43 protein-coding genes and 2 pseudogenes (1 of these 45 running past the window's edge) are annotated in these 57,671 nt (G+C 61.9%); 27 read left to right on the top strand and 18 right to left on the bottom strand.

The genetic code is table 11. The features are described 5' to 3' along the window. From JAO75_RS08385 to JAO75_RS08360, 6 genes are all read right to left on the bottom strand, one after another. A protein-coding gene (locus JAO75_RS08385) for a metallophosphoesterase (RefSeq protein ID WP_199048271.1) crosses the window boundary here: on the bottom strand, positions 1-228 show its start. It extends 570 nt beyond the left edge of the window; the window shows 228 of its 798 coding nt (coding positions 1-228); the start codon lies at positions 226-228; its stop codon lies off the left edge, out of view. Positions 229-234: 6 nt separating this feature from the next. Beyond that, positions 235-612: a hemerythrin domain-containing protein gene (locus tag JAO75_RS08380; RefSeq protein ID WP_199048270.1), complete on the bottom strand. Its 378-nt coding sequence runs from the start codon at positions 610-612 to the stop codon at positions 235-237. Positions 613-622: 10 nt separating this feature from the next. Then, the gene (locus tag JAO75_RS08375) at positions 623-2,203 is read right to left on the bottom strand and encodes an AAA family ATPase (protein WP_199048269.1); all 1,581 of its coding nucleotides are present in this window, start codon (positions 2,201-2,203) and stop codon (positions 623-625) included. 82 nt (positions 2,204-2,285) lie between these two features. Next, the gene (locus JAO75_RS08370; RefSeq protein ID WP_199048266.1) at positions 2,286-2,633 is read right to left on the bottom strand and encodes a hypothetical protein; all 348 of its coding nucleotides are present in this window, start codon (positions 2,631-2,633) and stop codon (positions 2,286-2,288) included. Continuing rightward, on the bottom strand, positions 2,633-2,956 hold the full coding sequence (locus tag JAO75_RS08365; RefSeq protein WP_199048264.1) for a hypothetical protein: 324 nt from the start codon (positions 2,954-2,956) through the stop codon (positions 2,633-2,635). The genes JAO75_RS08370 and JAO75_RS08365 overlap by 1 nt, the downstream gene beginning before the upstream one ends. Before the next feature lie 220 nt (positions 2,957-3,176). Further along, positions 3,177-4,814, bottom strand: a complete 1,638-nt coding sequence (locus tag JAO75_RS08360; RefSeq protein ID WP_199048262.1) for a replication initiation protein — start codon at positions 4,812-4,814, stop codon at positions 3,177-3,179. An 812-nt stretch (positions 4,815-5,626) separates the two neighbouring features. On the opposite strand from JAO75_RS08360, the gene JAO75_RS08355 reads away from it, so the two are divergent. The 14 genes and pseudogenes from JAO75_RS08355 to JAO75_RS08295 all read left to right on the top strand — a co-directional run bounded on the left by JAO75_RS08355 (position 5,627) and on the right by JAO75_RS08295 (position 11,746). Beyond that, positions 5,627-6,007 carry a hypothetical protein gene (locus JAO75_RS08355; protein WP_199048260.1) on the top strand — a complete coding sequence of 127 codons (381 nt, stop codon included), beginning with the start codon at positions 5,627-5,629 and terminating at the stop codon, positions 6,005-6,007. Positions 6,008-6,095: 88 nt separating this feature from the next. Beyond that, positions 6,096-6,398 (top strand): hypothetical protein, encoded by a 303-nt coding sequence (locus tag JAO75_RS08350; protein ID WP_199048258.1) that lies wholly within the window; start codon positions 6,096-6,098, stop codon positions 6,396-6,398. 368 nt (positions 6,399-6,766) lie between these two features. Continuing rightward, positions 6,767-7,117, top strand: a complete 351-nt coding sequence (locus JAO75_RS08345) for a hypothetical protein (protein ID WP_199048256.1) — start codon at positions 6,767-6,769, stop codon at positions 7,115-7,117. After that, entirely contained in the window at positions 7,090-7,386 is a 297-nt protein-coding gene (locus JAO75_RS08340; protein WP_199048254.1) for a hypothetical protein, read from the top strand. Before JAO75_RS08345 ends, JAO75_RS08340 begins: the two co-directional genes overlap by 28 nt. Continuing rightward, positions 7,386-7,538 carry a hypothetical protein gene (locus tag JAO75_RS08335; RefSeq protein WP_199048252.1) on the top strand — a complete coding sequence of 51 codons (153 nt, stop codon included), beginning with the start codon at positions 7,386-7,388 and terminating at the stop codon, positions 7,536-7,538. Before JAO75_RS08340 ends, JAO75_RS08335 begins: the two co-directional genes overlap by 1 nt. A 402-nt stretch (positions 7,539-7,940) precedes the next feature. Beyond that, positions 7,941-8,204, top strand: a complete 264-nt coding sequence (locus tag JAO75_RS08330) for a hypothetical protein (protein ID WP_199048250.1) — start codon at positions 7,941-7,943, stop codon at positions 8,202-8,204. Between the two features lie 47 nt (positions 8,205-8,251). Further along, positions 8,252-8,643: pseudogene (locus JAO75_RS08325) on the top strand (DUF4262 domain-containing protein); the annotation flags it as partial. Between the two features lie 180 nt (positions 8,644-8,823). Continuing rightward, the gene (locus JAO75_RS08320; RefSeq protein WP_199048246.1) at positions 8,824-9,087 is read left to right on the top strand and encodes a hypothetical protein; all 264 of its coding nucleotides are present in this window, start codon (positions 8,824-8,826) and stop codon (positions 9,085-9,087) included. 109 nt (positions 9,088-9,196) lie between these two features. Then, positions 9,197-9,418 (top strand): hypothetical protein, encoded by a 222-nt coding sequence (locus tag JAO75_RS08315; RefSeq protein ID WP_485020551.1) that lies wholly within the window; start codon positions 9,197-9,199, stop codon positions 9,416-9,418. An 80-nt stretch (positions 9,419-9,498) separates the two neighbouring features. Next, complete coding sequence (locus JAO75_RS08310; RefSeq protein ID WP_199048242.1) at positions 9,499-9,939, top strand: hypothetical protein; 441 nt, start codon at positions 9,499-9,501, stop codon at positions 9,937-9,939. Then, complete coding sequence (locus JAO75_RS25160; protein WP_281433492.1) at positions 9,936-10,067, top strand: hypothetical protein; 132 nt, start codon at positions 9,936-9,938, stop codon at positions 10,065-10,067. The genes JAO75_RS08310 and JAO75_RS25160 overlap by 4 nt, the downstream gene beginning before the upstream one ends. Positions 10,068-10,148: 81 nt before the next feature. Continuing rightward, positions 10,149-10,454 (top strand): hypothetical protein, encoded by a 306-nt coding sequence (locus JAO75_RS08305; protein WP_199048240.1) that lies wholly within the window; start codon positions 10,149-10,151, stop codon positions 10,452-10,454. 1 nt (position 10,455) lies between these two features. Then, a complete protein-coding gene (locus JAO75_RS08300; protein ID WP_199048238.1) occupies positions 10,456-11,310 on the top strand; it encodes a hypothetical protein in 855 nt (284 codons plus the stop codon). A gap of 100 nt (positions 11,311-11,410) precedes the next feature. Next, entirely contained in the window at positions 11,411-11,746 is a 336-nt protein-coding gene (locus JAO75_RS08295) for a hypothetical protein (protein WP_199048236.1), read from the top strand. 35 nt (positions 11,747-11,781) lie between these two features. On the opposite strand, the gene JAO75_RS08290 is transcribed toward JAO75_RS08295, so the two are convergent. Then, positions 11,782-12,435 carry a hypothetical protein gene (locus tag JAO75_RS08290; RefSeq protein WP_199048234.1) on the bottom strand — a complete coding sequence of 218 codons (654 nt, stop codon included), beginning with the start codon at positions 12,433-12,435 and terminating at the stop codon, positions 11,782-11,784. A 279-nt stretch (positions 12,436-12,714) separates the two neighbouring features. On the opposite strand from JAO75_RS08290, the gene JAO75_RS08285 reads away from it, so the two are divergent. Beyond that, entirely contained in the window at positions 12,715-12,969 is a 255-nt protein-coding gene (locus JAO75_RS08285; RefSeq protein ID WP_199048232.1) for a hypothetical protein, read from the top strand. 549 nt (positions 12,970-13,518) lie between these two features. On the opposite strand, the gene JAO75_RS08280 is transcribed toward JAO75_RS08285, so the two are convergent. From JAO75_RS08280 to JAO75_RS08270, 3 genes are all read right to left on the bottom strand, one after another. Continuing rightward, complete coding sequence (locus JAO75_RS08280) at positions 13,519-14,208, bottom strand: hypothetical protein (RefSeq protein ID WP_199048230.1); 690 nt, start codon at positions 14,206-14,208, stop codon at positions 13,519-13,521. A 675-nt stretch (positions 14,209-14,883) separates the two neighbouring features. After that, positions 14,884-15,141, bottom strand: coding sequence for a UTRA domain-containing protein (locus JAO75_RS08275; protein ID WP_199048228.1), 258 nt, complete (start codon positions 15,139-15,141; stop codon positions 14,884-14,886). 72 nt (positions 15,142-15,213) lie between these two features. After that, positions 15,214-16,065: a BrxR family helix-turn-helix transcriptional regulator gene (locus JAO75_RS08270; RefSeq protein WP_485020550.1), complete on the bottom strand. Its 852-nt coding sequence runs from the start codon at positions 16,063-16,065 to the stop codon at positions 15,214-15,216. A gap of 205 nt (positions 16,066-16,270) precedes the next feature. Here JAO75_RS08270 and JAO75_RS08265 point away from each other — a divergent pair, with 205 nt between their 5' ends. From JAO75_RS08265 to JAO75_RS08235, 7 genes are all read left to right on the top strand, one after another. Continuing rightward, the gene (locus JAO75_RS08265; RefSeq protein WP_199048224.1) at positions 16,271-17,269 is read left to right on the top strand and encodes a restriction endonuclease-related protein; all 999 of its coding nucleotides are present in this window, start codon (positions 16,271-16,273) and stop codon (positions 17,267-17,269) included. Further along, complete coding sequence (locus tag JAO75_RS08260; protein WP_199048222.1) at positions 17,266-20,682, top strand: pPIWI_RE_Z domain-containing protein; 3,417 nt, start codon at positions 17,266-17,268, stop codon at positions 20,680-20,682. The genes JAO75_RS08265 and JAO75_RS08260 overlap by 4 nt, the downstream gene beginning before the upstream one ends. After that, positions 20,675-30,871 carry an RNaseH domain-containing protein gene (locus JAO75_RS08255; RefSeq protein WP_199048220.1) on the top strand — a complete coding sequence of 3,399 codons (10,197 nt, stop codon included), beginning with the start codon at positions 20,675-20,677 and terminating at the stop codon, positions 30,869-30,871. Before JAO75_RS08260 ends, JAO75_RS08255 begins: the two co-directional genes overlap by 8 nt. After that, complete coding sequence (locus JAO75_RS08250) at positions 30,871-32,487, top strand: ATP-binding protein (protein WP_199048218.1); 1,617 nt, start codon at positions 30,871-30,873, stop codon at positions 32,485-32,487. The genes JAO75_RS08255 and JAO75_RS08250 overlap by 1 nt, the downstream gene beginning before the upstream one ends. 199 nt (positions 32,488-32,686) lie before the next feature. Beyond that, on the top strand, positions 32,687-34,198 hold the full coding sequence (locus tag JAO75_RS08245) for a hypothetical protein (RefSeq protein ID WP_199048217.1): 1,512 nt from the start codon (positions 32,687-32,689) through the stop codon (positions 34,196-34,198). Beyond that, positions 34,195-36,537, top strand: a complete 2,343-nt coding sequence (locus tag JAO75_RS08240) for a phospholipase D-like domain-containing protein (RefSeq protein WP_199048216.1) — start codon at positions 34,195-34,197, stop codon at positions 36,535-36,537. Before JAO75_RS08245 ends, JAO75_RS08240 begins: the two co-directional genes overlap by 4 nt. A gap of 659 nt (positions 36,538-37,196) precedes the next feature. Continuing rightward, positions 37,197-39,692: a UvrD-helicase domain-containing protein gene (locus JAO75_RS08235; RefSeq protein ID WP_199048215.1), complete on the top strand. Its 2,496-nt coding sequence runs from the start codon at positions 37,197-37,199 to the stop codon at positions 39,690-39,692. A gap of 369 nt (positions 39,693-40,061) precedes the next feature. Here JAO75_RS08235 and JAO75_RS08230 read toward each other — a convergent pair whose 3' ends face one another. After that, positions 40,062-41,060 (bottom strand): hypothetical protein, encoded by a 999-nt coding sequence (locus JAO75_RS08230; RefSeq protein ID WP_199048214.1) that lies wholly within the window; start codon positions 41,058-41,060, stop codon positions 40,062-40,064. Positions 41,061-42,338: 1,278 nt separating this feature from the next. On the opposite strand from JAO75_RS08230, the gene JAO75_RS08225 reads away from it, so the two are divergent. Together JAO75_RS08225 and JAO75_RS08220 are read left to right on the top strand one after the other, a co-directional pair. Next, complete coding sequence (locus tag JAO75_RS08225; RefSeq protein WP_199048213.1) at positions 42,339-42,851, top strand: hypothetical protein; 513 nt, start codon at positions 42,339-42,341, stop codon at positions 42,849-42,851. A 246-nt stretch (positions 42,852-43,097) separates the two neighbouring features. Continuing rightward, on the top strand, positions 43,098-43,316 hold the full coding sequence (locus tag JAO75_RS08220) for a hypothetical protein (RefSeq protein WP_199048212.1): 219 nt from the start codon (positions 43,098-43,100) through the stop codon (positions 43,314-43,316). A 646-nt stretch (positions 43,317-43,962) separates the two neighbouring features. Here the strand turns inward: JAO75_RS08220 and JAO75_RS08215 are convergent. The 4 genes from JAO75_RS08215 to JAO75_RS08200 all read right to left on the bottom strand — a co-directional run bounded on the left by JAO75_RS08215 (position 43,963) and on the right by JAO75_RS08200 (position 52,266). Beyond that, positions 43,963-45,495: a sigma factor-like helix-turn-helix DNA-binding protein gene (locus JAO75_RS08215; protein WP_199048211.1), complete on the bottom strand. Its 1,533-nt coding sequence runs from the start codon at positions 45,493-45,495 to the stop codon at positions 43,963-43,965. A 323-nt stretch (positions 45,496-45,818) separates the two neighbouring features. After that, the gene (locus JAO75_RS08210) at positions 45,819-46,100 is read right to left on the bottom strand and encodes a hypothetical protein (RefSeq protein ID WP_199048210.1); all 282 of its coding nucleotides are present in this window, start codon (positions 46,098-46,100) and stop codon (positions 45,819-45,821) included. Positions 46,101-46,382: 282 nt separating this feature from the next. Then, on the bottom strand, positions 46,383-49,565 hold the full coding sequence (locus JAO75_RS08205; protein ID WP_199048208.1) for a UvrD-helicase domain-containing protein: 3,183 nt from the start codon (positions 49,563-49,565) through the stop codon (positions 46,383-46,385). A gap of 10 nt (positions 49,566-49,575) precedes the next feature. After that, positions 49,576-52,266, bottom strand: coding sequence for a PD-(D/E)XK nuclease family protein (locus JAO75_RS08200; RefSeq protein WP_199048206.1), 2,691 nt, complete (start codon positions 52,264-52,266; stop codon positions 49,576-49,578). 788 nt (positions 52,267-53,054) lie between these two features. Between JAO75_RS08200 and JAO75_RS08195 the strand changes: the two genes are divergently transcribed. Next, complete coding sequence (locus JAO75_RS08195; RefSeq protein ID WP_199048204.1) at positions 53,055-53,213, top strand: hypothetical protein; 159 nt, start codon at positions 53,055-53,057, stop codon at positions 53,211-53,213. 217 nt (positions 53,214-53,430) lie between these two features. Then, positions 53,431-55,260: an SH3 domain-containing protein gene (locus tag JAO75_RS08190; RefSeq protein WP_199048203.1), complete on the top strand. Its 1,830-nt coding sequence runs from the start codon at positions 53,431-53,433 to the stop codon at positions 55,258-55,260. A gap of 226 nt (positions 55,261-55,486) precedes the next feature. Here JAO75_RS08190 and JAO75_RS08185 read toward each other — a convergent pair whose 3' ends face one another. Then, complete coding sequence (locus tag JAO75_RS08185) at positions 55,487-56,236, bottom strand: hypothetical protein (protein WP_199048202.1); 750 nt, start codon at positions 56,234-56,236, stop codon at positions 55,487-55,489. A 165-nt stretch (positions 56,237-56,401) separates the two neighbouring features. Here JAO75_RS08185 and JAO75_RS25460 point away from each other — a divergent pair. Continuing rightward, positions 56,402-56,518 (top strand): annotated as a pseudogene (locus tag JAO75_RS25460) (transposase); the annotation flags it as partial. Between the two features lie 250 nt (positions 56,519-56,768). On the opposite strand, the gene JAO75_RS08175 reads toward JAO75_RS25460, so the two are convergent. Then, positions 56,769-57,134 carry a hypothetical protein gene (locus tag JAO75_RS08175; RefSeq protein WP_199048201.1) on the bottom strand — a complete coding sequence of 122 codons (366 nt, stop codon included), beginning with the start codon at positions 57,132-57,134 and terminating at the stop codon, positions 56,769-56,771. 147 nt (positions 57,135-57,281) lie between these two features. Further along, positions 57,282-57,608, bottom strand: coding sequence for a hypothetical protein (locus JAO75_RS08170; protein ID WP_199048200.1), 327 nt, complete (start codon positions 57,606-57,608; stop codon positions 57,282-57,284). Between the last annotated feature and the right edge of the window lie 63 nt (positions 57,609-57,671).

Genomic DNA, 57,671 nt, shown 5'->3' with positions numbered 1-57,671 from the left:
GGCGCCGCGCTTCGAGCAGCCCTCAATCGAACCGCCGTAGAACTCGTGATTCCCCGGCACGAAGACCACGGGCATATGAGGTGCGATGTGATCGGACAGCCATTGGACGGACTGCCACATGGGGCGATGGACGTCGCCGGCTACGACCGCGACGTCCGCGTCGGGGAATGCGAGGTCAACGTCGGCATTGGCCTCGAGGTGAAGGTCGGAGAAAATCCAGAGACGCATGATCGGTTACCCCCTGTAGTCCACGTGCTCGTCGCAACGCACGGAAATCCAGCCCGAATTGCGCAGCCGTCCCCGGCCGGCGCAGACATCGCACGTGATTTCAGAGGCGCTCTCGGCAGCATCGACAAGCGCGTGGATGCGGTCGTTTCCGTTGAATACGTAGCACCGCAACGTGCCAAATTTCTCTTTGATCTGAGTCACTTGGAAGTCCAGCTTTTCCTCGTCTGACAAAGTCGCGCCGATGCGCTGGAGCAGGTCCCCGATAAGGAAACGCCAGCCGCCTCCATGCTCGAAGCTGAGGCCGTGCCGGCCGGCCATCCAACCGTACTTGTGGTTCAACTCCTCGCGCCAGGAATCGTCCTTGACTTGCTCTGCGTTCAACATGATTCCCTCCTCAGTTCCTCGATGAAAATTTCGACCGTGCATCGAGGACGACCTCGACGAGCTTCTGAAGATTCCTGATGCTGTAGGCGTCCCCGCACGCACGCTCGATTGCCTCCAGCTCCTCGCCGTCAAGGGGCGGCTCCGACCACTCGTCCCAGATGCCGCGCTCCCTCATGATCTCACGGAGGCAGCCGTTGGCGAGCGCGGGAATGTGCTCCCTCGAAGGCAGCGGCACGCGAAGGACACGCAGGCGATTCCGCAGCGGCCTCGGGATGCCCTTCAACGCATTGGCCGTGAAGATCCAACTGAGGTGGCTGAGATCGACCTCGGCATCGACGTAGGAATCCCGCCACCGTTTCGCCGTCGCCCTCTCCAGCAGGGACAGCAGCGAGTCATGCATTGATCCGGCCGTGCTCCGTCCCGCTTTCTCCAGTTCGTCCACAACGATGCCAACATTCGCGATTTCCTCCGTGTGAATGGCCGTAATCGGGAAAGACGGATGCGACCCTGACCACCGCCGGGGAGTGCCGGAGAATGCCTGATCGGCGGATGTCCCGGCATCATACATCGACACGGGTACCTGCATTGCGACGAGGCAGCGGCGAGCGAGGCTCGACTTCCCAGCACCGGGGGCGCCGACGAGGACGGTCGGACGCACCCAGGCAGGCTCCCCGGGGCGCATATCCTTGAGCAGCTCTGTGATCACCCCGTGGGCGTGCGGGAATTCTTCACAGAGCATTTCCCGCGCCGTCTTGATCTCGTACTCGCTCAGGCGCACCAGCGGCAGCGTCTTGCCGAGGATGGACTCGAGGGTTTTCGCGGCATCGCGTCCGCCGGGAGAAGCCGGCGAACCCACCGCCGGCAACACGACGACACCCTTCGGGTCCGGCGGCTTCGTGGCGCCCATGCCACGGTCCTCGACAGGCTCCGACGGGAATGGCGGCTCCTTGCCCTCGTACGCAGCAATCTTGCCATCGATCTCCGCCCTCGCCTGAGCCATGCGCCTGATCTTGCGGACGCCTTCGTTCTCACCAACCCGCAGTCCCTGCTCGAAGGCTTTCTGAAAAATCCGCGACCACAGGGTGGCGTCGACCTGTGCGGCGATCCTGCCGGCATGCCCCGAGGAACCCGAGTGGAGATCGGATGCCCGACGTCCGGCCGCGACGGCACCCCATCCGATGGCGGCATTCGACGCGGACCGCAGGCGCTCGTTGAGCTTCTCGACTTCCTCGTGATACCCGATGGATTTGGCATCGCCGGCATGGCGATGCAGCCAGTCCGCGATCTCGGCTGCAAGGGCTGCGTACCGAAGGGCCACGGCATCGATCGCCTCCGGTACCCCGGCGCATGCGCAAGCAAGCCAAATATGGTCGTGCCACTCATGGTCGAGCATGCAGAAAAGGTCGCGGCGCCACCGCTCGGCGCCGCGCAGGTGCTTCGCCTCCAACGCATTGTCGAGACGATCCAGGAGGGTCACCTCTGCGTCCGAGATGGTCGCGTAGACGGCTTGAAGGAGGATGTCGCGCGGCTGGTGCGCATCGAGGAACTCCAAGGGGCGTAAGGGGAAAATTCTTTTGAGTTCTTCTTTCATTGTGGACCTCATGTCGCGAATGGCGGGAACGCCAGACGCGAGGGGTCCGGCGGTCAGGAAGCGGGGATGCGTCGTATGAGGGTCACTGGACATCCTCAGGCGCGGTCTCGCCGCGGCGCAGGCCGAGGGCATACAGGCGGCTCCTCGTCCTCGCGTAGCCGCGAGCCGTGTTGATCACCTCGAGGTCGGACGTGACCGACAGCTTGAGCTGCGGGATCGATGGGTGCCCTTGGATCAGACCGACGAGGCACGGAACAAAGCGCGTGGTCAGGCTCCATTGATCGATGGATGGCGCAGCCGCCAGCTCCTCGGCAGACGGATGCCTCCCGCGGCGCAGTTGGTGCAGGTCGTCTAGGAGCGCTTCCAGACGGGCGATCTCCTGGTCGAGATGGTAGAAATCAAGGACGCCAGATTTGGAGGCTTTGATCATCAGCGTCCCTCCCGTGCCAGAGGAAGCTTGCTCTGCTCGCTGAGGCGCACGGCGCCATCGGGCGTCATCGCCCACGTGTAATCACGCGAGATGCACCAGACCTCGAGCGCGAGAACCTGGCCCCATTCGTCCACGCCGACGAGGCGCGGCCCTTCGGCGATGGACCAGTGCGAGAGAACGGGAGCAAGCGCCAGCTCGATGCAGTCCGGCTCCTCGACGTCACCATCCGCGTGGGATTGGACGAGGTCTGCGATCAGACTTGATTCGCGAAGCTCGGTGAAATCGAGGGGACGGCGACGGTGCCGACGACGGGGAATGATCACGTGGAAAAGTCCTCAAATGCATGCGCTGCCCGACTGGTGCGGGCCGTTTGATCGTTCAAACGAAGCGTATGCAGAGGACTTTCATGCGGTCGTGATCTCCTGGGGCACCCAGAGATAAAGAGCCCGCCGACCGCTTGTCAACGGGCCCTCGGAAAGGATCCCACAAGTACTGCCACCGCATAACTGAGCCGTTATAAACCGTGGACGGGCACAGATATTATCACCGAGCGGTTGTTTGGCTCTCTGCTCTCTCGGCGGCGTAGGTCGCGGCCGCTACAGCAACTGCGATCTCGCCCACCTTCTCGACGTCGTCGGCAAGGACGGCGTTGGCGAGATTGTACAGGGTCTGCCGACTCCTCTCGATCGACATCTGCGGGATCGCCCGCAGGGCGTGCCGCAGACCGCTTCCCTCGTCGGGCAAGCGCTCCGACGGCCAGGTCCAGATGGCTTGCTCGGCATCGCACCAAGCGGCGCGCCAGATCTGGAAGAAGGTTTCGGTGAAATCCTTCTTCAGCTCGGCGAGAATTTGCGCGGCATCATTGCGCGCGCGTTCCCGACGGCGCTCCTCACGGGATACCGGAGGCGTGGGAGCAGTCGCAGACTCGGGTGCCGGAGCGTCGATACTGCGGAGGAAGCGGCCGGTACGGTCGGTGCGCTGCGCCCAAGCGAAGAAGCACTCGTCGGCACCGACGTTCGCGAGGACCCGTAGCAGTTCCGCACCGTGTAGGTCACCCTCGACCGGAGCCTTCGCATCGCCCCGGAGGACGCCGTCGAGCGCCTCGACGACGGCAGCTCGCCATGCATTGGACAGGAAGGCGGAGAAGTGCCTGTTCTCGAGGTGGAGAACCGTCCGAGCGACGGCGCCGGCCGAAGGGAGCTGCGCAGGCGCCAGTCTCGGATCAGCCTTGTTGACCTCCGCCACCTCCACGGCTGACATTGACCCCGCCACAAGGGTCGCGAGCTTGCGTTCCTCCGGCGTGATGTAAAAACGCAGAAGCCCGATGCGCGGACGTCCGCGACCCGATCCTTGGACCGGAACCTCTTCAACCCTCACCGAGAACCGCTGCACGTGCTCTTCCATGTCCCACCGCATCGGATCGAGGCAGTACCTGCGGAAGTCGACGAAGCGGAAAGCGCCGGACCACCTGTAGCCGATCTCCTCGGCGAGCTTCTGCGGCTCGATCTCCCACGGTTTGATGAGTTCCCTGTCATACCCCGCGCGAAGAGCCAGCCGCTGGTACAGACGCGCCGTGTAGCGGCAGCGAAAGCGAGGGAAGGCTCTCAGCTCCAGTCGTCCGTATGACCGTGCCTCGAGCATCAGGCGGCGGATGTGCGGCGGGATTGTGTACGAGACGGTTGCGGTGCCGTCCCTGAGAGATTCCCGGACTTCCGCGAGAACTAGCGGCACCGTTCCCCTCCGGCGAAACTCCTCGTCCCTGACGTCGTACCGCACCAGCGTCGACGACAGCCGGTGGAGCCCGGCAACGAGATCGTCGGTCCTGACCGTTCGGGTTTCCCCTTTCTTCCGCTTGTCCGCTTTGATCGACGGCACTTCCAGATAGGACCTGATGACCGCGAACGGGATCTCATGCGTCTCAAGGTGCAGCCCTTGCTCCCTCGCCCACGCAAGGAGCATTTCGTACACGGCTCCATCGCTGGCGGTGAGCCTGTCTTCGCCGACGATCCGCATCGTCTCGATCATCGCCCTCGGCTTGGGGGCCTGTGGCTCCTGGCGATCCATGGCGGCCGGAGACGTGAACGCCTCCAGAAGATCGGCTGCCTGAATGGCAGGCGGCGGGAGGCGTGGTCCCTGCCGCTTCGTCACCCTCAAAAAAACGCCCTGATTTTGAACTGGCATTCCCCGCCCCCGATTAAAGTGAGCGGCTTGCCGCCCACTCACATAATCATCCTGAGTTCATCGGCGGGAATGATGCAAGTATGCTTGAGGCTTTCTCACTTAATTCCAGGCCGTCCTGCCGGTGCGCCCGTGAGGGTTTCTCACCTTAATAATCCCATGCGCTCCAACCCTCCTTTGGGCGTGTCAACGGATCCCAAGGGGAATGCGCTGTAGATAGAAGGGTTTCCGTGCTTACAGCCAGACGCTGCCTGGCGCCCCGAGATCATGTGACACGGCCCAGAACGGGACGGAGACGTGAGGTTCTCTCACCATCAAAACGATGGTAATTATCTGATAAGTCTTATTTAATTGGTATACCCCTAGCGGGATATTCTATTACTAGAAACCGCTGCCTATCATTCGAGGGAGCAGATCGGTGCATGTCACCCATTGCATCCTGACAGGAAGGAATCGCCGCCTCGCTTGAATTTTCCGTGGCAGGGCGCTCCGCGCATGGGCTTAGGGTGAGGCCGTTACGAGCGTAGCGCCAGTCCTGCCGCGTCACAAGGGAGCGATTGATCCCTGTCCCCGCAGAGACCGAAGGCTGGAAGGAAGCGGTCCCTTCCAGTCAGCAGGCGCGGGAACAAGAGACCGACCGATGCCAGGAGCCGTTTGCTCTCAAGCATCCGCACGAGGGGAAGCCGCCGAGAGGGCGCCGCAGGCCTGCAATGGGGCTAAATACTCTCCGTTTTGAACGTTCAAAGTCATATTGCCTATGGGACGCCGACGGCACACCATCAGGGCGTGGTAGGGAGCAATGGGAGGCTGGACCAGTGAAGACAGAACGCAAGGACATTGACGCGACGAATCTCATGAACCTGTACCGCGCACTCGTGGCGACGGAGGGCAAGGGGATCGCTGACATGTCCCCCGAGGAACGGCGGGCTTATAACCGCGAAGCAAAGCGGCGGTCTTTGACGCGACAGCGTCAGGCTGCGCAGGCAGGTACGCCCGAGCCCACGACCGCCGCGATCCGCGGTGCCCTCGCCGACGCTGCCATCGCGATCCTGGCCGTTCATGGCCCCGGGGCGGACGAAGTGATGCGCATCCTCGGTCAGGCCTTCTCCGGCCGCCCCGGAGTACCTGGGATGGTCCGAGTGATGGCACGGTCCGGCAAGCTCAGGCCGAAGATGTTCGGCAAGAAGGCTCCCTGACGGCGCAGTGTCTCATGCATCGGCCCTGAACACACTCAAGGACAAGGCGGCCGCCAACCGGCGGCCGTTTCGGTTTCGGGAGACGGTCATGGGTCGCGATATCAGGAGAGTGCGGATCGCCGGACGTGAGCGCACGCGACGCTACCGCGCTCGGCTGCGCGAGGCTCACGATCCATCGAGCAACGTCGTCCATCGCGCGATCCGTCGAGCCATGAGCGAAGTGCTGGCAGCTCACCAGGGACCGGATGCGGAAGCCGTGGCGGGTTTCCTCGCCACGGTGGCGAAGCGCGCCCGACGCTCTCTTCGGTTTGACGGATACGATGCTGATAAGGCCCGTGTGCGCGTGGCCCGCGCGATCATGCCCGAGCAAGGTCCCGCGCCGATCCCCTGACGACACGGTCGAATCTTTCACCGCCACGCCAGATGCAGGAAGGATATCGGCTCGGGGCATCTCACATGTGGGTACCAGCGGCATACATCCTCCTCCCGTGCTCGGCCGATGGCAAACGATGCGTCGCCGCCGCCGTTTGGCGGGAGTGGGTACTGGCCGCGGTGCTGAGCGGGAAGAGTGCCATGACCGTCAACGAGTGATGGAGCGGGCTGCCTGGTCCTCACGTGACGTAATACTTACACAAGTTTTCAAATTTGAAACTTCGACAGTGTGTTACAGGCAAGCGGGCGTCCTTCGGAGCGCCCTTTCATTCTCCGCGCCGGCAGACTCACCATCGAGAGCACCATGATTGCAACGGGGGAATGGAGATGCGGGACGCACACGAGATCGAGATCGATGAGACCGAGGGCAAGGACCGGAATGAGCTGCGGGCGATGCTCTACCAAGCATGGGTGGCCCAGCTTGCGGCCGAGAAGGAGGCGCAGGAGTGCGTGGCCGGATTGAAGCAGGCTCTGGATTGGCGCAGGGAGGCCGTCGACGCTGCTGAGTCCTTGAAGGCGCAGGTGGCCGAGCTTTCCAAGTGGCGGGACATCGCGCGGGCGGAAGGCGAGGAAATCCGGAAGCTCGAACGCAAGCTCGCTCAGGCCAGAGCGAAGTCTATAAGCATGAGCCGGAGGCGACCCTTCGATGCTTGCACCAGCGTCTGGCCCGCGCGTTGAGAGATGCGCTGATCGAGGCGAAGGGGAACGGCATCGCGTGGGTGCCGTCGGCAGATTCCGAGGACGACCACCTGTTCATCGACGGCGAGTACGTGGAGCGCATCCTTCACCTGCGCGACGGGCGCTACGACTGGTACCTCAGCAATCGCAAGTCCACCTACCATATCGTTTTCGGGCATTCGGGCTGCCGTGGGGTGGTGGACACGCGCGAGGAAGCCATGCGTCTCGCCGAGGAAAAGCTCCGCGAATTCGAGCCGGAGGCCGCGTGATGGATGACACTCTCCTCGAACAGGCGATCCATCCCGCCGCTCCGCCCACGAACAAGGGTCTGTCATGGCGGCCTATGCTCATCGCCGATGGCGACGAACTCTACCTTGACGGCGTGTGCCGGGGCGACGTCATTAGGGATCGCGCTGGCTGAAAGAGCGAACCCTACAACTGGACAGCGCACTCGGTTCTAGCTGCATGGCAGGACGTACGCAGCCGCACTCGCCACGAGGCGACGCGGCAGGTCGAGGAGATCGCACCCAAGTGGCTGTGGGAGGATGACGACTGTTAGGCGACCTCCTGATCCCCGTGGACGGCACCGAGGTGGCTATGTCGGCTGCCTTTTCTTTTTCGGCCGGCAAGCTACAGATGGTGATGACATACCCTGTTAAGGACTTCATCGACCCCTGCAACAGAAAGCATTGGCTCACACACTACAGGGAGGGGCAGCGTGACATTTGGCGACGTCGCGTGGCTTCCATTCTGCAAGGACGCCCCTTTCCTCGCTCCTCCGTACGTCGCAAGATGCTGCAAAACACGGGAGCCAGAGGGGCAGATGGGTTTATTTGGTTTTCTGACGAGAGCGAAGGTCGGTCACTACGTCGCGTTCTCGTTCAACGAGCGCTTTCCGGAGGGCGGCATGAACGACTACTTGGGCGACTTCGGCACAATCAAGGAAGCCATCACCTTCGCTCTGACCGACAATGACGACTTCGCGAAGGACTTCCTGCACCTGTGGCAACCACAGGCCTTGAGGACCCACGTCTACGTCGCAACGCGCGACCGCCGTGGCTACATGCTGGAGCAGGAGAGCGCATAGCCGCCTGAATTTTCGAACGGGCTCCCCAAGCGCCCCGCCCGGGGCATATGTCCCTGGGGCATCCGGCCCCGCGGGAACACGACATGGCAGGACCGTTCGACGACTACATCCGCCGCGCGCGTGAAATCATTGCCCAGCGCGGATGGATGGTCCAAGCCGTCCTCCCTGACGACATGCATCCACCGTACAGCTACACTGTCGGCCTCTCGCAAGCTCCGTTCCACCACCCTGAGATCTTCCTAGTCGGCCTCCACCCCGAACAGGCGGGTCCCCTCCTCAACGTCGCGGGCAACCACGTCAAGGGCGGCATGCGCTTCGACCGCGCAACGCTAGCGGATCAGATCATAGAGGCTATCCGGCAGCCTTCCGGCCGATCAAGAGCAGGCCCACCGTCCGACACTCGAGCGCTGGCCGTGCGATCCTCGGGAGGGCGTTCGACGGCGTACAACTGATCCTGCCGGACGCTGAGGGCCTGTTCCCATGGGAACAAGGCTGCGATCTCCGGCATGCGGCCGTTCAGATGTCCTTCCTCGATCTCCATGGCGATCCCCCCCTGCTCGCTAGTGACCCTTCCATTTCGCACTCAGGGAGCCACCTTGCGACATTCGGAGTGTATGGAATGGTGACTGAGATTCAGGACGACTGGCTTCCGCCCGAGTACCGCGTGACCATCGTTGGCGGTACCGAGCCAAATGACCGGGTCACCCTCCAAGTCGATCACCGGCCGACTTGGCGACGCAAGGGTTCGACCTGTCCCAGGCACTACGCCGAGGGAATGGCTGCATGCCTCAAGCAGGATATCGAAAGTGACCTGCTAGACGTGCACCTCAGAAACCTTCTCGACGATTACGGGATTTTCACGCCCCCGGGGGAGCGTGATTGATGGTCGTATACGTCTACCGGAACCTGACGAAAGGCAGCTCGAGCGTGCGTAAGGACGACCGCGTCATCGCCCAGAGCCTCGGATTCTCCTCCGTTCCTGTACGATGTAGATCTGTGAGGGAGGTAGGCAGCGCGCGATCCGAGAGGGACAGCGCAACGTGCATGCCTGGATCGAGGGCGATCCTCGCGACGTCGTCGACGCCGAGCTGGTCGAGATCGGCTACAACCCGTTTATGGGACCGACTTTCACGATCAGGCCGGGCTTCGTCCCCGTGTACGTCGCGCAACTCGTCGTGCCGGAGGTCGACGGCAGGGTATGGGCGACGCTCTGAGCCTTGCCGGGATCGGCTCAGCGAGGTAGCACCTTCCCAAGAGGCGCAGGGGCGCCGCAATGAGTAGAGAGGAGCATCGAGTGGCTGAAGAGTTCGAAATCTTCGACGGCTCAAGAGAACCGCCGTACACAAAGGAAGCCATTCTGGAGCTCACAAAGGCCTACGGTTCCGGGGATGGGGCGAAGCTGGCGTTTCAGGAGAAGGACGGCTCCCTGCCGCCTGCGGTGGACCTCGTCTTCGTGCTCTCCAACGGTGACGCGTTCTTCGCTTTCAACGAGACATTCCCCGACGGGCTTGAGGCCGAGAGGGACAAGAACTTCGGCGTCCTCCGCTCCTGGAAGGTGGAACCCACCATCACGCGTAAGGACCTCGCAGCGGCGCTGAACGGCATCGTCCCGACGCTCGATGCCATCCGCAAGGGCGCGACGGTCGTCTGGGAAAACGGCAAGCAGAAGGCCTCCCTTAACGAGGAGGCACTCGCGGCCGAGGCGAGCATCGGGACCATCGGGAAGCGTGCATGACCGCCGAGAGCTTCATCGCCATCCAGCGGGTGCCGGCCAACTCGCGGACATGGGCCGTCCTGCTCTGCACCAACTGGCGCTACGTCCAGAACTCGGTCCACTCCGCATGGCAGGGGGGTGAGGCCTAGATCGTCGCTTCCCTGCGTCCCTTCGAGGAGGCTCGTCAGATCGCCGACGCCGCGGCTGCCGAACGCGGCCTCCAGGTGCGGGTGATCGACATCCAGGGCAGGGAGATCGAGCCGCCGAAGTGGCCGACGGCGAAATCCAGAGAACGCCAGCGGGCGGCCTTCGGGTCGCCCCTTCCTTTAGTGCTCTACGAACGACCCGTCGACGACACCCAACTGCTAGGCTACTGTCGTGCCCTTACATTGGGGGGTGGATATGTTGCTGCGGGCGGTGACAATGGCATTGTTGTCGATCTTGACTTGCGGGAGTGCTTTTGCCGCCGATTTCAAGGCATTCCATTTTCCCTGCACAGCGCCATGCTCGGTCGCAAGGTATGGCGCCATCATTGAGATGAGCGGAACGATCGTTCCTGGGGACGCTAGGCGTTTCGAGGAGTTGCTCGACAAGGAGGGTGCCTCGATCAGATCGCTGGGTCTCCGCTCGCCGGGCGGCGACGTGGCCGAGGCCATACAGATCGGGCGCACCGTTCGAAAGAGGCTGCTGCGCACCAGCGCCCCAACCGAGGACGGGGATGGGCAGCGCATTTGCTTCGTTGGCGGATCACCCGAGGTGTCCTCAGAATGCGTCTGCCTGTCCTCGTGTTTCTTGATCTACGCGGCGGGCATACATCGCTCTGGCTATGTGCTCGGGCTTCACAGGCCTCGTTATGAGGAGGCGTTCTTCGCGAAGTTGCCGCTTGAGCAGGCCAACGCCAAGTACAGTGCCGTGATTGAGCAGATCAAGGCATACCTTGTAGAAATGGGCGTGGGCGACGCTTACCTCAGACGGATGCTGCGCGTGTCATCCTCGGAGATGGAAATCCTGACGCGGGAGGAAGCCGAGCGCGACCTAAACGGCTTCATTCCGGCAATGGCGGAGTGGCTCAAGGCCAAGTGCGGCGAGCTCTCCGAACGGGAAGAGAGGTTGGTGAGCGACTGGGGCCTTTACATGGCCTTAAAGGACGAAAACGTCACGGAGCTTGCCAGTGACCTGAGGGAATACCTGCTGGACAAGGCTGAGACTGTCACGCCCGAAATCGAACGGCAGTATCGCATCTCTTCGTCGAAAGGCGACAAGATCACTCACTGCCGGAACGGGACCATGTACCAAGAGCGCAAGCGCGTGGGTCCAAAGAATCAGTTCGACGGCTTCCAAGAGGTTCTCGGCCCCGACGGGTGGCCGATGATCGTACCGCCGCAGAAGTAGGCGTCACCATGGATGACCTGCTCAGATGGTTGGGCGACTGGATGGGCCAACGCACCTGCGATCCTTGCCGAGAACCGCAAGGACGGGCACGTGAGAGCCTATGAAGCTCAATTGGAGGCGTACCTCTGAGGCATGGCCGGACTCTTCCTGGCTGCCGACGTGCTTCACCCTCTTCAACGAGCACAAGCCCCACAGGGAGGGTGACGGCCTGTGGGACACGTACGTCGCTGGCGTGCACCAGATCGATGCCGGACCGCAGGCAGGGATGTGGACGTGGAGCGTGACCGCGACCTTTCCCGGCCCGCGCTGCCCCTATGCCAGCAACGGCGTCCAGCCCACGCGCAAGGTGGCGGCGGAGAAGGCGACCGAGACCTACCGGAAGATGGTGGAGTTCTATCGTGTACACATGCCACCGCGGTGGCAGGATCATTACTGATTGGACAACTACAAGGGGAGATCGCCCGGATCTAGTCACGCGCGGTTTGGATAGGGACGCAGTTTGGCATTTCGCTTTCCGCATTTAGTGCATCTTATGCGCCCCATGAGATCCGAGAGCGAGAGGCCTAATTTCGCACGCTCGATGAGCCAATCGTTCTGCACATATACGATGTCGCGGCTGCACCAAGCCTCGCAGCAAACGATCGCAGCTCCAAGGCCGGAGGCAGCCCATTCTTCGAGTGTGCTCGTGCTGTGATCCAATCCGGAACAAAGATCTCTCAAAGCGGTCAGCTCTTCTGCGAGAGTATCGATCTCTCTTTGTATCCAATAGTTGTTGAGCTTGAATTTTTCTCCCACAGGAGGATTCTCGATGTAGTCGAAATCTTCCCCGTTGGTTGACTCCCATCCGACCTTTACTTGCCAGACGTATTCACCGTATTCCCTTCGTGCATCCTTGTACCTGTAGAGGGCAATATCCCGCTCCCTGGGCCAGCCCTCGTCGTCCGATGAGGATCTGTGGCCCAGATCCTCTAGCCGTGGATCTGGATAACAATAGTATCCGTTGCTTGTGACCGGGATGTTGCCAGTCTTTGACGGACTGTATTTCGTCACCATCTCGATGATGTCCTTGACCTCACGCAGAGATAGCTTCCCGAGAATCGACTCATCTGGATTTTCGCAACGCATTTACTCTGGCCTTGTGGTTGGTGGAGGTCTGCTGGACAGGATCGGCGGAGCGCTTTGGGGCCGAAGGAGTCACAGAGGGCGCATAGGCCGACCGACCGCCATCCGTCAACTGATTTGGCCGCTGCCGAGGGACCCGGTGGGGGCAGCTCATGTGGGGCTATTCGCGACCGCGCTGAGACGCTCCTTACGAAATTTCAGAAATGGATTCATCATCAGCACCCTAGTTTGTTTCAGGGACTGGGGGCTCTGTCATCTCATTGAAACTCATGCGGTGTTGGGATGGCGGAAATCACAGGCGGCGGATGGGTGCTGAATCCGCCGACCGGGGGCACAGCAGGGGTGGCACTCGCCCGGCATGTCGCCGCCAAGAACCGACAGATGTCCTTCGCGCAACATGGCGGCTCGGCCGTGGTCCCGGATGGTGGTAAGCATCCGAGAAGCATTGGGGGCGGCGAGACGAAACCGATGGTAACCCGGGCAGGTTCATTTCCGGTCGTCGGCCTGAGCTTCGTTGATCAGCGCTTCCTGTTCTGAGGTACCAGAACAGAAGCAAGCTTCCACGGGATTAGGAACTCCAAGGTTGAGAAAGTCGCCAAGATGGGCCTCAACAGGTACGAGCCGCACGCTCAGGCTATCTTCGGTTGCATTAAGGATGGGGCGGTGACGGCGTGTTCAAGCAATACCGAGAAGCCTTTGCCGACGTTCTCGCGGGGTAAGAAGATCCGCCGACTGATGGCGGTGGAGCTCTGACCCAGTTTCTTTTTCAACGCTGACGGACACAGGAAGCTCGTCGAGGATAACACCGAGTTCCAGTGCTGAGGTGTAAAGACCTACTGTAGGCCGAGAGGAAGGAGTAAGGGCGATCGGTTTCCTGACCTCTTGTGCACCCTCATAGCCGCCGCGTACGTCTTCGCCATGCCGATGCAGCGCTCCCTTCCTCTCTCCGTCGACTGTCGCAGTATCCCTACTCCCGTGGCTGCCGGAATCCGCCGCTATACAGGCGTGGGTGAGCCAGCACGACATGGCTTTGTACTGGTCAAGTTGGTCGAAAGCGGGAAGATTGCCGGACGCGTCTCAATACTCTCAGACAACTTCTTGACCCATCTTCGGAGCGAGCCGCATCAGCCTGACTGCCTCTTTCACCAGCGGCGCACGTCGCTCCGGGCGAGCGTCGGGCTCATGGCGCCAGAGACGGGTGCTATGCTCGACGAGCTTCGGCAGCTCGAAATACGAGATCTCGCATCCTTCGTCGGTTAGTGCAAACGCGTAGCGCCTTGCGTGGAAATAGTTGGCGTCCAGCACGGATTCGACTGTAGGCGCGAGCACAGGAACCACCCCCGCGGTCGCGACGTCGTTCCAGGGCTTCCTCAGTTGTCCGAGCGTCGGGTCGAGAATGAAATCGCTCCCCCAACGCACGACAATATGCGCGTTGATGCGGTCGGGCTTATTGTGCGCCGTGATGCATCCGGTGATGCTGCGCTGCCGCCGCTCTGCACTGAAGACATCATGACCGCAGCGGAACGACTTCAGTGCCGAGCGGACACCCATGGCGCGCAGGATGTCAATTGTCGCGAGGGACGAGAGTACGCAACGGTGGAGAATGTCGATTCCTAGGTTCTCCGCCGCGCGGTGTAGCAGGCTGATCGCGTAGGTAGCCCGAGTGATGTCGAGAACCGTCTCGTGCGGAGTGGTAATGCCGAAGCCGTAGACGCGGCCGTCGTCGTCCGGAAGGTTACGTGTCGAGAAAGTCCAAGGAACGGTAATCGAGGTCATGTGATCTCCCTTTGAAATGACTAAATGCAGTAGCCGTCGTGCCGGCGCGTATGCGGCGCACGTCTCCGGTCATGGAAGCGGCTATGCAGGTCATTGCGGAGATCTCGTGTAGAGCATTGATTCCTCAAGCGGGCGGTGTGCTTACCCGGACTCGAGTTGTAAAGTCAATCCTTGATACGACGAGTTCTTGCCCATTGGGCCGCCCTCGACCCGCGGGCGCGAGCTGTCAGGCATCTTGCAGATGATGGCACTCTGTTTGACCAGGTCGGCGTAGCAGACGGGAACACCAGCACGGTGAGCCTGCTCGGTGGCCCCGCGAAGTCCACATCAGGGCTCGCACATTCTCCCACACTCGACTGACCTGCCATCTCCTCACGCGGACGTTGGCCGAGATCCTGTTAGGCGATGGGACCCACTACCATCAGAAGCCCTATTCAGTACCGACGCCCGACAGCGGACATGGAGGCGAAAGGACATGAGAAGACACGGATAACTGCCGCACGAAGTGTGCAGGAATGGGCATCGAGACAGGTAGGTTAGGCAATCGGCAGTTTTCCCAAAGTCCGGTCATCGCTGCATCACGGACGTCCGCTCTACTTCCGTTCAGTGCCATTAACCGACCTTCCTGCACAGCATCATGAGATGAGCAATGCCGGCAAAGGTTGAGAGGCGCTGCTACCGCTCTTTCGCCGCCTCGACGACGCGTCGCAGGGACGAGGAGACGACGTATCGATCAGCCGGATGCACGCTGACGGTAAACTCCAACAGATCGGCCTTGCGGTCCAGATAACGGCGCACGACCAGCAAGGCGGGACTGCCAGCCTCGGCCTCAAGTGAACCAGCGCGTCCCTCCGCAATCAATGCTCTGCGGAGCCGTTCAGCCAACGCGTCACCGCCATCGAACGCTTCAGGGCTCCCTGACGTCACGTGCATTGAGCGGTCTTCAGAGCGTCAATGAAGCCGCACTCCTGGTACGGGAGGCTCATGATCCCCGGATCGGTGCGGTTACCTTAAGGCTTCCTGTAGCTTCGACCTGTTGATGCACACAATTCGTGCACTGGGATCTTCGACGCCTCCCTGGACTGAGCCGCGCAGCCCGAGATGTTCGAGCAAGTAGAGGGCCTCCGCCCGTCGGACGGCGATCGTCCCGCCGGCGGCCGGCAGTCCGATCTCCTTCATGACCACTTCGGCCTGACCGGGGGAAAGGGCTGGGTTCGGGACCAAGGCGATATCGATGCGCTCGTTCCATTCCCGGTCTGCCGCTCCGTCTACCCAAGGGACGGAACCGTCTGGTTCCGGCTCCGACATGCGGGTCAGGACGAGATCGATGAAGGCCTTGCGTTCGTAATCCCAGGTCCGTGCGTGGAGACGGCTGCCGTTGTCGACGAGGTGATGGGGACAAATGGTCCGGCGCCTCGCGTCCCTGCTTGTTAGGGACTGGTACCGGATGGACAGAGGGATCCGCCGGCTGAACGAGCGGATGACGGCCGAGATGATTCCGTCGTCCTCCTTCCGCCACGGGCTCGAGATCCGCTCCAGTGGGATCGTCGGGCGGTCGACGGACGACGAGTTGTCCTGGACCCACTGGGCCGCGTCCTTGTCGAAGATGGGCTGGTAGTCGTCCCCCCGCCTGTAGACCTTGTCGTCCGTACTTAGTCTCATATTCCCTGGCGCGAGGCTTAGGTATTGTCCGATGTCGGACGATGCCTGCTGGGGAGAGATGTTGAACTGGACGCATAGATCCCGACGGCGCATTTCGCCCGTCCAATGGATCATGTCCTCGATCCAGCGCAAGCGCCTCAGGATGGAGTCGCCGCCCCGCTTGCCTCGGAGATCGTCTATTGAATGGACCGTCATCGTCAATTGAGCCGACCGATATCGTCTAGTGAATGGATTGACATCATCTATTAAGTGGATTAACCCTGTTGGCCCTCATTGGCAACACATTATTCGGTATATGGGCGAAGCTTCGTTAATTACCGCTGGATTGCTCGCTCGTGGTCTCTCCGACGTCCATGAGAGACTCCTCCATCATGGCGATCTCGTCCGGCAGGATGCCCGCATGCCGCCCCGTATGCGCCGGGCACTGGCCCGCATATCTGCCCAAAGCCTCCGCGACGGCACCGACGATCTCGGTGCCAGCATCCACACCGTCATGGAACTGGCCATCCGTCCCATGGGCGAATGGGGTCTTGCATCCTTCACCGGTGACTTCCCTTGGGCAAGCGTCATCCTCGTCGATGGCGACCTGGGCCAGCCGACCCCCGAATGCTTCGAGCTGGCCGCAGGCGGCGGCGGCGAGACCGAGCTCCTCCAGGAGATCCACCATCAGCGGCTGCGGTCCGCTTCAGAGCGCTTCGGCGGCAAGCAGAAGGACAGGGCCTACCGGGAGATCCGCGGCCTCGTCGTCCGCCGCCCATGCCTTCCGACCGAGGACCTGTTCTCCTTCGTGGGGGATTGGCTCACGGCCGCGCCGGACATCCAGTCCTTCTACCGTCCCCTGCCCTCCGGCGCCCTACACGGCAAGACCCTGCGCCTCTGCGCTGGATGCGGCGCGCCCCTTTGGCCCGACAACGACACGGTTTCCTTCCCCAAGGGGCGGTGCCGGATCCGCGACTGCCGCATGCGGCACCCGGTCTGCGAGGTCGGGGAGGAGTTCAAGGTAGACGACGTCAGGGAATGGCAGCTCGCGACCAACGCCGTCCTCGCGTATTGGACCGGGCCCGGACTGGCCGAGATCGAGGTCCATGACCGCCTCAAGGCGGCCGGACGGACGGTCGACCTCTATCCCTATAGTGATGCGGCTGACGTCTCGGTAGACGGACGGGAGATCGGCATCGACGTGAAGTCCTATGCCAGTGCCGCCCTGCTCGGGGCCCGGCTGGCACGCTCCGTCGGCCAGATCACCCTCTTCCGCCGCCGGATCCTCTGCGTTCCCGATGCGCGGGTCAGGCAGGACAAGGGGTACCTGACAACCCTCATGGCGATCGCCTCCCAAGGCGAGGGCAAGTGTCTCGAGTTCATGACCGTCGGCACCCTCCTGAAGGAGCTGGCGGCATGAGGGAGAAGCCTGCGGAATACAGGAAGGCCGTCGCCGTCCAATGGCTCTGCGCGGCCGCGGACAGGTTGCTGGGCGCAACCAGCCTTGCGGACATGCCGGCCCTCATGACGGGATACGGCTCGATCCTCGACCATCCGAATGCATCCGCCTTCGCGCGGGCGGCCTTCTCGCTGCGCCAGATGGGCATGGTCGTCTCCTCGGATGCCAGCCTCAGGCAGGCCGTCTACGACATGCAGCAATGGGAGGCGGAAAGCGCGGAGGACGACGGCTTCATCGAGCCGCCGTACGAGGTCGATCCTGAATCGCCCGGCATCCCCTTCCATCGACGCGTCCCGGACAACGATCCCTCCATCGATGCGATGGTCGCCGCCCTCGTCGGTGGGCTGCCGTTGGCAGAGCACGGGCGGGCCATCGCCGATCCGAGCCGCGCCATGCTCATCCTGAGCGAGCGCGGCTCCCATGCCCGCGCCGTTAAGGTCGACCTTGAGGATGTGGCCGACCTGCTCCCCGAGCCGCCTCAGCACGATGTGAACCGTCGCCCCCGTGGGCCGATCGACATTCCCCTTTCCGAGCTCAGGGCCATCGCCGTCGAGTTCGACAGAATCGATTCCGCGAATCCCGGAATGCCGGGCGGCGAGTGGCTGAAGCGCCTCGAGGACGATCTGGGGAACCAGAAGGTCCATCTCCTAGCCCCGAAGTCCGACGGCTCGGGCCTCGAACCCCTCCAGACTCTCCGGCTCGACGGGCTGAAGCACATGATCGGCCTGCCCGGGACGGGAAAGACCACGCTGATCAAGCTGGTGCTCGCGTGGCTCGACAGCCGCGAGTACAAGGTTGTCGTGCTCGTGCCATCCATCGAGAACGCCTTCAACACCTTGGCCGACCTCGATCGCTACGGGATCAAGGCCGGGCTGCTGATGGGACAGTCTCCCGACACGCGCCTGCGCCATGCCGCGAAGCTCTCCGAGAGGATCGCATCCATCGACGAGGCGCGGGGTTTCGGACGGAGCGTCTTCGGCGCCGATCTTATGGGATTGAACTGCGCCCTCGGAGGATTCGAGGAGGAGAGCGATGAGGACGTGTTCCCGCATCTTGAGCCTCCGTGCAATGCCGTCTGGCAGAAGCGAGAGCTGAAGAAGGGCGGCGAGTCCGAGAAGGCGACCCAGCATCTCTGCCCCGTCGGCGGATGGTGCGGCCGCCTGAAGGCCACCCGGGAGCTGACCCGGCGCAGAATCTGGCTCGGCCACGTGCTGTCGCTCGACACCCGCCTGCCCCTTCACTTTGTGGAGGATCACATCCGCTACATCGAGTCCGTCGCCATGACGTCCGACGTGGTCATCGTCGACGAGGTCGACGGCGTGCAGGCCGTGCTTGATCGCAAGGCCGTCTCGGTCGTCGACATCACGGGCAGCGGAAGCTCGTACGAGCTGAAGCTCATCGAGGATTTGATGATGCCAGCCGCGCAGGGGCGCAACGACGCCGTCGCTGCGAGCATCACGGACTACTCGAATAGGGCCAACAACTTCGTCGCCCTCAACCGGGCTCTTGTCGTGCAGCTCCAGGCGGACAGGCGCAGGGGCAAGGGCAACACGCATCTCGATGCCTACGACGACGCCTTCATAACGGGTAACCGGGTGGTGGGCGATCTCTTCGGGAAACCTGACCTGTCGAAGATGAACCCGCAGGAACGGGCGGAGGAGGAGCAGAGGTTCCACGCAGTCTCGACCTTCTGGGATGCCTGCGTCCGCGAGGCCCTCTTCCGCCGTACCGTGATCGACGACGACACCGTGCGCGAGTACGACCCAGTCAAGACGGCGGAGGCCATCGGTCGCTATCCCGCTCAGGTCGACGATGCCTTCCGGGTGATCGTGGAGCGTTTGCGCGACTGGCTCGCGGAACCATCGCCGACGATTAAGGAGACCCACCTGTCGGCCACGCGCGAGGCCATCTTCGCGCTGATTGAGCCGCGCGACCTCGGGCCGGAGAAGACGACCGAGCTCTTCCGGTTCCTCGTCCATGTCACCACCGTGGTCATGCAGTTCCTGGCCATCGTGCCGGCCCAGCACGCGATGGTGGCCGAGGGCATCCATACCTCGCCCTTGTTCCAGCAGGGCATCAGCGAGGACTTCGCCCGCCTCGTGCCAGAGGCCCTGATCGGGCGCCTTTCCGGCATCCGGTTCCGGTTCCAGACGGATGCTGGGCGGACTAGCCTCGCTGTCAGCTACCTGACCTTCCGCGGCACCCCGCGCATGCTGCTCTACCACCTCCACGAACTGCTCCGCCACGATGGTGTGGAGCGCGGGCCGAACGTCCTCCTGACGAGCGCGACATCGTTCCTCGCCGAGAGCCCGTCCTTCCACATTCCGGTCGGGCCGCATTACGTCCTGCGCCGTGCAGGTGCCGAGGCGGCGTGGCGCGATAGCGTGTTCCTCTTTCAGCCGATCCCGGATCCCGAGGATCCGCGCCGCAAGCTCCGATTCTCGGGCGCGCCCCTGTCGCAGCGGAGCAGGATCCTCGAGAAGATGGTCGAGCACTTCTTCATGGGCGACGACCCGCGGGTGCTGGCGCTCACCCGAGACTTCGAGCCCGGCCGGAAGGTCGCGTTCGTTGTAAACGGTTATGAGCAGGTCAAGCTGGTTAAGAGGCACGTCGCCCGCATCAGGGAAGGTCTCGCGCGCCGGGTGATCGGCGTGGTGGACGAGATCCCGGCCGACCATGAGGGCGATTACGTCACCACGGCACAGGTCGAATCCATCGGTGCCCGCGACGACTGGGACGTCATCGTCTTCCCGATGAAGGCGCTCGCCCGCGGCGTGAACATCGTCTTCGGTGGCGAGGCGCATGTCGGCACGCCGCTGTTCAACAAGGCGGCCATATCCACCGTCGTCTTCCTGACCCGACCGCACCCGGCCGCCGAGAGCTACGACTTCGTGGCGGGCCTCGCCGGACGGGACAGCATGGCATTCGACCTTCGCGAGTTCCCGGCCGACATGGGAGTCCGCGACATCGCGCAGGCATGGCGGCGTGAACGCCAGTCCTCCCTCGAACGAGTGCGTCGGCTGATGCGCCATTCGGTGCAGGCCAGCTTGCTGGGAGACCTTCTCGAGCCGTTCGTCGCCGACATCATGATCGACATCCTGCAAACCATCGGCCGCGCCATGCGAAACGGCTGCAAGGCAAGGGCGATCTTCGTCGATGGTGCCTGGGCCAATATCGCGGCGGCGACGGGCGGTGCCGAGGCCGACAAGCCCCAGACGAGCTTCATCGTGATGATGCGGGACATCCTGCGTAAGCGGGTATCCGACCCGGACCCGGTCATCCGCGAGGTCTACGACGCACTCTATTCACCTTTCTACGGTCCTTTGAGCCGTGTGGAAGGCATCAGGTTCTACGACGCGAGGCAAGATGACTGACGCACCGAACTACCTGCTGCCGATCAAAGGCAAGACGCAGGCGAAGACGGAGAACGTGGCGATGGCGTTCCGTCCGCGCAGCGCGTCCGAGGAGGTGCAGAGCTTGCGGATTGGCTGGAGCGGTCAGGCCGAGGAATTGTTCAGAGTCATCGTCTCGTCGGCCAAGGCATCGAAGAAGCCGGAGGCGGGCGCCCTTCCCTACGCATCCCTCCGGGCGGCCATCGCCGCAGCCGTGTCCGGTGCCGTCCTCGTGTCGTCCGACCTCGGCCGGATTGGACGTAAGCGCGACTCGGAAGGGACCGCTTACTTCATCGACGTGCTCGATGACGGGACCGACAGTGCCCTCAAGGCAGCGACCCGCGCGACGAAGCTGTGGGTCGACCGTGTCCTCGCGCCATGGAGCGAGAACGTCGGGGTCAGCGAGGTCCTGCTCGACGACATCCGAGACCTTGCCGGGGAAGGCACCCTGTTCGCTCATGAACGGCGTACCTTCGACGTGGCCGCAGCCATCGGAGGCGACGGCGGGGCCTTCGCGCGGACCCGCGATGCAGTCCACGCCGTCTTGGCGCGCAGGCTCACGGGAGTGGAGCTGTTTGACGGGCTCGGCCCCGTGAAGCGCGTCATCCGGTCTGCGCCGCGCTCGAACGAGATCTCCTTCGAAACATGGCCGCAGACCAGCGGAGAGGACCATTGGTCGATGGTCGCCACATTCTCCGTCGAGACTGTGCCGGGGTCCGACAATCCCATCGTCACGGTCGATGCAACCCGCAGGCGCTGGTGCCGCGAGGTACCAGCCGCATCGGACCTGCGCCGTCAGACCCGCGTCGGCGGCATCATCATGGCCCGGGAGAAGGATGTCTCGGTCCGCTTCGACTGCGGCCTGCGCCGGGGCGAGATCGTCGAGCCCGTTGATCCGGCCTTCGTGATGGAGGCCTTCGGGGCCCGGCTCGATCTCAGCGCCGGGTTCGGCGAGTTGGTGGCGAAGGGACCGCAGCGCACCGCCTTCGTGGGCATCCCCTATCACAACGGCTACTCGCTTGAGACCTCGGTCGGCTCCGGCGTCACGGAGCGTGACCTGCTCGACCTGTTCGATGCCGTCCAGAAGAGGGTGTCGGGCTTCCTCCAGCCCATTCCGGTCTCGCAGAACGACACCATCATCAAGCGGGCCGAGGATCAGCACGTCGCCCTGAAGCTCCAGTCCGTCCTCGGCTGGGTAGCCACCTCGCACGGATCGAACGAACTCGACGACAGCTCCCTCGCGGAGGCGTGGGCCATGCTGGTCGACGGCGAGCCGCCAGCGACGCTCGATGCTACAGGGGTGAGCAAGGCTCTTTCCACCCTTCAGGAATTGCAGGCGACCAACTGGGACCGCATCCGCAGAACGTTCGGCAACGACAAGCCCACTGTGGTGGTGATCGCCCCGTCCCAGAGCGAGCGCACCGTGCTCGAGCGCATCATCGGAGCCCTGTTCGGGAAGTCCGTGGAAGTGCTGTCCCATGCCTTGCCCAACGGCGTCCATGGCGCGCAGAAGCGGCTGCCAGCGAGCGACGGCAGCAATGCAGAGCGGTATGCCGCTAGGATCGAGGCATGGAAGCCGCTCGCCGATGTGCTCTCTGAAAGGGACGGATGTCACATCCTCGTCCAAGCCACCGACTGGTACACCGCGCCGGCCACAGAAGTCGATCCCGGCGGAAAGCGACCCGACGACCGCGTGAACAAGCCTGCCGGGCGCATCGCCCTCGCTCGCGGTGCGAATGCGAACGTCCAGTACCTCCGCCCACCCGAGCCGTCGGCCCGGCGCTTCCAGGACTATCTGTTCCGTGTCCAGGCGGCCTTGCTCGACCTCCTATTTGGGCATGCTGGGCTCGTGTCTGAGATCCAGACCCCGGTCGCATCGGCTTTCCCGAAGGCCGACACCCGTCCGAAATCGATCATCGGCATTTCCGTCATCAGCAAGTCCCGGAGCCGGGCGGGCACGAAATCGAGCCAGATCCTGATGGCGACCAGCGTCGACGTTGCAACGGGCCGCACGACCGCGATCCTCGGAAGGCGGCTGAACGGCGTCGCCCAGTGGACGGAGGAGAGGCCCCTCTTCGAGTCGCTCCGCGAGGCAGCCGCCTGGGTCACGCCCAATCTGGGCGACAACGAGGATGCCCGCAGGGACACCTACCAGAGGTTCGTGAACCACGTCATCGGCGGGGCATGTGAGCGCGGCCAGCGTCCGCTCGTCCTGTTCGACGCAACCTCGGCAAGCGGATTGTGGCCCGCCCTGAGGGACAAGGACATCGGTCGCAGCTTCGACCTCCTCGGATGCTCGCTGGATCCCGCCTCCGACTGGATGGGCGCCCGCCTCGTCAGGATCCGCACCGACGTGGCTCCACGGGTGATCGTCAGGAAGGTGCGCAAGCTCGCACGTCTCGATGCTGACAGCGGGCGGACGCTCGAGGAGGTGGTTCGGTATGCACCGACCACCATCGTGTCGACGTTCCGGATGGGCGGGGTGCCCCATCCCTTCTACCTCTCGATGGGGACGAACGACGGTAAGCAGAAGATCGCCAAGGGACTGAGCGTCTACCGGGATCTCGCCTATCCCTACAAGCTTCCCGCGAAGGCTGAGGTGCCAGCCGCACTCAAGGGAAAGGACGGCCTCCACATCGAGCAGGTCCGTTCGCTCAAGGAGGAGTTTTACAAGATCGCCGGGCCTATCGACATCGCCGTCATGCACTGCCACGGCACGGACGACCCCGATGCCATCGCCTCGCTCGTGACCAAGCTGCGGAGCGGATACGGACATACCGCGTCGTCGACCTCCCTCCCCGCCCCGCTGTTCTTCGAGACGAAGCTCAGGGATTACGTCCCGTCGTTCGTCCTCGACGAGGACGATCCCGAACCGGACGATGCAGATGCCTTGCCGTCGCTGCCCGATCAATCCGAAGGGGAAGCCGAGAAGGCCCTACCGTCCCCTTCGACCGAGGATGGCTCTGCCGTCCTTCCCGCCGTCATCTTCCAACATGCCAACCGAGCCATGACCGCATCCATCGTGCTCCCGCCCACGCTCCCGCCTTCGATCATCACTCAAGGCCTGTCGAACCGCGCAGAGGGCCCCCTGAGCGAGAGGCTCCAGCGCTTCATCGAGCGTTATCCCGAACGGGAGGAGATGGTCCGTCGGTTCTATGTCGACGTCGTGCCCGATTTCGTTACGCCAGAATGGGTAAAGCAGCACATCACCGTGAGCCCGGCCTTCCTGCGCAAGCTGGATCCCCTGTGGCGGGACGTGATTATCACCGCCCCGTTCTATCTTTGGCCCAAGGACCGGCCGCCAACCGAGGAGGAGTTCTACGAGGTCGTCTCCGATCTGTTTCGGATCGTGCCCGGCATCAGTGTCCTGTATGGGAAGTCGCGCAAGGCCAAGCCCAAGCTGGGTGTCCGCGGGATATTCAACCGCTGGTACGATGCGGTCCATGCGATGACCCGCCAGAAGAAGGGCCCGTACAGGACGATGCAAGCACCCGTCGGCCCCATCGAGACCATCAAGGCTCTGGCCAAAATGGAGAAGTGGGACGAACTGCGGTCCTTCGTCTTGATCGAGGCCATCCATGGTGGGCATGCCAACCGCGAATTCATCGAAGCCGTGGTGAAGGTCGGGCCACCCGTCGCCGACCTCCTTCCGTATATCCTGAGGCTGATCGCCTTTGAACAGGACACCGGTGCCGCCGAGCATAGCGGGCAGTTCACCCGCGTCGGGCCCGATGGCGAAGTTATGGAAAGTGAGCTTTCCAGTGGTGAGCTGTCGGCGGTGACAGAGAATGCCATCGGGGGAGAACCCGCCAACTGGTTCGAGGACATCGATGACGAGGCGCTCGACCGCGATGCCGCTCCTGCCATCATCATCCCGACCTTTCTCGACCGCATCTGGCTGAAGGACAAGATCAGTCTCTCGGGAGCGGTCAAGAGTCAGCTTCACCAAGGGCGCGACACGATCCGTCGCCATGCTCGGAACAACAAGTTCTGGCCTGAGGCCAGGCCGGAGGGGGATGCCATCATCGATCTCCTCCTCAAGGGGTTTGAATATCCTTTCCTCCACACGGCCGTGGCCGGCATCGTGGTGTCAAAGGACGGCACCAATCCCCGCGACCGGAGCATCTTCCGTCCCTTCTACCGGAAAGTGGACGGCGTTCTCAGAGGGATGATCGACACGATCAGGGAAAGGACGGGAACCGACGACGTCGGCACCCTGACCGACCTGCATGTGCTCGAATGCCTGCTGATCGACAAGCAGACGGATCTCGCCCGTGACTTCTGTGTCCTGCGAGGCTCCGAGTTGCTCGACGAGAACCTGCTTCCGGCCATAGCCGACGAGCCCGGCTTCGGGGACGTGGCCAACTTCCTGAGGAGCCGCCGCGCTCACAAGGCCTGGCTGGCGCAGGACGACGACCCGCTGATCAATGAACTCGCCGCATCCGCGGCCGAGGAACTGGCGCAGACCGCGCGCCGGGACTCGATCAGGGTAGCGGACATAGCCCGTAAGAATGCCCATGTCGACGAGGCGGAGCGGCCCGGCGACGTTCCCGCAAACAACTTGCCTTTGACAGATGAGGTGCTTCCCATGGTGACCGATGACCATCACGCCATCTCCAGCGGGAAGACGGAAGACGGGCGGCAAGTTGCGCAGGTCATCCCCGAAGGGATGGAAGGGGCGGTCGCAGCCTACAGGCGGGCCTTCGGTGACCTGCACGAACTCGTCCGTCTGTATGCCGATGCCGAACCATCCCCGGTCATCATGGACAGGTTGAGGGAAATCCTCACGAACGTCTCGGCATCGATCGTTGCCTACGAGACGGCACGCCCACGCCGGGTTGATGCCCGGCCGCACCGCGAACGAGCCCTCAAGGCACGCGGCAGCATCGTCGGTCTCGTCGAGTACATTGGTCTCGAGCGCACCATTCCCGAAGTTCCGTCACCGGTGGACCTGTCTCAGGAAGGCATCGGCCTGATTGAGGTGAGCCTCGGTAAGACCGAGTCCGCCCTAGCCGACACGGTGGCCGACCGCGGAAGGATCGACGGGATCTTGGAACGGCTCGCCAGCGCGAAGTTGCTCCAGAAGGCGCAGCTCAACCAGGAACTTGAGCGGGAGTCGCAGACGCTGCTCGGGCACATCGAGATCGCCTGCGAAGGCTTCGACGAGGTGACCGCCCTCCTGGCCGCCGAGGTGTCGGCGGACGTGTCCGATGAAGCTGTTACAGAGGAGGTCGCGGCTGATGCGGGTGACCGGCAGGAAGAGGACCATGAGGAGGCCTACTGGGCAGCCCGTTCGGCCGAGGAGGTCGGACCTCAGGTTGAGCCATCTCCGGTCGTCGAGCTCACGCTTGAAGCCGAGCCCGAAAGAACTGTAGAGGCCGCAAGCTCGCTGCGGGAGGAGATAGACGCCGAGTCTGCGCAAGTGGAGGTGCCGACGGTCGTCGAGGCGGTAGCGACAGAGATTCGCGCCATGATCTTCTCCGACGAGGATGAGCTCACGATCGACGAGGACGACCTGCGCGTCCTGTCCGATGCCTCGGATGACGATGAGCCGGAAATGGACGTCGAGGTTGAGACCGCCGAAGAGGATCCCGAAGTCGCGCGGATCAACGCGAAGCTCTGGGAATTTGTCTCGTCCCACGATCTCGGGCTGGCCTATCACCTCGTGACGGCGGCACGTGGCCTGCACAAAACCGCATCGTTCGACATGACGCCGGAGGAACTGCGCTTCGCCGCCATGGCGGGGCACGTAAACCATGCCAGCCTTCATGCGACCCCGATGGTGGTGCAGGATGCCGTGGTCAAGGCGCTGGCCACCATTGAGGCGATGCCGTCCACCGACGAGACTGCGGGCGCCCTGCGCCGGATGCTCATGTATCCGTCCGCGGTGGAGCTGACCCTGTTCCATTCCGATGCGGGTGCAGGCGAGGTGCTCCGTTCCCTGAACGGCCTTATCGAGCCCGTTCGGGAGGAGACCCGTGCACTCTCCGAGAGCGTTCAGCGGTTCGCGCGTTCGCGCCTTCCCCTGTCGCCCGCCGTGCTCCATCACATCTCCAATACGATGGAAGCCGAAAGCGATGCCGAGGCATGCCGGAAGGACATCCTGTCAAGAATCGAGCAGTTCTCGCGCACGCAGTTCACCTTCCAGCTCGGCACCAAGATCAGGAACGTCCTGCTCCAACCAGGCAAGGAGGTCGGCGACCTGCGGGACGCAATGAAGGCCGACGATGCCGCCGCCCTCGCGGCAGCCAAGCGCTACGTCAACGACTGCTCCACGCGCTCCCAGATCATTGACACGCTGTACCGTGCCGAGATCGCCGTTAACACGAAGTACAAGGGGCTCGACGGCGCCGCCCGGGACAAGATCGTCGGCTCGCTGCTCCACCTCGGTGCTTGTTGCGCCGAGTACGTCGACCGCCGGAACGCGGTCTCGCTGGTGAGCGCGAGCGAGCAGCCCAAGCTGAAGGAGGCGGTCGCCGATCTGCGCCGCCACCTGGCGGCCGCTTGCGACGCCTTCGACCGCCTCGCAGAGGACGAGATCTACTCGTCCGTGGCCCGCTTCGTCGCGGATTCCTACCGCCGCCTCGACACCGTCCTGGCCGGGTCCGCCGCCACGCCACCGGCCTACGGCCACATGCTGGAGCTGCACGGCTCGCTGCCGCTCCTCCCCGACCTTCACTTCGGGCGCTCCTGGTATCCGGCCCCTTACGACCAGGGTGAGGTCTGCCGCATTCTCCAGCAGGTCAAAGTCCCTCTGCTGCCTGAGAAGGGGGGGGAACGCGACCGCGCCTACGAGGAGCTGTTCCGCCAGCGCATCGACGAGACCTCGTTCATGGGAGCGCGTCTCCTAGTGGACCTCGCCGAGCACCACGGCATCTCGGAGGCGATGCAGGATGCACTGTCGGATCGCTACTCCACCGATCGCGACACCGCCCGTGAGGAACTCGCCCGCGAGGTCGACGAGGCCCGCAGTCTCGTCGAGCGGGTGATCCGGTTCGGCTCCATCACGAAGCCGGAGGAGGCGCAGTCGAAGCTCTCCAAGGTCGACCGGATCGGGGCCGCAAGAGTTCCGGTCGACATGTCCCTCGAGGAGCGGGACGAGACCATTGACGAGGAGCGCATCGACGACATCCGTCTCGCCTCCCTCCTGCTCGAGGAGACCGTGGACGAGGTCCGCGAGCTTCTCGACGAGCCCCGCACCCGCCTTCTGGCCCGAGTCGATGCCGTCGAGAACCGGATCTCGGAAGCCGAGGCCACGAGGCTGCGCAACCTGTGCGCGGGCGACGACCTGCTCACAGCCGAGGAATTCGTCGCATTGGCTGAGGAAAAAGGAGAAATCCCTACCCCACCCTCCCGTCTTCGCCGCTTCGACGAGTTCTCGTCGGAGGTTCTTCCGGCACTCTCGAAGCTCGGGAAGAACTATGTGGAGCGTGCAGCCGGAGCCATCGCCAACGGGGACGAGTTCTGCGGGCTCCGGTTCGACAGCCAGTCCCCTGCCCGGCGAGACGAGGTCGGCTCCATCTTCACGCGCTGGCGCGAGATCTTCCGCAGGATCGACACCGTGAAGAACGACCCCGGCTTCGCGGCCAAGGTGACGGACTTCATGGAGGGCTTGGGCATTCGGGCGCAACTAAGGGACCACAGCAACCTCACGAACGCCCAGCAGAAGCGGTTTGTAGCCGACTTCGAGTTCTCGCTGCCCCTCGACAGCGAGACGTTGCTCCTGCCCGACTTCGGTTCCCTCACCAACCGGAACTGGCGCGTTGGGGTCGTGGCGACCATGCCGGGCGATGCCCCGCTTTCTGAGCTCTGCAACACGGGACAGATGGGCGTGATACTGTTCGTGGGCGACGTAGTCTCCAAGGAACGTCGCCAGCAGTTCATGCTCCAGAACATCGGTGCGCGCCGCCGCGTGATCCTCGTGGATTCCGCGAGCATACTGTATGCGCTCGGCGAGCCAGAGATGCGGGCGCTGACCCTGCTCGAACTCGGCCAGCCCTACAGCTATGCCGAACCCTACCGGGACTGGGGCCGCGACTCGGTCCCGGTCGAGATGTTCGTCGGCCGCCGCAACGAGATCGCAAGCCTGTTCGACACCCACGGAAGCTGCGTGGTGTACGGTGGCCGCCGTCTCGGCAAGACTGCCCTCCTCAAGCACCTACAGGGCACGAGGAACGATCCCGCGAACGGCATCCTCGTCGGTTTCGTGGATGCCCAGGGCATCGGCCACGGGCAGCAGTTGACCCGTCGCATCTGGGAGGAGATCGCCAGGGCCCTCCCGACGATTTTCCAGAAGCACGGCTCGATGGAACCCAAGCGCGTGATCGAGGAGATACAGCGCTGGATCGACGGCGATCCCCGCCGCCGCATCCTCCTGCTCATCGACGAGGCGGACACCTTCGTGAAGGCTGACGCAGCGCAGGAATACACCGAGTTCCTCGCTCTCCAGAAGCTTATGACCGGGTCGGGTCGGCGCTTCAAGTTCATCCTCTCCGGCCTTCACAACGTCACTCGCTTGGTCCAGACCGGCAACGACCCGATCAAGCAGATCTCGTCCGATCCCCAGCGCATCGGTCCGCTGATGGGCGCTGAGCTGAAGGACGCCGAGGATCTGGTCGTTCGGCCGTTCGCTGCCCTCGGCATGGAGTTCGAGCGCCGGGAGGACATCTGGCGCATCCTGAGCCACGCCAACTACTACCCAGTTCTGGTCCAGACCTACGCCAAGCACCTGCTTGAGATCGTCCATGAGGAGATGAAGCGCAGCAACAACCACGTGCGAGTCATCAGCCGCGGACTGGTGTCGGAGGTGCTGGAGCGCCGCCAGACGAGCGAGGAGGTGCGCGACAAGTTCGTGATGACGCTGCGCATCGACCAGCGCTACGAACTCCTCGCCTACGTCGTCGCCCATCTCGTCCTCGGCCACGAGGCGGAGGGCGTGATCGAAGAGGGCGTGACGGTCCGCGAGATACGGAATGCCGCCGTCGCCTTCTGGCCTCGGGGCTTCGTCGATCCGAACCGCTTCTCGCTCTTCGAGGATCTCGTGGACGAGATGGAAGGGCTCGGCATCCTGCGCCGGACGGCGGGCAACCGCTGGACTCTGCGCTCGACCGCCGTCACCCGCCTGCTTGGCAACCGCGACGAGGTCGACGAACTCCTTGTGGAGTTCAGCGACCGCGAACCTCACGGCGAGTTCGACCCCAAGTCGGCCCGACGCATCCTCGAGCCGGCCAAAGGCTACAGTCTCGAGACGGCGACACCCTCCCCGCTTACTTTCGGACAGGAGCGCGACCTTATCACCGATCAGACACCGGTGAAGCTTGTGTTCGGCACCATGGCCGCCGACATTGATCTCGTGTCTCTGTCACTGCGAAGCGCGCCGGGTTCCTTCTCGGATGCTGAAAGGTTCGAGGTGGTCGCACAGACTTTCCCGAACAAGCAGGATCTGTCGGAGCGCTTGACGAAGGTCAGGGCTTCGGGTGGGCAGCGCCAGACGCAGGTGGTGATCGTGGTGGATTCCCGATCAGACTGGGGGCCGGATTGGGTCGCCGAGACCCTGCGGGCCCGCTCGGTTGTCGAGAAGCTCGCGAAGGTCGTATTCGTGGGCAGGCCCCGGCATGCGGAGCGTGTCGTGATCGATCCGCGTTTTGCGCGCCCGACTGGGATCAAGGTCGTTCCGCTGGAGCCTTGGAGTGCGGCCTTCCTCGACAGCGAGATCGTCCAGCACAGCCCTGCCCTCGACCGTGCGGCACGGGACCGGATGATTGATGCCTGCGGCGGCTGGAACTCCCCGATGTCATTCGTCTTCCACAGCGGCAGGAGCGACAAGATCCCCGGCAGGATCGAGCGTCTCGGAACCGAGGTCATGATGGCGCCCGATACCCTGTCCCGTTTCGGCCTCGATGGGTCGTTCGGCGAAGTGTGCCGCTTGATCACCAGGTACACGGGGACGACCTTCACTCTGGCAGACATCGGCACCGCGCTGGAGTTCGCGGAGGTGAAGGCGGCCGCGGGCGATTGGACCTCCGCCGAGGCCATCCTCGCCTATGGCATCTACATCGGGGCTTTCGAGCTAATGACGGGCCACCAGCCCGACGATGACTCCAGGATGACCTACTCCTTCGTCCCGCTGGCACGCCGCCTTTTGGGCACCGAGATCCGGGAGGCCGCGTGATGGTGGTCGATCCCTTCTGGAGCCTGTCGGGCCCTTCCCGCTTTCTGGAGAATGTCGGATCCCGCATGCTGTCGTCCTCCAAGGGCGTACTCGGCGTGACGGTGCCCCACTTCCGACCTGGCGGATTCGTTGATGCGGTCATGGAGGCCACCCGTGACCGCGGAGGCGGCCGGGTCATCCCGATCAATGCACGGGACCGGGCGTTCGACCGCTCGATCCCACACGGGCTTGCGCGCGCCGGCGGCATCAGGGACACGAGTATTCATTCGGTCTCCGGATTCGTGAACCTGCCGGACTTGGCGGCCGTCTCGTTCGTGATCGATGGTCTCGACCGCGAATCGTGGGGACGGTGGTCCACATTCCTCCGAAGCTTCTCGGCCGCTTCCCAGGACGCCGATCGGTCACTGGCACCGCGCCTCATCGTCTTCCTTCCCGTGGACCTGCCGCGGGCCGACGTTCAGTTCCTGCTCGGGAAAGACGAGATGCAGTGGCGAGGATACGTCTCTCCGACGGACACCCGCGTCTATGTCTCACACCTCCTGGGTCATATGGGGACGGAGAGCCTTCTGGAGCGCGTTGCGGCGGAGACGATCGTGCGCCTTGCCGGATGGGACCGGAATCTGGCGATGACCCTCGCGGCAAGGGAACCCGAGGAACTCGCCGATCCGCTTGCCATCATGTCCGGATTCCCCGTCATTGATCGGCATGCCTGCTGGAGCAGCGGGCTCATAGACGAGTGGGATGGCTCTCCTTTCATCCACTCGATGTCATGCCTGGCAACCGGGGATCAGGCCACCCTGAAACGGCGCCTGTGGTTGGCCCATTCGCAGGTCGTCACGCCGTTCATCGGTGAGGTGATCGACTTCTTCGTGGACCGCTACGAGCACATCCTCTCCCCTCTGCTGCCTTACACCGTCGAGACGAGGAAGGCTCCCAAGCTGATCCATGACCTGCGAGATTTCGAGGTGAGCCACATCTACTACCTTCTGGCAGATCGCATCCCCATCAGGCATGCGAAGTTCCTGAAGATGGCGACCGCGGTTCGCAACAAAGTTGCTCATCACAATACTGTCCCGGCTGATCTCCTCATCACGATCTCGGAAACCTGGGACGAGATCCGCTCAAACAGGAGCGAGACCCGTGGATGGGACTGGCCGCGGTGCGGGCAGAAGCTGATCCTGATGGTCGGCCCGAGCGGTGCCGGCAAGTCGACGCTGGCAAAGCGCAGGTACTCCGCGGACAGCATCGTCTCAAGCGACGACATCCGGATCGAGAAGTACGGCTCTCTCGAGACCAGTGACCAGACGGACGTGTTCAAGGAGGTCGAGCAAAGAGTCATCCGTCGTCTCGCGGAAGGCGAGACCGTCGTGCTGGATGCCACGAACCTGAAGCGCAACGACCGACTGGCGATCGTCGACAAGATCCCGACCGACATCCAGATCGTCTACGAGGTCGTGGACCGTCCGCTGGCGGAGAAGATCGCGACCGGGGACTGGCGCCTGAAGAAGGAAGGCTTGATCGAAGGGCACAGCGAAATCTTCATCCAGGAGTTGCCGAACATTCTGGCCGGTGACAATCGCCCAAACGTGGACGTGATCGACCACCGAGCAGCTTGATGGCAAAAATATTGCGTCTTCATGACCTATGACTGCCTTCAATGCGGCCGCGAAGAAACTCGCAATCATCGATTGCTCCAGCTTTAGGAGGCTGCCGATGTCGTGTTCCTCCTTGATGCTGACAGAGCTATCAAAGGTACTACTTGGCGGAGCTGTCCGGAATGCTACCATCCACCCCAAGACGGGACTGGGGAATTAAGTGAGCGCCGAGCCTGAATGGACAGAACGCGCCGATAAGCGTGGGTTGGATCCGCTCGGTATGCAGAATGCAGGTGTCGTCCTTTACCAATCGTTGTTGCCGGGCATCAGCAACGTCACCCTGCGCATGCGGTATTACGGTTATTACTGCTGGGTAAGCGACGCCTACGCGCGAATCGGCGCAACGGACGAATTCACTGCTTGGCGCTCCTGGGTCCGGCGTGCGGAAGCACTCTATGCGCTCGTATGTTCGCACGCCAAGGGTCAAGGCGGGGTCGGCGGCTCGGAATGGGCTGATCGTCGGCTGGGGCAGAACGAAGACATCATCGATTTCGCCGAGGCTGCCTCGAATGATCCGACTGCTGTGAAGTACCTGCGCCAGTCACTCGGCGTCTTCGGTGGCGCGTACTACTCGCAGATGGCCGAGATGGGCCTGTTCCGTCAGGGCGACCATGGCATTCCGCGCGCCACGAATGTGACAGGCAAAGCCGCGGCGGATGCGTTCCGCGCATCCATCGGTCCAGAAGTCGAGGAGCTTCTCAGAAATTCGATCACGTTGGCGCGGATCGCTCGCGATGATTTGGCGCGCCTCGCGCCGATCGTGCCCTCCGCGATCCCGGAGGTCTCGTCCGAGCGAGAAGCCTATGAGAGCCTGCTCTTTCCCTCGGACGGATCGATAAATGGCGATACCAGCAGGGCCGCCTCGCTGCGGCTCATCCTGAAGGCAGCGCAGACATTTGGCCGACGTCCTGACCCAAACGAAATCCGCTGGCATCTTTTCGCCTCGGAAAGGTTCGACGAAGAGGTTCTCGACGGCCAGCGTGTGCGCTGGGAGGCCTACCACTGTCAGGATCTTCTTCAGGTGGCTGCCGCAGCGCTCCTTGAGTGGGCAACTGACCTAATGGCCGAATACGATGCTGGCAGAACCCTGGCGGAAATCGAGGAGGAGGTCCGGACCCGACTGGGTGGCGCCGAGCCAGGGACCGCAGATCTGCGGTGGTCAGAACTTCGTGAGGGCATTGACCCGAGCATCTTTGACTACCGCAGCGTTTGGTCCAGGCTCACGAGCCGACGTGGTACGGCCGAGCTGAAGGCCTGGGATGCGGTGCACCTCATGGCGGCGCTGGACCAACGTATAATCCAACGGGCGGAACTGCGAGAGGTCGCTCGGCGGGAGCTGCGCGTGCGTGGCGGCGGCAGGTCGATCATGTCTGAACTTGCATGGATCGGACATCGATCGGACACCCGCGTCGGCGATCTGGTCGCTACTTACGTCATCGAACGCGTCGTTCGTCGGCACAGTTGGGTGGCGATGCAGAAGCTTCGGCGCCAGCGTGACTACACGTTCCTATTCGAAGTGCGCGACGGACGATTGGTCCGCCGCAACGGATACGCACCGGTACCCACAACGCCACGGCTCAACCCGGCGGTGCAGTTTTTGGTAGACGTCGGTCTCGTTGACGAAAACGGAACGACAGCGCGTGGTCGCGCCATTCTCGGAGCCAACGCATGAAGTATCCCGAGCGCATGGCGCGCCGCGGTACTGGATCGCGCCCTTTTCATAGCGTCGTCACAACTACGTTCTCGATCGAGTTTGCCGCGTACGAGGAGGTAATGTTGCCACAGCTTATGGCGAGCGGCGCAACGAATTTCCTCGTGGTCGCCGACGAGCGCATGGCCTCAATGTCGTTGTCTGACGGATCCCAGCTCCCCACACAGCTCGGCCGTGACTACGAACTTTTCTCGCCACCCGTCGCTGATGGCCTCTTCCATCCGAAGATCGTACTTCAGATCGGTCGACAGGTGGGAAGGCTCTTCGTCGGCTCCGCCAACATCACTGCGGCGGGTCTCGCCGGCAACGCTGAGGCGGTCGTCGAACTCGAGTGCAAGGACGAGCCGAGTCCCGAGCGGGAGATCGTGCGGTCGGCATGGAAGTACGTCTCTAACCTAATCTCCAGGGAGCCGGGCGCGGCGCGCGAGGCTCTGAACTGGGCGTCCGATCGGGCTCCGTGGCTTGTAGGCCCGGAAGTCGCACCTCTCCAGTACCTCGACGATGGAACCGCCATCGCGTTCTTGGCGCGTGACGGTAGCGCGAGTATAGGAAGCCGTTTCATGGGGTTCATTGGCGACGAGGTCGTCGACCGACTGGTCGTCGCGAGCCCCTACTGGGATGGACACCTCGAGGCCCTCGGGACCCTTATGAAGAGGATGCAGCCAGCCAGCACGACCGTGCTACTGGATGCCGATGGGCATGAGTTCCCGTTGGAGGCGCCTCGATCGGCAGCCATCGAGTTCCGCGCATTCCCGCCCGCCCTCAAAGGTCGTTTCAAGCATGCGAAGTTCGTGATTGCCTCCACGGCGACCCATGATCACGTGCTGGTGGGAAGCACCAACTGCACGACCGCGGCCCTCGGCCGAGACGCTTCCGTTGGCGCGAACGCCGAGGCATGCATCTACCGAATGCTACCCCGCGATCGAGCGATCGAGGCACTCGGGCTTTACGAGTGCATCGAGGCCATGCCGATCGATCCCGCCGAGGTCGACCGGAGGGACCCGTCGCCGCCCATACCGTTGGACGAGATTGCGTCGCGCAAGGCCGGCTCCTTTGAGCTCGACGGAGACATGATCACGTGGACTCTGCCTGATGGGCTTAGCGGAAGCGGGTCGTTGCGCCTCTTAGATGCCAGTGGATCAGAGATCGAAATAGTCGCATTTCAGAGCACCGGTGAGTCCGTGCAGCGCCGATCCTTTCGCCTGACCCTTGAGAAACCGGAACACATCAGCTTTGTAGTAGTAGAACAGCAAGGATTCGTGTCGAACCGAGCTCACGTCGCGCACCGGTCGCTGCTTCGAAGGCGGCGGCGAGAGGTCGCGACGGGAACTGTTGCGAAAGCGATTGCGGCGTTCGACGCTGGTGAGGACTTCGATCTCTGGATGCACAACGCCTTCGATGAGCTTGCACGTGCAGACCTCAACGATCGCCCTCTTCCATCTATAGCTCCAGTCCGATCACGGCACACCGACCCGAATGAGGAGGCTGAGCCGGCGGAGCAGCTCACTTACGATGATTTCATGGAGACCCGCTCGCCCGACACGCGGGTTGAAGTCCCCCGCGACTCGACGCTGGCAGGAACGCATTCGGACAGCATCCGTAGTTTCCTGAACATGCTCGTGGGTAAGTCACTCCCCCCCTCTGATCCAGATGATGCCAGTAAAGACGACTGGATGAACCTTGGGGACGAGGTTGAAGAGGGCGAAATCAACACCGAAACGCAGCGGACGGAGCCACAGCAAGTACCGGCACCCGAGCAGCGGCCGAATGACACGCCCGTGGACGCGAAGCAGTTCGTGCGAATGGTCCAGCAGTATGCAACCAATATCACTATGGGGACGGAACCGCTTGGGTCGAGCGACGTACTGCGCGTCAGGTTCTGGCTGATGATGTTGCTCTACAAGGCACGGTACCCAGGCCTGCCACGCGGTCTCGAGGCGACCGCAGACGAGCATGGTTGGCCAAGGATGGCGCTTCGCGTAATCGCGGCGTTCTTCTGCGGGAGGAGACCACCAATCAGGCGCCTCATGATCGCGAAGAAATACCTCGAGATGCCGGTGGACTTCCTTGAGTGTTGGGTGACAGTCCTTTGGACCCTCGACGCGATGGAGTCCGTCCTCGTGCGGTCTGCCCGCAACTGCGAGTTCCTTAGGTTCGTTCACAAGGCGCGTGTCGACGTAGTGACGATCCTTGGGCTGACACCGTCCGAACTAGCGACCGAGACGGTATTGGAGCTGAGGGCGTACTTGGACCGCACGCTCGGGGCTCGGCTGGGCCTGAATGGGAGGGACGCTGCCTAAACGACTGCCCTATTACGATTACCTTAGCAGGTTGAATTTATCGCAGCTAATTAAAGGTGTTGACGGGAACTTTGGTTCAAACGCTGGCAAGCAGATCAAGCCGCACCCGCGTTATTCAAAGAAGCTGAGCAAGCTGTAGTGAAGTTTAGTGAGCTCGTCACACGGTCACAAAAGCAAAGGGCGGGTGCTTCCAGGCCGCCGTTTTCATTGCGTTGTGTGCACGTCGTCTCGATGGGTCTCAACTTGCGTATAAACGATTCAGCCCCCGAAACCTTTGTCGCCTAGCGTCACGGCGTCACGCCAAAGTAACGGGGACAGGTTCCGTCACGGCGTAACGCCGATAAAAGGGGCAGCAAGTTTCCCCACTGCGCCGAGACGATCCTAGCCTTTGGTTCCTGTGGCAGATCCCCTTCTCGATCAGGAGCTCGCTCGCACGATCGAAGACGGCCACGTCCCGGTTGGCGCCCGGCTCGCGTTAACTTAATAAGATTATGCAACTGACCGTCTGTGCCAAGCTGGTTGCGTTTTGTGGAAGTGGATCAAGTCAGCAGTGTCGGGAACGTGGGATGGATAAGAGAGGGCACCGTCCGGCGCAGGGCATTTGACAAACGGGATCGTCATGGTCCTTGTAGCTTCGTGACTGACAGGGGAACGGTCCATTGCTGGAATGGGTATTGCTGGGCGTCCTTGGGCTAGCGGGCCTTGGCTCTCTCAACAAGACGACATCGACGACCACCAAGATACCGGCGCCATCCCCGCCGAAACTTCCAGACGCTCTCGATCACGAGTTCCCTACGAAACTCGAGATATGGAAGGATGTTTGGCGTTCCTCAGTAGGAGACGGTCGATGGATTCCCAAGGGAGAGGCGTCGCAAATTGTCGTGTCTTACCCTCCGCCAGTCTGGACAGGGTCGGAGAGGGCAAATCCGCTCAAAACCACGTCAGCCACCGACCTGATCCTCAAAGAACTGGCCATCCGCAATGCGGCCTTCCTCAACAGACAGCGTCTCGCGCAAAAGGAATTCTTCGACACCGTCGAAAAGAATCCCCTAACCCCAGAGCAGATCCACGCATGCGTTTGCATGGATGACCACGTCTTGGTCGTGGCAGCAGCAGGATCCGGCAAAACCTCAACAATGGTAGCCAAGACAGGATACGTGCTGAATCAGGGACTGGCATCGGCGGGACAGATACTGCTCCTGGCCTTCAATAAGGACGCGGCAACTGAGTTGCGCGAGCGGGTTAGCGAGCGGCTGAAGGGTGTTCCCTGCGTCGATGATGTAGCGATCCACACATTTCATGCATTTGGCCAGAAGGTGATCGCGTCTGCTACCGGGAAGAAACCAAGCCTGGCGCCATGGGTCGATCAATCCGGGAAGGATATCGAGACTGTCGAGAAGATAGCCCTGGAGCTATCGAAAGCGGACCCAACGTTCCGCCATGAATGGGATATGCTTCGGACAGTGTACGCTCAGAGTATTCCGGCTAACGACGAACACCCCAACGCGCGCGCCGCATTTCCGACTGCAAAGGGCGACACAGTTAAGAGCGGTGGCGAGAAACAGATCGCAGACTGGTTGTTCTACCATGGGGTCGAATACGAGTACGAGCGACCCTATGAACATGACACGGCTGACGAAAGGCACAGCCAGTACAAACCGGATTTCTATTATCCGAGACTGAATTTTTACCATGAGCATTTTGCGCTAAAAAAGGACGGAGAGTCACCGTTTGGAAGGAGCTACTTAGAGAGCGTCGCATGGAAACGCGGCCTGCACGCGGAAAGAGGCACCGATCTATTCGAAACCGCCTCCCATGAAATCTCGACGGGCGTCGCATTGCAGCGGCTACGAGGAGAGCTGACGAGGAGAGGCCAAAAGCTGCACTTTGATCCCGATCGCAAAGGTGATGGGTCATCCGCTGTCACTAACCGGGCCCTTGCCACGACCATAAGGGTCTTCCAGCAGCACGTGAAGAATAACCGGCTTTCATATGGTCAGCTTCGTGCCAAACTAAAAGATCTCTCCGGCAACCTTCGGAATGAACGATTCGAATTGTTCCTGTCCGTTTACGAACGGATCGCCGAAGAGTGGGACCGTCGACTGAAGTGCTCTGGCTTCATCGACTTCGAAGACATGCTTGTCCAAGCGACTGACCTTGTCGAAAGCGGGCGCTTTGAGAGTCCTTACACCATTATCCTTGCCGATGAGTTTCAGGACAGTTCCAAGGCCCGTGCCAGACTACTACAGGCCTTATCGAAGAACCCGACGGTGAGGACCCATCTTTGCGTAGTCGGCGACGATTGGCAGGGCATCAATCGTTTCGCAGGGGCCGATATCTCCGTGATGACTGAGTTCGATCGGCTGTTCGACCGCCCGACACGTTTGAACTTGAGTGAAACGTTCCGCTTTCCGCAACGGCTAGGCGACATTTCGAGCGCCTTCGTCCAAAAAAATCCTATTCAGATCAGGAAGAAGGTTCAGACGAGAAACGCGTGGAACAAAGAATCTATCTTTATCTATGCGTTCAAGGACAGCGAGAACCCCCTTAATCATCTGTTCGACCAGTTGTCCGCAATGCACGGCTTTGCAAGCAAGGGACGGCTCAAACCCAGCAACGGCAGGCTCGTAACAATCCTCATCCTTGGACGGTATCGGAGCGATGAGCCTGCCGAAATCGACCTCTGGAACAGGCAGTTCGGAGATCACCTGGACATATCGTTTCGAACGGTCCACGGCTCAAAGGGACTGGAGGCCGATTACGTCTTCATCTTGAACGTCATCGAAGGACGTCGCGGCTTCCCAAGCCAGATCGAGGACGACCCGGTCCTGCAATTGGCGATGCCCACGCCAGACCTTTTCCCGTTTTCCGAGGAAAGGCGCCTGTTCTACGTGGCGCTAACACGTGCAAGACGGCAGGTGCGCATTTACACGAGTCGTTCAAAACCTTCACCTTTTGTTACCGAATTGACGAAAGCTTGGGATCTGAAGGTCGAGACGGGCAACGGCGAACTGATGAACGCCTGCCCGAGATGCAGCGAGGGCTTTCTCGTCCAGAGACAGGGAAAAACGGGGCCATTCCATGGCTGTAGTGCTTACCCGCGATGCGGCTACATGCGTAAGATCTTTCGTGCTGAAGAAATGCCGCGGAACTAGCGCCATGGACCGCTTCATCGACGGCTTCGAGCAGCATCAAGGTCAGAAAAGGGCATATAGGGCAATCACCTAAGCATCAGGAGTGTCCGCTATCACTTCCCTCATCAGAAATTCTGTCTACTTCGCAAATGTGCGAATACCAGCTATTCTCTGCCTTGTCTGACAGCGGCCTGGTGAGAAATGTCCGTCATTTATCTTCACTCTGGTGCCGCTGAACCCGGGCGAACATGAACCGCTGCCGTCAGCCAGACAGTGTTTGCCTCGGCAAGTTCGTATTGATCGACTTCTCCCCGTCTTCAATTGACTCCCTGCTCTGCGCGGGAGGCAAGACCTACGGGTTCCAGCCTTCCGATATCTTGGGACCCTTCGTCACCGCTGCCGGGGCAGGTTGCCCCGGAGGTGTGCGAGCTTCTCCCTTCGCCGTGCGTCTGGCGGGTTCAGGCGGGGCCTTTCACCGCCCCTGATGCCCTCCATGAGACCTCCGTACTTCGCCCAATAGCGGTCCCAGTCCGACCGGGTCATGCCGGGGCGGCGGACCAACGGCAACTGTGCGGAGGCAAGGGCATCCAGCTCCGCTGCCCATTCGTCGAGCGAAACCGCCTTGCAGTAACGCAAGAACTTGTAGGTCGTCTCGAACAGGTCAACCCGCCGATGCTCAAGCGCCCCGGTCTTCCTCTTGTTCCTGTACGAACGCTCCAGGGATTCGAACATCGGCATAACCCCTCCGTGCAGGTGCCGATAGGCAGCCTCCAGCTCGAAGTCGTCCACGAGCAGTTCGTACAGGTCCAACACCAAGTCCATGTCGGCCTCGAACGAGCTGTCCGGCGATGATCCCAGCCATGGCATGTTGTGATAGTACTTCTTCGCGGTTCTCATCGAGTTGCGGTACAAGGAGCGGGCTGGCGGGTCGTTGAACCGGAAACCCTTTAACTCCGCATAGCGCCGATTGAGGCGGACCATCGCGTCATGGCTGCCGCCTTTATCGGGATGGTGTCGATTGACATTCCGGCGATAGGCGTTCTTGAGGGCGATCTCGTCCTTAAAGTCGTCTTCAGAGAAGAACTCGCAGGCCATTGGCAGCGGTGTAGCCGCAGAGCCTCCTCTCATCTCGCGCAGTTCGTCGTCCGAGAGGCCGAACGAGAACGCCAGGTGGAGTTCCTCCCGGTCTTTCCTGCTGAGGGCAAGGAAGCGGGCCAGCGCATCGGAGAGGTCTGGGATGAGAATCCTCTGCGATTCCTTGTCAGGAGTTCTCCGGTAGCGGTCCAGGAGCGTCCTCATGTCGAAGTAGGCGGACGTGCGCCGATCCGACGTCAGGTCGACGATATCGAACTTGTCGGTGGCGCTCGTCACTAGCACGGCGCGGTCCATTGGAGCTCCATTCGCCTTCCCGTAAAGATCGTACGATACCGTAACCGCGACCTCAATTGGCGCTAACGGATACCCGGGGTGCCTAGCACGGATGGGGGCGAGGTCGCTCCCGGAGGGATCCTCGGCCCGTTCTAGGGACTGGCCGACATGGAGGGGCACCCGTTCACGTGGTCGTTTGCCACCCGAGTTGGGGTCATGGAGCATCGAATAGTATAATTGAATGTCCGAAACAAAGCACACCATCCAAAGCATTCCCGGCACCGTCCTCTCGACGGAAATCTTGTCGCCGAGTTCGAGGACATCGGCGGGGGTCTGGACGGCGACTACAATCGCGCTGATCCGAGCGACGTAGCACTCCTGCGTTTACAAGTCTCCGAGATCGGCGAGAACGGCGATGAGGAAGCCTTAGAGAACGCCTCCTACACCTGCCAGATCCCCCCATTGCCTCGGACTGGGCACCTAGGCAGACGGCGCTCAAGAAGGCCGGTGCCGAGCTGATCGTAACGGTAGGTAGCGGCGCGATCGTGACGGGCCTCCGCATCGAGGGCACGTCCGACGCGGCACAGGTGATGCGGGTCATCAACCGTGAAGAGGCCAACACTTTTCGCGTGTCCTTTGCCGACATCAACAGCGATGGCGTGAAGCCGTCTCGGAAAGACGTCATAGATTTGCGGAAATGCCGCTTTGGCTCATGCACTGACAATCTCATACCTTGAGGAACGTCCGCTGTTCCTTGCGAGAGCAGACACTTGGTGTACTTCCGAGAACTGCCAGGACCAGACCTTCGCGGCGTACTCCCGTGTGCGCTGATGATTCCGGGCTCCGACCCTAGAGAGGATCAGCGGAAGGTGATCACTCCGAGGCCCAATATTTCGTTGGGGATTGCGCCTGAGCTCACATGTACAGCGCAGGACCCAGGCGGACGGCGAATTCCGCGTCCGGGTTCGTTGTGCCATCTCCCACCCGCTGCACGATGGCGGCGACCGCCAGATCGCGCCGCTTCTGCAACCGCGCCTCTCGGATGCGCTACGATAAGCGCGGGCATCTGAAGAGATGGGGATTCGGGGTTATTGTCTACTACGTCCTAGTTTGCCAGGATAGAACATTAAGCCCACGTGGTCCGATGCTATGCCCTGTAACGCCCACAACCACCCCTCAAATTGTCACTGCGGCTGGGGAGGCCAGTGGCACGGGAACGTGCCGTTAGGATCGGGGCTTCGAGCGTACCCTCCTAAACCAGTGACGCAGACCTATTCGCCCGAGGTCGAATGGTCCTTCATGACGCCCAATGCAACCTGCCCCGTGTGCGGCGTCCGCGTGTACTTCTATGCCAACTCCAACGGGAGTCGCGTCTTCTTTGACGATGTTGGCCCACCTTGGCCCAAGCATCCCTGCACTGACCGCGTGAAGCTCTCCTCTACCTTCCTGTACCAAGTCCGTATGGCCGAGATCACTGCACAATACGGAAAAAAGCCAGCAGCTCGACGGTCCCTCGACAGGGACGGTTGGAGGCTCTTCAAGGCGCTCCACACGAAATCTTTCCGGCAAGAGCTAGAGCATGTGGCTTCCGGCCGGAAATTCGAAACGAACATCCTGAAAGACAACATTCCCGGCCTCGGTCAGGCCATCTGGATCAGAGAGCAAAGCCATAACACCGCTGAGGTGTCTTACTTCGACCTGGACAACTTCAAAGTCGTCTCGCGTGTCATGCCTAACCTTGAAGCCCGGAAATACGCCACCATGGGTGAATGGCTGCCTTTCTCAACCTGGTTCAGGCACCTCTTGCGCTGATCCCCATTGCGCCGGCCAACAGCCCGGATCATCGACCTGATCAGCCGCGCACTAAGCGGGTCGGTGCCTAGCTTACGCTGCGGGTCAACTTACGCGATCTTATGAGAGCGACAAATATCGCTGGGGGCATCCTTCTCAACGAAGGGGTTAGCAATGACCAACCGAGGCTTCGTTGTCGCAGCACTGATGCTTCTCCTGGCTTTGGTTCCGTCCAGCGTGGCGTAGTCGCAAGAGAGTGTAAAGTCTGTGAGGGCGAAGATCCAGAAGGATCTCGCGACCAAGAAAGCTCGCTTAAGGACCGAGATCAAAGCGCTCAATCGTCTCTATCGGGAACATAAGACCCTCAATCCCGAGGCCCGGTTCAAGGGGATCAGCGAGAAGGCATCGAAGCTGATGGCCGATTCCACAAAAGCCATTCTCAAACAGACCGCGAGCCGACAACCGACCGAACGTGAACGTCGTTGACCATCGAGCAGCCTGAGGGCTGAAGGCACCGGATCCATCCGGCGACAGCAGGTGGGTTCCGTCTCCTGTCGGAGCCGGCCGACAGCCGTAATCGGGAATATGCCTCGAATTCAGGGGGGACATGCCCGGCGCTTGTTCCTGCCTGAACTTCCTGGCCGCCACCCGCTCCATGATCCTGCTCAGCAGCAGCAACTCGAAGAAGCCGTCGACGCCCTCGGAGCATTCGGCATCGTAGTGCCGGCCGTTCGCCACGATCCAGGCATGGGCGGCGACCGTGCCTGACAGGTCGTCCCACGCAAGCCCGAGCGTAGGTTTCGAGAACGACCACCGACGCTCAACGAGCGCGACGTCCTAATTCTCGCCCTCCCCGTCCCCGCTGAGGCCGTCGTCCCACCAAACCTTGAGGCCGTCCCTCTCACCGCCCAGCACGTTTACCGCATCGTGCGCCAGGTCCTCGCAGATCCGCAGTTGATTCAGTACGGTGACTCCGCGATCCCTCGTGAGGTGTAGTCGACCGCGGGCGAGGTGATGACCACGCGGATGCGGGTGGGGTCGAAGTCGTCGGAGAGTGGTTCGCTCATGTTCCTATTCATGCATGCGGAGGCGCAAGAGTGTAGCCGAGCCCTTGGGTGGGAGAGCGGAAGCGTCAAGCCGCGAGGCCGGAATCCACCACTGAAACTCCGCATAAGGACCGCCATGATTGCCCCGGCGGAAGGCTGGTGACCATCCTGCGCAGCGTGTCGTGGACAAGATCGTGACGCAGCATCGCAGAACAGCAATCCGTGTAGCTGATCTCCATGTCCATCCTGATCTGCTGAAACTTGCCGTTCTTCATCTCGCCCGTTTTGCGGACGAGGGACACAAATTCGTCCTCGCGTTCGAAGGATGGAAGTTCATACAGTAACTTCAGCGTCCTGCCCCGCTCGTCGGTGATTACGTATCCCCAGCCCCGGGACCATGCGTGCTCGAGGGCTACCTTTCCCTTGATGAAGGTATCGAGATGGAGCATCCGGTAGATCGGCTTGCCCTCGACCAGCAGCAGCCTGCCCGATGCGCTCATGAGCAGGATGTCAGGATAATGTACCCTGCGCCTTTCCTTCTCCGTAAAAAACGGAATGGCGAGGGGTTGCTCCATGTACCAGGGAACCTCTCTTGTTGATGCGTCGATCGCGGAGAGCACGGTGTACTCCAGGCCGCTGTCGTAATGCACGTCCCCGTAGCCCTGCCGCATGCTGCGGAACACGCCCTTATTCGAACCATCCTCGTCGAAGTTAATCTCCCTCGCCCGTCCGACGCTCCTCGGAGGGATGCTCGAAAGGATTCTGGGTTCAGCGGGCCAGGCCGCGGACGAGAATATGCACTCCAGGAGCGACAGGCATCGGGCGGCATATGCCTTGCTCCTGCGCTCGGCCCTGAAAGCCCTGCGTTCGGCACGACGTCGCTCACGCCGGAAGTCCCCGATGACTGTCCTGGCCTTTGGCATGAGCTGCCTGTAGCCGATGCCGAGGCTCTTCGCGTTTCCGAGGATACCCACCAGGATCGTCGCCAGAGAAAACGCGGTATCCTCCCTCGCCCGTCCTAACATGAGGTCATACATGTGCAGGGCGGCATCATTGAAGGTCGCGTGACCTGCATTGAGTTCATTCGAGAGCGCCACGAGGAGGGGGGAATGCCTTACTTCCACCCGCATTCGGACGAAGGCCCTTAACTCGAGCTGGCGGATGCGTTCGCGGGAGACCCCGTATATTTCGCCGAGTTCTGTGAGCTTCATCGACGCCCCCGGCAGCAGGCGGTTGGCCGCAATCACCTCCAGCCTGTCGTTCCCCATCCGGTCAATGAGGCCCTCGAGCGAGAGCATGAGGTCTTCCGCCGTGAACGGTGGTAGTTTGGCGTGTACGGGTGGTTGAGTAATGGGTTTGGGATCCTTGTCGCGCCGGACCTCCTCCACAGCGGCCTTGGCGACCCACCAATCTTCATAACCAAGAGGGGGATCGTGTCCGAGGAGGGCGCAGGCCCTGGACAGGTCAGCGAGAGAACGCCGTCCGAAGTTCGCTTCGGCCATGAAGTGCTGGACCGGGTACTTCCCAACCTCCGCGAGAGGAATCCCCATGCGTTTCAGAACGGTCGCGACGCGTGCCGATAGGTATTCCTCAAGGTCGTAGGGTTCACTTTCACTCATTCGCAGGCCCGCCTAAGTCGCGGTAAGCTATACGATCCCGTGTTGAGCGTCGACGGTGCAACACGACCACGGTCCTGTGCGTTGTGGTTCGCGGAAGCGGATCAGAGCGTCCCCTCGCGCACCGGCGGGGTTCTGACCAGGTCGGAATTGTAGCCATCCCCCTTCCCTTGGTCTCGGTATTGACCGATCATCAGAGATCCGTCCGAGCGTACGTCGAAGCTCATCACGTAGTCCCCTTCGACGACCGGCCCCTTGAACTCGACCAAAGGACCGAACGTACTTGGCGTGGCATCGACGATGGTGCGGCCGCCCCACTCGATGCGCTACCCCTTGCCGTCGATGATATTGCTGCCTCCGTCCTTCTCGCACTTGGATCCCGTGATGTCGCTGGGCTTGGCAAAGGGACTCCCGACGCTGTCAGCCACCATACTCCTGATGGGCCGGACGGGCAGCAAAAACGCGTAGCAGTGGATGAAGTACCTTTCGTTCTTGATGTGCTCGTCGCTGAAACGTTCCAGGGCAGCGGTGAGATCGGGGGCTGTGTCGGATCCCGTCGGGTGGAGATCGTGTCCCAGCGAGCGGAGGTCGGCCCGGAGCTGGCGCATTTCCACATCGGTCGGGGGAACTGTATCCCTCGATGAGCGCACGTGCCGGGAGGATCTGCTCGATGCCTGCGTTGACGGGATTCCAGTCGTGAGCCTTGAGCACTCCTCCCGCGATGCCTATGGCCTGCTTGATCCAGCCATCGGCCCCGAGGTCGACCAGAGGTCCGCCTGACATTCCCCTCAGAGCGCAGGGGACACCGTTGATGATTTGGCCGCGCCGCTGCGCATCATTGCTTTTGCGGTAGCGGCAATCTCCGGCGACCAGCGGGAAGTTCGTAAACGTCACGCGATGGTTGCTACCATCTCGCTGTTATTAGCTTCCTGCACCTCAGTGCTGATGACAACCCCGCGGATAGGCATGTGGACGAAGCAGCCTGCGCAGCGCTTCCGGCCGCCGAGCGCGGTCGCAACGGCCTTGGAATAGGATCCGAGCTGCGGCGCATGCTTCTTGGCCCGCTCGTCCCACAGTTCCTGCTTTCCGGGGAAGCTCTTGTGGTCGCCGATGATGAACCAACCCTCGTCCTCTGGCCCATCGATCAGAACATCGATGATGCCCGAAATGACTTGGAGGCCGTCGTAGGCATGGACCGGAACCTCACGGTGGATTTTAGCGGTCGGGTACTGCTTCCTTAGGTGATCCCAGAATTTGTCAGCCGCAGCGATCACGTCGACGGCCGTGATTGCCTTCATGTCCCACCGCTTCAGGATGGCATCGGCTGACGCGACACGCTCCGCGAGGGATTTTGTATCGTCATCCGCAGCAAGGATGGCATGTAATGCCGATCCCAACTCGTCCATCTCCGGATTGCCGACAATGGGCACACCTCCCGAGAGGATCGTATGGCTGAAGGCATACTCGATGCCCTCGTCTGTCGCGGCGCTTGGGCGGATGCGCAAGGGCAGGTGGGTCGCGGCCGGACGCGGAAGCGACACGTAGGGTGCGATCCGTACCGTCTCAACCGCCTCGGTCCCAGCAAAGCGGGCGAAGCGAACCTGATGCTCCCGTCCGTTGGCAACAAGCGGCTGCCCTTCAGAAACGGGAATGGTCACGTGTGGGTTTACCGGGTCGGCAGCGAGGCGCTCCAGCCAAGCTGTTCCCTTGTCGGTGGCGCACAGGACGGCATGGTCTCTGGCACGGGTCACCCCGACGTAGAGGAGGCGCGTTGCCTCTTCATCCGCCTCTCGGATGACCCGGCGACCTGTCTCGGACCCCGGCCAAGTGACGTCGATGCCAACCCCGGCCTTGTGCAATCCGAACGGATACGGCCAGAACCTGATCCATCGGCCCTCCAGGGGGCGGCTCCAGTCGGTGCTTCCATCCGTCGCGATCGTCGGCATGGTCACGGGCCATGTCTTGGGGATGGAATCGAGATCCAGGCAGATCACCACGGGCCATTCGAGGCCCTTGCCCTTGTGATAGGTGAGGACGTTCACCGCATTCGGATTACGAGAACTCGGCCGCATGGCCTTACCGTCCTCGATGGACGTGGCAAGTCCTGCAAGGGTCGCCGGAAGACCCGTGGAACGGCACTTGGTCTCGTACTTGCGGGCAAGGCTCCTCAATTTCTCGAGGCAGTCGAGGCGTTCGATGGTTTTGCCCCAGCGGCAGGCATGCTCGGCAACCCGGGCGGCGATGAGGATTTCGTCGAGGATTTCGCTGGGCGTGAGCTGCAACTGCCTGTCGCGGATATCCTTGAGTTCTTCCGTGAACGGAACGAGGCATTCAAGTGCCTCGTGATCCTTCTGGAGCACGGCGTCGAGCCACGCTGTCGGCTGCTCGATGCCGCCAAGAAGACGGGCGATCTCTGCTAGGGCCAGATAATTCGTGGGGTCCGCGGTCCATCTCAGGGCGGCGAGTGCCAGCTCGACCTCTTCCGTCTCGAACAGCCCCTTCTGTTCGGCCGCGACCTCTATGCCCTTTTGTGCGAGCGCTGCGGTCACCCTGTAGACGTCGTCGTTGTCCCGGCACAGGACCGCGACGTCCCCTGGACGCAACGGGCGTGTCGTGTCCCCGGCGCCGACCGGCCATGCAGACGGGTTCGCCAGCATGTCAGCGACCCCGGCCGCCAAGGCAGCCGACTGCTTGGGCAGGGTGTTGCCGTCCAGGTGCCAGACCGCTACAGGGGAGGACACATCGGGATCGGCTGGTCGGCGGACCTTCTCGTACGTGCTCTCGGATTCGGGCAATCCCATCCTGACGAAGGCAGGGACGAACATGTCGTTCACGAGTTCGATGATCCCGGGGCGGCTCCTGAACGACTCAGACAGGATGCCACGTGTGCCGCCCGTCTTCTCGGCTACCTCCAGCGAGGCGGACATGGTCAGGATGGGATCGGTCCCACGGAAGCTGTAGATAGCCTGCTTGGGATCGCCGACCCAGACGCTCCTGGGAGCGATGCGAGCCAGTGCGAGGAAGAGGGCAACCTGGATCGGACTGCTATCCTGGTACTCATCCACGTAAACGAGCCCGATCCGCTCCCGCAGCCGTTCCTTGAACTCCGGCTTGCGCAGGATTTCGAGGGCGAGGCAGAGCTGGTCGGGAAAGTCGATCAGGCCGTGCTCCCGCTTGTAGGCCGCATATGCCTGCATCACCTCAGCGGCACATTCGAAAACGGCCTCGATGTAGCGCTCCATGTCGCTTCGAAGGGCGGGGTGCCTCGGGAAGACGCCGGCGGCACCCTTCACGTCGCGGAAGACTGCCTTCTCTGCATCCTTGGTTCCGTGCTTCAATTTCGAGAGTCTGACCCAATCCGGCCAGCAGATTCTCTCCCCGCGGTCCAGTCTGCCGAGATGCTTCTCGATATCGGCGAGGGAGTCCTTCCCGTCCTTGGTCAGCTTGACGCCGTCCGAGCTCCTGACCGCTTCCACCATCGCATCACGCAGGTCCCCGTCCCATGTGTCCGGTGCCTCGTGATCTTCCGGAAGGGTCATGAATTCGGAGAGCGCCTCGATCGACTTCCGGGCGGATACGCCCAAGTCGCCTGCCCCGAGACCGTTCTCGTCAGCCTTCTCAATGATGCAGGCAACGTGCTTGCGCCAGTCGCCCTTGTCCTTGAGCTCACCCAACCCGAGGGCTTCCCATAGCTTCAGGATGTTCGGTGCATGCCTGGCGAATACGGGATCGGCGGCCAGCCGGATCAACTCGTCCCGCTCCTCTGCCGCGATGACCTGGTTGGTGGGGGACCGGCCGAGGTCGATCGCGAACTCACTCACGATCCTGCCGCAGACGCTGTTGATGGTCCCGACCATCGCGCTCAACAGCCGGACCGCCTCCGGCCCGCGTCCCTGCTTGACGAGCTCGGCCCTCGCCCTCTCCATCAGCTCGTCGGCCGCCTTGACCGTAAAGGTCGTGGCAAGGATCGTCTCGGGTTCGACCGACTTCATGTCCTCAGCGATGAGACCGACGATCTTGGTTGTCTTGCCCGTTCCTGCGGAGGCGATGTTGGTATCGACGCGATTTGTCATGCTGGCATCCTCAGGCGGTTTGGCTGACGCGGCACAGCCCGTCGTAATCGCAATATTCGCAGGGGTTTGACTTCTTCGGGGGAACGAGGACGAGGTCGTCCGGCATGGGTGCCCCATCCAATCCGGTCGAAGCCGCCACGCCCGAAACCGTCATGTCGCGCCATGAACGGTGCATCCCGGCAACCGCGGACCAAGTGTCGGCGAGATTGCGGTCGGTCCTTACGGGATCGCCTGCCAGAGGTGAGTTCTCCTCGGCCAGCAAGGTTCCCTGACCGAGCATGAAGTACGCGGCGGGAAGGGTGCGCCCGGGTTCCACGGCATTGCTGTAGGCGGAGATCTGTATCGCCCTGCCGTCCTTGATCTCCCGCCGACGTCGGGTGTCGCTCTTCGTCCACTTGAAGTCGATGACACCTGTCCCGTGGATCGCATGGGTGGTCCGGAGGTCGGTATATCCCTTGATGCGAAGTCCATCCCCGAAATCGTGGATGACCTCCATCTCTGTCCCGACGATTTCCCATCCGTCGGCAGACAGGATGTCCGCAAGGATCTCCATCGCCTTGGGGATGCGCTGTCGTGCGGAAATGAGGTCGTTCGCCCCTCCAGCCTTCAGGAGGGGAGCTGCAATCTGCTCTACGATCCTATCGAAGACGGCCTCGGCCTTCCGTCTCGCATCCTTCCCCGGCGGTACGGGACCGGGAAGGAAGACCTCCTGTGCGATGGCGTGGGCGACGTTGCCGATCAGGCGCCTGGAATCGGGAATGCCACGGATGCGGCCGGCATCGAGTTTCGCTACGTGTTTGAGGAGCCACTTGAGATGGCAGCTCGCCAGTGTTTCCAGTGATGTCGGGCTCTCGACCAGTTCGGCAAGAAGATCGGGGATGGCGGGAACCGTCCAGCTCACCTGCTGGACGGGTGTTGCCCGCGGGGTACCCGCCTGACGGTTGATCGTGCGCGCCGCGAGCTGGTGGACCTCGTACTCCTGAACGGCTTCGGCCTTGGCTTCGATCAGGTTCCTTCGCTTCTCGTGGTCAAACAGGGGCGCGAGCAGGTGGGCGAAGGGATGGCTCCCGACTTCCTCACCTGCGATGACGGCCGGGCGGACGAACATGATGCCTTCGGATGCGGCCAGGGCCGCGTTCGTCCAATACGAGGTCTGCCGCCGTGCAGCCTCGGATGGCCTTTCAGGGCAGCACCCGACGGCCTCGAGGGCGGCAAGTTCGGAGCGGTACCAGGGGAAGGGCGGAGCGGCAGGCTCATGCCCTGCGAAGTTCCACCACACGACCCGCTTGACTGGGCCACACAGAGCCCCCGGCGTCCCGATGGCCCGCAGCCTCGAGGCCTCTGCCCGATGCTCGGGGTTGCCGAGACCTTCCGCGATCGAGGCATCGATCATCTGCTCGATCTGGCGCTTGGAGACGGGCGACTCGTTGAGCTTGTTGAGGGCTTCCGACAAGGCCTTCGCCGCACCGACCACGCACATGAGGAGGGGGTCGCGATCCTCGCCTGCAAGAGTCGCCGCCCAAGTCTTGACCCTGTCAGCGATCTCCTTGGCCTCGTTGGAGGGCATGGAGTGGTCGAACCGGGCGATCTGTTTCGCATCCGCCCACGCCTTGACCCCGTCAAGCAGCTTTGCCGTCTTTCTCTTGTCTCCCTCGCCCTTTTCCAGTGCCCATTCCTCGATCAGGGCCCATGCGCGCTTCCATTCACGGCCGTCGATACCAGGCTCCGAGGAGACGGCACGCGCGAGAATCCCGGCTGGCTTGCGCCGCATGGGTGGATTGGGAAGGGTCAGAAGGGAGAGAAACCGATCCGCATCGAAGGGCTTCCACACCGTCGCGAAGGCGAGGGTCAGGACCTGCAATGCCCCCCTGAAGGGCGAGGCTGACGACACACCCAGCACAGGTTGGCTCAAGCGAGCGAGGACGAGATCCAGCATCGCCGTGGAACCGTCCTGGGCGATGACGACGGTGTGTCCCGTACCGCCGTCCATGTCGCAGGCGACCCACTCGGCAACAGCCTCGGCCGCCGAGATCTCGGATGCCGATTTCAGCATCAGGACGCTGGCATCGCCCTCGAGTGGCAGCAGGGTTCCTTGCTTGAGAAAGACGTGGAGACGGCCGAGATCGGACGAGGCCTCCACGGGAGACTGGATGGCTTTCTGTCGGACCTTCGTTCCGCCTTCGGCCAGGAGTTCCGCGAGACGCCTCCAGCCGGGCGGGAGGTGCTCGATGGGTTCAACCGTCTCTAACTTCTCGATGGCGACACGCCCCCCGGCCTCCAGGCGTCTCATCACGGCACGCAGGCGATCCGCGCGTCCCAGGGGCATCAGCTCGAGGGCGGCTTCGGCCGCCGCCATGTCGGAAAGGCGTTCCGGAGGGTTGGCGATGCTCCCCGGGTGCCAGCCCGCCTCCACGAGGGCATCACGCCATGACAGGATGAGGCGGGCCGTCGAGAAGGGGTCAGCCGCGAGGGACGCGCTCCAGAACCTGCTGCTGCCCTTGCATGCCTCTTGCAGCTTCTTCTGCCAGGCGGTGATGCGGACCACAGGGGTCACGGGAGGCCCGCTCAGCCCCAGCTTGGTCTCGAGGATCGTAAGGAGACCAAGTGGACCGACGACGCATCCGTCGAGGATGCCGTCCTCGTCGCCAGGAAAGTCAGGATATGCGGATCCATCCGCCATCATGCCGAAGATGATGTGCATCGAAGCCCCAGGAAACAGCCAAGCGTGGCATAAGAGACGCCTCTTCATGCGTGGGCAAGGAGAACAAGGGATTACATTCCCGCTGCGTGGATTGTGGGGATAAGCGACAAGCTCCAGGAGAGAGCATCTTGCCTCAGGAGGCGCTCAGGATTCGCTAAAGGATCTGTGGGGCGGCATAATCCATTCGACGCCTAAGATAAGGACATGGGTCGCCGACCTGTGCGATGTGGATGGCCGACAAAGGGTTGGCCTGAGCCATCCTCAATCATCGCGGCTGTGCCAGAGAGCCTCGCATCTCCTTCCAGGATTTGACCTTGTTGCCCTCAATCTTCCCAAGCGCCCGTTCGATGGCAGCCGATCCGAGGGTCAAGGCCGACCTAATCCTGTCATCCACCGATGATAGGGTTAAACGCCAAGGGCATGTTGAGGGTCCGCAATGCCGTGGTGACGATTCCACACCCCCGAACAGTTCCTTCGAGGTTGCGCCGAACGTGCCCGTCTTCCAAGCTCCTCTGACCCTGCGCTCCGAGGAAAGTTAAGAAGGATCCCGTAAAATTGCACCCGCGAAAGCGACCTAGAACATGAACGACGGCCGACACAGAACCGTGAAAACAATCTGCATTCGGTAGCAAAAGCCACCAGACTTGATTGAACTCATCCGGTTACTTCCGACTCCATTTCTGGGCACTCTGGGTGCGCCGTGCTGACCATTCCAACGTTCACGAGCGCATCAAGCCAAAAGTCCTCGAGGAGTTGCGCCGGAAGCACGGGCCGGGTTTCGCTACGGCATGTGCGTCAAGCTGTCAGTCGGCTACCGCGCCCTCCCGATCTACTGGGCTTTCCTCAAGCAGATGTACGGTATCGACCAGCCGCGCGCTCCCGGCCGGGAACTCGTGGTCTACTGGGAGGGGGGAAAGCTGGCCACGAGCCATTCCGAAGGGGCTTAGCGAACTGCCATCTGCTCCGCATTGCCCCTAAGTAGGTAATTGTTCACAACGACGGGGTGTGCGACAGTGGCCGTCCTCCCAGGGATGCGTCCAATCATTGGGGATCGGCCATGAAGAACCTCCCCCTTGGCCTGCTTGCATTGCTTCTGTTCGGTGCGATGCCCGGTGTCACGAATGCCGCCGATGGCTGTCGCATTCCGAGGAGATGCGACCACGTTTGGGTCGCCGCGCAGGACGTCGGTGTGCCCCCTCGTCATTCTCGGATATTTCCCCTGCAAAGGATGCGAGGCATATCCGGCATGGAGACCGCCTGGTCTCGAACACGAGCATAAACATCAGGAAAGGTCCGGGCGACTTCTCGAGCATTGTCGACGTCCTTCCGAAAGGAAGCGCGGTTCTGATCGAGGATATAAAGCTCCTCCAGACGAGAAAGAGGCCGCAATTCTGGCTGAAGATATCGATCGATAGGAACCCCATCATCCCTCCCGGCGCGGGTGCGGCGAACGCACCGACTCCCACCGACGAGCTCGCGACGCTGTCCGCCAAGGCACAAGCTATCGTAAGCTGCTACGTGAAACTGTCGGAGGGACAGAGAACGCCCACCATCAGGGAGGTCAACGACTGCTCGGGATATTGGGTCACACCTCGCGCATTGCTTCGTTGCAGCATCGGCGCGGCGTGTCCCGCCCTCCCCAACCCGATCGACGGCCTTGCGACATTCGAGACGTACCTGGCTTCCGCCAACCTGACGAAGGACAGCCCCCTAAAGCTGAATGCCAAGGACATCCCGCGTCGGCCGTACGCCGCTCGCATGAATAGCTGCCGGCAGGGAAGGACAGAGGCCGAATTCATCGAATGCTCGGCGACGGAGGTCGTAGAGAACTACTCCAAGGTTGTTGACTGCGCGAGGAAATTGACAGTCGGCGAACAGCTTGCCTGCCACGTGGGCAACATTCCCGATGCCAATCTGGTCAAGCTCACCGCCTGTCTCGGCGGGGGCAAGCCGTCGCCCGACAAGATCGTCCAATGCATCACGACGCCGGAGATCGAGGAGCAAGTGACGAACCTGCGGAATTGCGTGGTCAAAGCGGGCAATCTCAATGCTTCCCGGGACTGCGTGCTGGTGAACCTCCCGACCCAGCAGCGGGAAATGGCTCGGTGCATGTCGGGGGCGAACGCCTCGCGTTCACCGATCGAGTGTCTTGCGCAATACTCGCCGGAGATGGCCCGCGCAGGCAGGGTCGCCGAGTGCCTTGGCAAGTCCGGGGTGGAGCGAACACGTTGTCTCGAATCCGTGCCAGGAATGCCGCCTGCCGTGCAAACCGCGTCCTGCCTCCTTGGGCCGGAAGAGGCCCGACTTAGCTGCCTTATGGGGAACACTCCCGAGGCACGGACAATCCAGGCAGTCTCCAAGTGCCTCGCCAATGGACGCAGCACCCACGAGATGCTCGCGAATTGCACGGGCGACCTGGTCCCCGACGCGAAAACCAGGGAAACCATGTCCTGCGTCATCAAGGGGGGCGGAGAGAAGTCCCAGATAGCGAGGTGTGCGATCATCGCGGGCATGCCACCGGAAACGATGCGACTCGTGGCGTGCACGAGCAGCGGCAGCCCAATCTCGTTCTTCGGTTGCGCGGTCGGGCCGGCCATGAACGAGGAGTGGCGGATCGCCCTGGAATGCGCCGAGACCTCCGGCGGAGAATCCGTCAGCTTCATAGGCTGCACGGGTGGTCGACTGACGCTCATGGAACTCACTAAGTGTTTCACGGGAGGGGATTGCTTCGGCCCGAACAACACGATCGTCGTCGCAGTCAGGAATGCTTACAACGACCTGCTGCACGGGCCAGGGGCCAACAACGACCTCAAAGCTTTCGTCGACAACCTGGCGCAAATCACCGGAGGTCCGAACTCCGTCGTGAATGACCCCGGCCAGATATTCGGCGGCCCAAATTCCGTGTTCAACAACCCAAGGCAGCTATTCGGAGGAGACGGGTCCGTCTTCAACGATCCCGGACAGGTGTTTGACCCACGGCGTTGGCGTTGGTGATACGTTCGATCCCGACAGGTACCTGGCAGTGGGCCTACACACCGACTGTTGCCTGCTGGAATAGCGCCATCATCGGTAACGTTCCTCCATACACGGATCGCCCCGGCCGTGGTAGCCGTCGACCTTCCCTGTCGTACTTGATGGGACGGTAGATCAGGCTGCAATGAAGGGTTGGACACATGGTACCTTCAAGCGCCGTTCCTTTTGCTACCGAATGCCGGAGGGATCAATCGTTCACCCACCCGCCGGAAGGTGACAGGCTCAATCCGTCGCCGAGATAGACGTTGCCTCCGCTCCCTCCGAGGAGATCGTACATCGTGCCCTCGAAGCTCCGTTCCCCGGGGCCTGGAATCCGGTGGTCCTTCCTGCCCGTGCCGAAGAACGACATGTACTTGGTGTAGTCGCTCCTGTTCTCCCTGAACGCGTCGGAAAAGGCGATAATCTGTTCAAGCCCATTGACCTTGTTGTGAGACAGGTCGTTCCGGACGAACTCTCCGACGCTGGGGGCATAGCTGATGGGTGAGTTCGGCATCACGTTCCGGCCGGCTTCCCTCGGGAGCATCTGAATGTCAGCGCCATTCTTCCGGAAGAAGATGTTCGCGGTCCTGCTGGTGTTCGTGTGCGTGTAAGCGATCCTGGCGACGGTGCCCTTCGGCTTTCGGGGAATCCATCCCGTCCGGTACAGGTGGGCGTGAACCTCTTCAGGTCTCCAAATCCCCTTGGTAATGGGGGAGTTGGGGGGCAGGATGATTCCGTCGGGTCCGAATTGAGCCTCGGATGCCAGGCATTCGATGCCGTTTTGGCAGTCCCAGTTCAGGAATTCGACGCTCCTGACACTTGCCCACTTCAGCGCGCCGCCTCTGGTGACCATGCGGACCACGACCGCATCACCGACCTTGACGTCCGTCCGCAGGCAACAGACGGGGTACTGGGCCTCGCTCCCCTCGAAAGCGACGTAGGCAATGATGTAGCTCAATTCGACCACCGCGAATGACGAAGTTGATACCTCCCTAGGACATTTTTCGTCCGAGCCCAAGTGCCCATCCGATACGTGTCCGCTCAGAATTTTGACAACGCATGTAAGCCGATAGGGTTAGCTCGAACATTTTGAACGTGAACTGCCCACGCTGCGCACTCGAAGGCGTATTCCTCCGATGATGGCACCAACACCAACTTGGTCGAGAGCTTCTTCAGCGGCATCCAGCGGGCCTATGTGGGCGTCCACCACCGCTTCTGGACCCGGTATCTGGACTGGTAGGTCGCCGACCCCGCGTGGAGGGAAGACACGCGGCAGATGAGCAATGGTCGGCTGACCCGCTCCATGCTCTCACAGGCGCTCCGGAGGCCAACGTCTCGGTACCTGTGCGGCTACTGGCAGGGCAACAAGCCACCGGACCTGATCTGGGAAGGCGACCCGGCGGCTCCTCGCAACGCTGCGATCTCCCAAAGCTTCTTGCGTCCGTCGACAGTACCGACCTGACGAACGCGATTGCGCTTCACCAGGGAGTTCAGGCACGTCGAGACATGCGTGACGAAACGGCCAAGCGCCGGGTCATCGGCCGCAACCCCGTGCTTGGCGGCATCCGGCTCGTGCACTCGGCCGATGACAGAGGCTCCCCGGCCTCGCGCAGCGCCTCAAGGATTGCCTGGGTCTTATTGAGATGTTTCAGTTCGGTTGGGAGCGGGATCGCTTGCCTGGATTGCTTGTGCCCCATCCTCGAGGTCGGGTTCCGCACATGCGCCGGGTCGTAGATTGCGATCACCTGATCGATGGCGGATACCTGCTTCTTGATGGTTTCGATCTTGAGTACGAGCTCATCGACTTCGCCAAGCAGCTCGGCGCGTTTTCCCTTCAGTTCCTCTTCAACGCTCACGTTGTCCCGCTCCAGAAATGGAGCCGGAAGCTACCGGAAAGGCCCAATCAAGTCTGGTGATTCTTGCTACCGAATGCCGAAAACAATCCACGAGGCGAATGCGAAATTCGGCTACTACTAGGGCAATGAGCAGAACTGGGCGACGCCTCAGGTGGAAAGAGGCGCAATTACATGTGGTCCAGGGGCTTTCGGATTCCTACGATACTTGTAGGCCAAGTCCTCAACAGCCTCCTTCAGGGTCCGCGCGCCGATCTCGTTCCATGCGCCCACTACATGGTAGCCTCCGAAGCAATCAGCCTTGCGGGTCAGCCACCCCATGCGGCCCCGAGGGGCAACAACCGCGTGCTGCCAGTAGACCCGTTCGAATGCCACTCCGATCTCCTTACCATCGACGAACACGACTTCCCAGTTGCCGTCGCGGCGCACCGCAAAGACCATTCCGTTAAGATCAACCATCGTGCGAAGCTTGCTCATGATCCTCACTCCCGCTTCTCGTTTTCTCGAGTGTCAGCGCTTGCTGACAAGCGAAGGATGCGC

This window comes from Microvirga splendida (genome assembly GCF_016427565.1).
GTDB classification, from domain to species: domain Bacteria; phylum Pseudomonadota; class Alphaproteobacteria; order Rhizobiales; family Beijerinckiaceae; genus Microvirga; species Microvirga splendida.
Note: the sequence above shows the minus strand (reverse complement) of the source record. Positions and strands in the feature narration are given on the sequence as shown.

Excerpts from the sequence above, each read along its gene's own strand:
- JAO75_RS08290 (WP_199048234.1), bottom strand. The coding sequence starts at position 12,435 with ATGCGTTGCGAAAATCCAGATGAGTCGATTCTCGGGAAGCTATCTCTG.
- JAO75_RS08170 (WP_199048200.1), bottom strand. The coding sequence starts at position 57,608 with ATGAGCAAGCTTCGCACGATGGTTGATCTTAACGGAATGGTCTTTGCG.
- JAO75_RS08275 (WP_199048228.1), bottom strand. The coding sequence starts at position 15,141 with ATGCACGTGACGTCAGGGAGCCCTGAAGCGTTCGATGGCGGTGACGCG.
- JAO75_RS08335 (WP_199048252.1), top strand. The coding sequence starts at position 7,386 with ATGGATGACACTCTCCTCGAACAGGCGATCCATCCCGCCGCTCCGCCC.
- JAO75_RS08270 (WP_485020550.1), bottom strand. The coding sequence starts at position 16,065 with ATGACGGTCCATTCAATAGACGATCTCCGAGGCAAGCGGGGCGGCGAC.
- JAO75_RS08370 (WP_199048266.1), bottom strand. The coding sequence starts at position 2,633 with ATGATCAAAGCCTCCAAATCTGGCGTCCTTGATTTCTACCATCTCGAC.
- JAO75_RS08195 (WP_199048204.1), top strand. The coding sequence starts at position 53,055 with ATGTGCGTCAAGCTGTCAGTCGGCTACCGCGCCCTCCCGATCTACTGG.
- JAO75_RS08230 (WP_199048214.1), bottom strand. The coding sequence starts at position 41,060 with ATGGACCGCGCCGTGCTAGTGACGAGCGCCACCGACAAGTTCGATATC.
- JAO75_RS08330 (WP_199048250.1), top strand. The coding sequence starts at position 7,941 with ATGGGTTTATTTGGTTTTCTGACGAGAGCGAAGGTCGGTCACTACGTC.
- JAO75_RS08240 (WP_199048216.1), top strand. The coding sequence starts at position 34,195 with ATGAAGTATCCCGAGCGCATGGCGCGCCGCGGTACTGGATCGCGCCCT.
- JAO75_RS08200 (WP_199048206.1), bottom strand. The coding sequence starts at position 52,266 with ATGCACATCATCTTCGGCATGATGGCGGATGGATCCGCATATCCTGAC.
- JAO75_RS25160 (WP_281433492.1), top strand. The coding sequence starts at position 9,936 with ATGACCGCCGAGAGCTTCATCGCCATCCAGCGGGTGCCGGCCAACTCG.
- JAO75_RS08380 (WP_199048270.1), bottom strand. The coding sequence starts at position 612 with ATGTTGAACGCAGAGCAAGTCAAGGACGATTCCTGGCGCGAGGAGTTG.
- JAO75_RS08285 (WP_199048232.1), top strand. The coding sequence starts at position 12,715 with ATGGCGGAAATCACAGGCGGCGGATGGGTGCTGAATCCGCCGACCGGG.
- JAO75_RS08300 (WP_199048238.1), top strand. The coding sequence starts at position 10,456 with ATGAGCGGAACGATCGTTCCTGGGGACGCTAGGCGTTTCGAGGAGTTG.
- JAO75_RS08295 (WP_199048236.1), top strand. The coding sequence starts at position 11,411 with ATGAAGCTCAATTGGAGGCGTACCTCTGAGGCATGGCCGGACTCTTCC.
- JAO75_RS08215 (WP_199048211.1), bottom strand. The coding sequence starts at position 45,495 with ATGAGTGAAAGTGAACCCTACGACCTTGAGGAATACCTATCGGCACGC.
- JAO75_RS08280 (WP_199048230.1), bottom strand. The coding sequence starts at position 14,208 with ATGACCTCGATTACCGTTCCTTGGACTTTCTCGACACGTAACCTTCCG.
- JAO75_RS08250 (WP_199048218.1), top strand. The coding sequence starts at position 30,871 with ATGGTGGTCGATCCCTTCTGGAGCCTGTCGGGCCCTTCCCGCTTTCTG.
- JAO75_RS08320 (WP_199048246.1), top strand. The coding sequence starts at position 8,824 with ATGGTGACTGAGATTCAGGACGACTGGCTTCCGCCCGAGTACCGCGTG.
- JAO75_RS08225 (WP_199048213.1), top strand. The coding sequence starts at position 42,339 with ATGACGCCCAATGCAACCTGCCCCGTGTGCGGCGTCCGCGTGTACTTC.
- JAO75_RS08350 (WP_199048258.1), top strand. The coding sequence starts at position 6,096 with ATGGGTCGCGATATCAGGAGAGTGCGGATCGCCGGACGTGAGCGCACG.
- JAO75_RS08260 (WP_199048222.1), top strand. The coding sequence starts at position 17,266 with ATGAGGGAGAAGCCTGCGGAATACAGGAAGGCCGTCGCCGTCCAATGG.
- JAO75_RS08265 (WP_199048224.1), top strand. The coding sequence starts at position 16,271 with ATGCCGCCCCGTATGCGCCGGGCACTGGCCCGCATATCTGCCCAAAGC.
- JAO75_RS08345 (WP_199048256.1), top strand. The coding sequence starts at position 6,767 with ATGCGGGACGCACACGAGATCGAGATCGATGAGACCGAGGGCAAGGAC.
- JAO75_RS08205 (WP_199048208.1), bottom strand. The coding sequence starts at position 49,565 with ATGACAAATCGCGTCGATACCAACATCGCCTCCGCAGGAACGGGCAAG.
- JAO75_RS08210 (WP_199048210.1), bottom strand. The coding sequence starts at position 46,100 with ATGCGCCAGCTCCGGGCCGACCTCCGCTCGCTGGGACACGATCTCCAC.
- JAO75_RS08255 (WP_199048220.1), top strand. The coding sequence starts at position 20,675 with ATGACTGACGCACCGAACTACCTGCTGCCGATCAAAGGCAAGACGCAG.
- JAO75_RS08360 (WP_199048262.1), bottom strand. The coding sequence starts at position 4,814 with ATGCCAGTTCAAAATCAGGGCGTTTTTTTGAGGGTGACGAAGCGGCAG.
- JAO75_RS08375 (WP_199048269.1), bottom strand. The coding sequence starts at position 2,203 with ATGAAAGAAGAACTCAAAAGAATTTTCCCCTTACGCCCCTTGGAGTTC.